General features: G+C 68.6%; 42 protein-coding genes, 1 pseudogene and 1 riboswitch (1 of these 44 running past the window's edge). Of the genes and pseudogenes, 25 read left to right on the top strand and 18 right to left on the bottom strand.

The window, feature by feature from the left end; translation table 11 throughout:
• On the bottom strand, positions 1 to 1,642 hold the 5' portion of the coding sequence (locus tag AC1RSI_RS11050; protein ID WP_008261656.1) for a hypothetical protein. It extends 77 nt beyond the left edge of the window; the window shows 1,642 of its 1,719 coding nt (coding positions 1-1,642); the start codon lies at positions 1,640 to 1,642; its stop codon lies off the left edge, out of view.
• Between the two features lie 200 nt (positions 1,643 to 1,842).
• On the opposite strand from AC1RSI_RS11050, the gene chvI reads away from it, so the two are divergent.
• The 5 genes from chvI to AC1RSI_RS11075 all read left to right on the top strand — a co-directional run bounded on the left by chvI (position 1,843) and on the right by AC1RSI_RS11075 (position 5,374).
• Positions 1,843 to 2,547, top strand: coding sequence for a two-component response regulator ChvI (gene chvI / locus AC1RSI_RS11055; protein ID WP_008261186.1), 705 nt, complete (start codon positions 1,843 to 1,845; stop codon positions 2,545 to 2,547).
• Positions 2,516 to 4,156, top strand: a complete 1,641-nt coding sequence (chvG, locus tag AC1RSI_RS11060; RefSeq protein WP_035309965.1) for a two-component sensor histidine kinase ChvG — start codon at positions 2,516 to 2,518, stop codon at positions 4,154 to 4,156. The genes chvI and chvG overlap by 32 nt, the downstream gene beginning before the upstream one ends.
• Complete coding sequence (locus AC1RSI_RS11065) at positions 4,153 to 4,581, top strand: HPr kinase/phosphorylase (protein WP_008258830.1); 429 nt, start codon at positions 4,153 to 4,155, stop codon at positions 4,579 to 4,581. Before chvG ends, AC1RSI_RS11065 begins: the two co-directional genes overlap by 4 nt.
• A 119-nt stretch (positions 4,582 to 4,700) precedes the next feature.
• A complete protein-coding gene (locus tag AC1RSI_RS11070; RefSeq protein ID WP_008262883.1) occupies positions 4,701 to 5,105 on the top strand; it encodes a PTS sugar transporter subunit IIA in 405 nt (134 codons plus the stop codon).
• Positions 5,102 to 5,374, top strand: coding sequence for an HPr family phosphocarrier protein (locus AC1RSI_RS11075; RefSeq protein WP_008262858.1), 273 nt, complete (start codon positions 5,102 to 5,104; stop codon positions 5,372 to 5,374). The genes AC1RSI_RS11070 and AC1RSI_RS11075 overlap by 4 nt, the downstream gene beginning before the upstream one ends.
• An 18-nt stretch (positions 5,375 to 5,392) precedes the next feature.
• Here AC1RSI_RS11075 and AC1RSI_RS11080 read toward each other — a convergent pair whose 3' ends face one another.
• Positions 5,393 to 6,496 carry a phytase gene (locus AC1RSI_RS11080; protein ID WP_035309969.1) on the bottom strand — a complete coding sequence of 368 codons (1,104 nt, stop codon included), beginning with the start codon at positions 6,494 to 6,496 and terminating at the stop codon, positions 5,393 to 5,395.
• Positions 6,497 to 6,735: 239 nt separating this feature from the next.
• Between AC1RSI_RS11080 and AC1RSI_RS11085 the strand changes: the two genes are divergently transcribed.
• The 3 genes from AC1RSI_RS11085 to lpdA all read left to right on the top strand — a co-directional run bounded on the left by AC1RSI_RS11085 (position 6,736) and on the right by lpdA (position 13,176).
• Entirely contained in the window at positions 6,736 to 9,531 is a 2,796-nt protein-coding gene (locus tag AC1RSI_RS11085) for a TonB-dependent receptor (RefSeq protein ID WP_035309971.1), read from the top strand.
• Between the two features lie 207 nt (positions 9,532 to 9,738).
• The gene (locus AC1RSI_RS11090) at positions 9,739 to 11,631 is read left to right on the top strand and encodes a PAS domain-containing sensor histidine kinase (protein WP_447941270.1); all 1,893 of its coding nucleotides are present in this window, start codon (positions 9,739 to 9,741) and stop codon (positions 11,629 to 11,631) included.
• Between the two features lie 123 nt (positions 11,632 to 11,754).
• The gene (gene lpdA, locus AC1RSI_RS11095) at positions 11,755 to 13,176 is read left to right on the top strand and encodes a dihydrolipoyl dehydrogenase (RefSeq protein ID WP_035308683.1); all 1,422 of its coding nucleotides are present in this window, start codon (positions 11,755 to 11,757) and stop codon (positions 13,174 to 13,176) included.
• A gap of 87 nt (positions 13,177 to 13,263) precedes the next feature.
• Here the strand turns inward: lpdA and AC1RSI_RS11100 are convergent, their stop codons facing one another.
• Positions 13,264 to 15,090 (bottom strand): methyl-accepting chemotaxis protein, encoded by a 1,827-nt coding sequence (locus tag AC1RSI_RS11100; RefSeq protein WP_008261667.1) that lies wholly within the window; start codon positions 15,088 to 15,090, stop codon positions 13,264 to 13,266.
• A gap of 89 nt (positions 15,091 to 15,179) precedes the next feature.
• Complete coding sequence (gene mutS, locus AC1RSI_RS11105; protein ID WP_035308684.1) at positions 15,180 to 17,882, bottom strand: DNA mismatch repair protein MutS; 2,703 nt, start codon at positions 17,880 to 17,882, stop codon at positions 15,180 to 15,182.
• Between the two features lie 74 nt (positions 17,883 to 17,956).
• Positions 17,957 to 18,140, top strand: a riboswitch (cobalamin riboswitch).
• A 149-nt stretch (positions 18,141 to 18,289) separates the two neighbouring features.
• Here mutS and AC1RSI_RS11110 point away from each other — a divergent pair.
• The gene (locus AC1RSI_RS11110) at positions 18,290 to 20,110 is read left to right on the top strand and encodes a TonB-dependent receptor plug domain-containing protein (protein ID WP_008262044.1); all 1,821 of its coding nucleotides are present in this window, start codon (positions 18,290 to 18,292) and stop codon (positions 20,108 to 20,110) included.
• Here AC1RSI_RS11110 and AC1RSI_RS11115 read toward each other — a convergent pair.
• From AC1RSI_RS11115 to AC1RSI_RS11125, 3 genes are all read right to left on the bottom strand, one after another.
• On the bottom strand, positions 20,094 to 21,014 hold the full coding sequence (locus AC1RSI_RS11115) for an aldo/keto reductase (protein WP_035308685.1): 921 nt from the start codon (positions 21,012 to 21,014) through the stop codon (positions 20,094 to 20,096). The two genes, AC1RSI_RS11110 and AC1RSI_RS11115, sit on opposite strands and share 17 nt — an antisense overlap.
• An 84-nt stretch (positions 21,015 to 21,098) precedes the next feature.
• Positions 21,099 to 21,734, bottom strand: a complete 636-nt coding sequence (gene maiA / locus AC1RSI_RS11120) for a maleylacetoacetate isomerase (protein WP_035308686.1) — start codon at positions 21,732 to 21,734, stop codon at positions 21,099 to 21,101.
• Positions 21,734 to 22,387 carry a fumarylacetoacetate hydrolase family protein gene (locus AC1RSI_RS11125; RefSeq protein ID WP_035308687.1) on the bottom strand — a complete coding sequence of 218 codons (654 nt, stop codon included), beginning with the start codon at positions 22,385 to 22,387 and terminating at the stop codon, positions 21,734 to 21,736. The genes maiA and AC1RSI_RS11125 overlap by 1 nt, the downstream gene beginning before the upstream one ends.
• A gap of 137 nt (positions 22,388 to 22,524) precedes the next feature.
• Here AC1RSI_RS11125 and AC1RSI_RS11130 point away from each other — a divergent pair, with 137 nt between their 5' ends.
• The 3 genes from AC1RSI_RS11130 (at position 22,525) to AC1RSI_RS11140 (ending at position 23,572) form a co-directional block, all read left to right on the top strand.
• Complete coding sequence (locus AC1RSI_RS11130; protein ID WP_008260669.1) at positions 22,525 to 22,869, top strand: glycine zipper domain-containing protein; 345 nt, start codon at positions 22,525 to 22,527, stop codon at positions 22,867 to 22,869.
• Positions 22,869 to 23,282, top strand: a complete 414-nt coding sequence (locus AC1RSI_RS11135) for a hypothetical protein (RefSeq protein WP_008262661.1) — start codon at positions 22,869 to 22,871, stop codon at positions 23,280 to 23,282. Before AC1RSI_RS11130 ends, AC1RSI_RS11135 begins: the two co-directional genes overlap by 1 nt.
• A 110-nt stretch (positions 23,283 to 23,392) precedes the next feature.
• Positions 23,393 to 23,572: a DUF1328 domain-containing protein gene (locus AC1RSI_RS11140; protein WP_008262305.1), complete on the top strand. Its 180-nt coding sequence runs from the start codon at positions 23,393 to 23,395 to the stop codon at positions 23,570 to 23,572.
• A 93-nt stretch (positions 23,573 to 23,665) separates the two neighbouring features.
• Here the strand turns inward: AC1RSI_RS11140 and AC1RSI_RS11145 are convergent, their stop codons facing one another.
• The 3 genes from AC1RSI_RS11145 to AC1RSI_RS11155 are packed head-to-tail and all read right to left on the bottom strand — an operon-like array spanning position 23,666 to position 25,869.
• A complete protein-coding gene (locus AC1RSI_RS11145) occupies positions 23,666 to 24,517 on the bottom strand; it encodes a metallophosphoesterase family protein (protein ID WP_008258642.1) in 852 nt (283 codons plus the stop codon).
• Positions 24,517 to 25,473, bottom strand: a complete 957-nt coding sequence (locus tag AC1RSI_RS11150; RefSeq protein ID WP_291754270.1) for a diacylglycerol/lipid kinase family protein — start codon at positions 25,471 to 25,473, stop codon at positions 24,517 to 24,519. The genes AC1RSI_RS11145 and AC1RSI_RS11150 overlap by 1 nt, the downstream gene beginning before the upstream one ends.
• Positions 25,474 to 25,518: 45 nt before the next feature.
• Positions 25,519 to 25,869, bottom strand: coding sequence for a hypothetical protein (locus AC1RSI_RS11155; protein WP_154726374.1), 351 nt, complete (start codon positions 25,867 to 25,869; stop codon positions 25,519 to 25,521).
• A gap of 140 nt (positions 25,870 to 26,009) precedes the next feature.
• On the opposite strand from AC1RSI_RS11155, the gene AC1RSI_RS11160 reads away from it, so the two are divergent.
• From AC1RSI_RS11160 to AC1RSI_RS11170, 3 genes are all read left to right on the top strand, one after another.
• Positions 26,010 to 26,351, top strand: a complete 342-nt coding sequence (locus tag AC1RSI_RS11160; RefSeq protein WP_008263428.1) for a YMGG-like glycine zipper-containing protein — start codon at positions 26,010 to 26,012, stop codon at positions 26,349 to 26,351.
• A gap of 123 nt (positions 26,352 to 26,474) precedes the next feature.
• Positions 26,475 to 26,921, top strand: a complete 447-nt coding sequence (locus AC1RSI_RS11165; protein WP_492322600.1) for an OmpA family protein — start codon at positions 26,475 to 26,477, stop codon at positions 26,919 to 26,921.
• 55 nt (positions 26,922 to 26,976) lie between these two features.
• Positions 26,977 to 29,187 carry a protein-disulfide reductase DsbD family protein gene (locus tag AC1RSI_RS11170; RefSeq protein ID WP_492322601.1) on the top strand — a complete coding sequence of 737 codons (2,211 nt, stop codon included), beginning with the start codon at positions 26,977 to 26,979 and terminating at the stop codon, positions 29,185 to 29,187.
• Positions 29,188 to 29,213: 26 nt separating this feature from the next.
• On the opposite strand, the gene AC1RSI_RS11175 is transcribed toward AC1RSI_RS11170, so the two are convergent.
• Positions 29,214 to 29,690 carry a hypothetical protein gene (locus AC1RSI_RS11175; protein WP_154726373.1) on the bottom strand — a complete coding sequence of 159 codons (477 nt, stop codon included), beginning with the start codon at positions 29,688 to 29,690 and terminating at the stop codon, positions 29,214 to 29,216.
• 101 nt (positions 29,691 to 29,791) lie between these two features.
• Here AC1RSI_RS11175 and pgi point away from each other — a divergent pair, with 101 nt between their 5' ends.
• Entirely contained in the window at positions 29,792 to 31,399 is a 1,608-nt protein-coding gene (pgi, locus tag AC1RSI_RS11180) for a glucose-6-phosphate isomerase (RefSeq protein ID WP_492322602.1), read from the top strand.
• A 3-nt stretch (positions 31,400 to 31,402) separates the two neighbouring features.
• Here the strand turns inward: pgi and AC1RSI_RS11185 are convergent, their stop codons facing one another.
• Positions 31,403 to 31,972, bottom strand: a complete 570-nt coding sequence (locus tag AC1RSI_RS11185) for a DUF1826 domain-containing protein (RefSeq protein WP_291754521.1) — start codon at positions 31,970 to 31,972, stop codon at positions 31,403 to 31,405.
• A gap of 96 nt (positions 31,973 to 32,068) precedes the next feature.
• On the opposite strand from AC1RSI_RS11185, the gene zigA reads away from it, so the two are divergent.
• Entirely contained in the window at positions 32,069 to 33,289 is a 1,221-nt protein-coding gene (gene zigA, locus AC1RSI_RS11190; protein ID WP_291754519.1) for a zinc metallochaperone GTPase ZigA, read from the top strand.
• Positions 33,290 to 33,335: 46 nt separating this feature from the next.
• On the opposite strand, the gene AC1RSI_RS11195 is transcribed toward zigA, so the two are convergent.
• Complete coding sequence (locus tag AC1RSI_RS11195; protein ID WP_291754517.1) at positions 33,336 to 33,773, bottom strand: hypothetical protein; 438 nt, start codon at positions 33,771 to 33,773, stop codon at positions 33,336 to 33,338.
• 303 nt (positions 33,774 to 34,076) lie between these two features.
• Here AC1RSI_RS11195 and groES point away from each other — a divergent pair, with 303 nt between their 5' ends.
• A complete protein-coding gene (groES, locus tag AC1RSI_RS11200) occupies positions 34,077 to 34,364 on the top strand; it encodes a co-chaperone GroES (RefSeq protein WP_021698725.1) in 288 nt (95 codons plus the stop codon).
• A 53-nt stretch (positions 34,365 to 34,417) separates the two neighbouring features.
• Complete coding sequence (gene groL, locus AC1RSI_RS11205; protein ID WP_008264422.1) at positions 34,418 to 36,061, top strand: chaperonin GroEL; 1,644 nt, start codon at positions 34,418 to 34,420, stop codon at positions 36,059 to 36,061.
• 697 nt (positions 36,062 to 36,758) lie between these two features.
• Here the strand turns inward: groL and AC1RSI_RS11210 are convergent.
• The gene (locus AC1RSI_RS11210; RefSeq protein ID WP_008260933.1) at positions 36,759 to 37,496 is read right to left on the bottom strand and encodes a glycosyltransferase family 2 protein; all 738 of its coding nucleotides are present in this window, start codon (positions 37,494 to 37,496) and stop codon (positions 36,759 to 36,761) included.
• 76 nt (positions 37,497 to 37,572) lie between these two features.
• Here AC1RSI_RS11210 and AC1RSI_RS11215 point away from each other — a divergent pair, with 76 nt between their 5' ends.
• The 3 genes from AC1RSI_RS11215 to AC1RSI_RS11225 all read left to right on the top strand — a co-directional run bounded on the left by AC1RSI_RS11215 (position 37,573) and on the right by AC1RSI_RS11225 (position 40,709).
• Positions 37,573 to 39,285 (top strand): ArnT family glycosyltransferase, encoded by a 1,713-nt coding sequence (locus tag AC1RSI_RS11215; RefSeq protein WP_291754858.1) that lies wholly within the window; start codon positions 37,573 to 37,575, stop codon positions 39,283 to 39,285.
• On the top strand, positions 39,282 to 40,196 hold the full coding sequence (locus AC1RSI_RS11220) for a hydroxymethylglutaryl-CoA lyase (RefSeq protein ID WP_492322704.1): 915 nt from the start codon (positions 39,282 to 39,284) through the stop codon (positions 40,194 to 40,196). The genes AC1RSI_RS11215 and AC1RSI_RS11220 overlap by 4 nt, the downstream gene beginning before the upstream one ends.
• A gap of 90 nt (positions 40,197 to 40,286) precedes the next feature.
• Entirely contained in the window at positions 40,287 to 40,709 is a 423-nt protein-coding gene (locus AC1RSI_RS11225; RefSeq protein WP_008259054.1) for a hypothetical protein, read from the top strand.
• Positions 40,710 to 40,933: 224 nt separating this feature from the next.
• On the opposite strand, the gene AC1RSI_RS11230 is transcribed toward AC1RSI_RS11225, so the two are convergent.
• The 3 genes from AC1RSI_RS11230 to trhA form a co-directional block, all read right to left on the bottom strand.
• Positions 40,934 to 41,293: a hypothetical protein gene (locus AC1RSI_RS11230; RefSeq protein WP_291754849.1), complete on the bottom strand. Its 360-nt coding sequence runs from the start codon at positions 41,291 to 41,293 to the stop codon at positions 40,934 to 40,936.
• On the bottom strand, positions 41,290 to 41,925 hold the full coding sequence (gene phaR / locus AC1RSI_RS11235) for a polyhydroxyalkanoate synthesis repressor PhaR (RefSeq protein ID WP_008261903.1): 636 nt from the start codon (positions 41,923 to 41,925) through the stop codon (positions 41,290 to 41,292). Before phaR ends, AC1RSI_RS11230 begins: the two co-directional genes overlap by 4 nt.
• Positions 41,926 to 42,028: 103 nt before the next feature.
• On the bottom strand, positions 42,029 to 42,742 hold the full coding sequence (gene trhA / locus AC1RSI_RS11240) for a PAQR family membrane homeostasis protein TrhA (protein ID WP_008261552.1): 714 nt from the start codon (positions 42,740 to 42,742) through the stop codon (positions 42,029 to 42,031).
• 157 nt (positions 42,743 to 42,899) lie between these two features.
• Between trhA and AC1RSI_RS11245 the strand changes: the two genes are divergently transcribed.
• Positions 42,900 to 44,075 carry an acetyl-CoA C-acetyltransferase gene (locus AC1RSI_RS11245; RefSeq protein ID WP_291754843.1) on the top strand — a complete coding sequence of 392 codons (1,176 nt, stop codon included), beginning with the start codon at positions 42,900 to 42,902 and terminating at the stop codon, positions 44,073 to 44,075.
• 173 nt (positions 44,076 to 44,248) lie between these two features.
• On the opposite strand, the gene htpX is transcribed toward AC1RSI_RS11245, so the two are convergent.
• Entirely contained in the window at positions 44,249 to 45,220 is a 972-nt protein-coding gene (htpX, locus tag AC1RSI_RS11250; protein WP_154726921.1) for a zinc metalloprotease HtpX, read from the bottom strand.
• A 94-nt stretch (positions 45,221 to 45,314) separates the two neighbouring features.
• On the opposite strand from htpX, the gene AC1RSI_RS11255 reads away from it, so the two are divergent.
• On the top strand, positions 45,315 to 45,572 hold the full coding sequence (locus AC1RSI_RS11255) for a DUF1674 domain-containing protein (protein ID WP_447941262.1): 258 nt from the start codon (positions 45,315 to 45,317) through the stop codon (positions 45,570 to 45,572).
• A gap of 64 nt (positions 45,573 to 45,636) precedes the next feature.
• A pseudogene (locus AC1RSI_RS11260) lies at positions 45,637 to 46,116 on the top strand (hypothetical protein); the annotation flags it as partial.

A 46,116-nucleotide genomic window follows, 5' to 3' on the forward strand; every position in this document is an offset into this window, starting at 1 on the left:
GGACTTCGGGGATCCGCAGCATCTTGACCGCTTCGGCGCGGGCGCGATCCGCAGCAGGCCCCAGAGGCGCGGTCTCGCCATTGGTCATCTTCATCAGGGCCGTCAGCTTCTGAACCGGCGTGGCCTGGGCCCGGCCGATCTGGGCCAGCAGTCCGGCGTCCGCCTCCAGGGTTCCGCCCAGGGCGCCGATGGCCGTCGAAATCTGTCTTTCATCCAGTTCGCCCAGCTGTACGGCCCGCACCGACCGCTGCAGTCGCGCCAGGACCAGCAGCTTCTGCGACACGCTGGGGCCGCCCGGCGCCGACTGGCGCATCTCGCTTTCCAGCCGGACGGAGGCCACGCAGGCGCTGAGCCAGCGCGCCGCCGCCCGCTTGTTGGCCCCTCCGGTGACGTTCTCGCACAGCCGCGTCAGCAGTTCGGCCTCGGACAGGGCGGTCGGACATTGGCGGACATAGGCGCCGACGAAATCGGGCGTGACCAGACTCTTGGATCGGTCGACGAAGGCGTTCTGCACCTCTTCCAGGGTCAGAAGCCGGCCCGCCGCCGCCGTCAGGGCCATGGCGAGGGTGCGCAGGATGTCGATCTCCCCCACCGGGTCGTTGGGCCGCAGCCGCCGCGGGCTGGCCAGTTCGCGCGTCACCATCCGCGCCAGGGACGCCGACAGCTGCGGGAGCTCGCCCCCCGCCAGACGCGCGCCCAGTCGCGCGGCGGGACCTTCGACCGCCGGCGTCATCAGGGCCATGCGGGAATCCAGACCGATCAGCCGTTCGACCTCTCGGGGGGCCACCATGCGCACCACTGCGGCCAGGCTGGCGCCGTGGTCCAGAGACGGGCCCAGGATTTCCGCCAGGTTCGCGCGCACCGCCAGCATTTCCGCCGCGATCTGTTCGACGGCGCCCACGACGAGCCCGCGCGCCGGCCCGGCCGGCGGCGCGGCGTCGATCATGTCCATCAGGCCGTCCAGCCGGTCCCGCGCCCCCTTGCGGTCGGCCAGGGCCTGGGCGACGACGCCGCCCATGACGAAGGCGCGGTCCGCCGATCCGCTCAACCCCTGCGCCAGCTCGGCGATCGACCGTTTTTCCAGGGACGGAAACAGGCCCGAGCGGCCCGCCTTCAGCAACCGTGCGACCGCATCTTCCGACAGCCGCTGGTAGTGGCGCACGACGCTGTGCAGGTCCTGGCCGCTGGCCTGGCTCTCCGGCACGGCGACCTTCTGGACGGCGTGCTGAAGCTCCACGCCGGAGGCGTCGAGTCGCTCGGCCAGGTCTGGCCGGTGCAGGAGTTCGAACGCCGTCGCCCCCTGGCGCTTCAGCCAGTCCTCCAGAACACGGCCGATCAGGGCGCGGGCGTGGGGCGTATAGAGTTCGGCCGGGGCGCTGCACGCCGGGCGAGCGGCCTCGACACTCTTGGGCTTCTTCTTCTCTTCGGGCGCGCCGATCGTCAGGATGTTGAGGCTGTTGAACTCCATCGTGTCCGGATCCAGCGTCTCCTTGGTGACGCGGGCGGCGGCGGCCAGCCGGTCGCGCAGCTGGTCCTCGGCCGTTTCCAGGGCGTGTTTGCGGTCCTCGGTGGCGATCAACAGGGTCCAGCCCGCCGGAGCGGTCTTTCGGACATAGACTTCGTAGTGGATCGGACCGGCCATCCGGGATCATTGAGGCCCAAGGCTTTAAAGGGGGGTTTTCACGACGAATTTTCATCGCGCCGTTGGAAACGAACCCGGCTATCGTTGAAACATCCGGGTTGGCGGCCCATTTGCCTTAGCCCTAATGTGACCGTGATCGAACGGTTACGCTTGCCGTGCGTTCTCGTTCGCGGGAACGGGAAGTTCAGGAGAAGACAACCTTGGCCAACATCACCCTGGTCGATGACGACGAGAACATCGTGGCGTCCGTCTCGCTGGCGCTGGAAAGCCATGGCCACAAGATCACGGCCTACCACGACGGAGCCTCGGGTCTCGCCGCGCTGGAAAGCGCGCCGCCCGACCTCGTCATCCTCGACGTGAAGATGCCGCGCATGGACGGGATGGAGGTGCTGCGCCGCCTGCGTCAGACCTCGCAGATTCCCGTCATCATGCTGACGTCCAAGGACGAGGAGATCGACGAAATCCTCGGCTTCAACCTCGGCGCCGACGACTATATCCACAAACCCTTCAGCCAGCGGCTGCTGATCGAGCGGGTCAAGGCCCTGCTGCGCCGCACCGGCGCCGACGGCGTCGACCCCGAACCCTCGGCCGAGGTTTCCGGCAAGGCGATCAAGCGCGGCAAGCTGAGCATGGACCCGGCCCGTCACGAATCCACCTGGGACGGCAAGCCGGTGAAGCTGACCGTCACCGAATTCCTGCTGCTCCAGGCCCTGGCCCAGCGCCCCGGCTTCGTGAAGAGCCGCGACAACCTGATGGACGCCGCCTACGACGATCAGGTCTATGTCGACGACCGCACCATCGACAGCCACGTGAAGCGGATGCGCAAGAAATTCCGCGCCGTGGACAATGAGTTCGACGCGATCGAGACCCTGTATGGCGTCGGCTACCGCTACCGCGAAAGCTGATCTTCCCGTCGGGCGCGAGCCCGACGAGGAGCCTGTCCGCCGGCCGAGGTTCCGCTTCGGCGGCTCGCGGCTGGGCGGCTTCATCCTGGCGCTCAACCTTCTCAGCCTGCTGATCCTGTTCGGCGGGGCGCTCGTTCTGAACGAATGGCGTCAGGGGCTGATCCAGGCGCGTCAGGAATCGCTGACCGTCCAGGCCGAACTGCTGGGCAATGTCCTGGGCGAACTGGGCATCAGCCGGGGCGTGCCAACCCCGGAGCTGGACGTGGGCGAGGCGGCGAAATGGCTGCGTGACAATTTCGTCCCGAACGGCCAGCGGGTTCGACTCTACGACATCAACGGCCTGCCGGTCATCGACAGCTACGAGGTGACCGAGAACATCCCTGGCCAGGTCCTCCCGCCTGCGCGTCCCGCCGGCACGCCCCCCTCCGGGGAGATCGCCCAGAAGACCCTTCGCGACGCCGAACACAAGAAGGCCGTCGAGGCCGAGGTCGCCGCCGAGGTTGAGCGCGCCCTGGCCGGAGAGCCGCAAACGACCGTCCGGCGCAACGAATCCGGCGACCGCGTCGTCTCCGTCTCGATCCCCATCCGGCATGTCCGCCAGGTGCTGGGCGTCCTGACCCTGGAAGCCGGCAATGTCGATGAGATCCTGGACGATCAGAGACGCGCCCTGGTGCCTTTCGCCCTGGTGGCCCTGGCCGTGAACCTGCTGGCCTCCCTCTTGCTGCATCTGTTCGTGGCGCGGCCGGTCTTGAGGCTGGCGGCGGCGGCGGACCAGGTCCGGCTTCAGCGCGCCCGCGCCATCTCCCTGCCCGACCTGGAGGAGCGCAAGGACGAGATCGGCGACCTGGCCCGGTCGCTGGAGTCGATGACCGACACCCTGTCCACCCGGATGGACGCCATCGAACGGTTCGCCGCCGACGTGTCGCACGAGATCAAGAACCCCCTGACCTCGATCCGTTCGGCGCTGGAGACCCTGCCCCTGGTCAAGACCGACGCCCAGAGGGAGAAGCTGACCAGTCTGCTGCAACAGGACGTGCGCCGCCTGGACCGGCTGATCACCGACATCTCCAACGCCTCGCGTCTGGACGCCGAACTGTCGCGCGACCGGCCTCGCGCCATCGAACTGAACCGTTTGCTGGCCGATATCGTCGGCGTCTATGAGACCACCGCCCGGCCGGACGATATTCCCGTCCGGTTCGAGCCTCCGCCCCAGAGCCTCCGGGTCGCCGGCCGCGACGGTCCCCTGGGACAGGTGTTCCGCAACCTGATCGACAACGCCCGCTCCTTCAGCCCCGCCGGCGGCGAGGTTCGGGTCGTGCTGGAAGAGGTCGAGGGCGACCTGCCCATCCGCATCCGCGTCGAGGATCAGGGGCCCGGGATCCCGCCCGAAAACCTGGAGACCGTGTTCGAGCGCTTCTACACCTCGCGGCCCAAGGGGGCGGCCTTCGGCTCCAACTCGGGCCTGGGCCTGTCCATCGTCCGCCAGATCGTCGAGGCGCATGGCGGCCGCGTCACGGCCGACAACCGGATCGGCGCAGACGGCCAGGTGATCGGCGCCCGGTTCGAGATCGGCCTGCCGTCCGCCGCGTCGCCCGGTCGTCGCTCATGACCGACCCGTCGCCCGTTCACGCCACCACGGTCGCCGTCCGCCGGGACGGGGCCTGGACGGCGGTGATGATCCTGGGTCCGTCGGGCGCCGGCAAGAGCGATCTGGCCCTGCGGCTGATCGGGCGGGGCTGGCGACTGGTCAGCGACGACTATACCCGGGTCTGGGCGTCCGGCGGCGCGCTTCATGCGACCGCCCCGGCCGCCATCGCCGGTCGGATCGAGGCGCGCGGGGTCGGAATCGTGTCCGTCAGGACACGGCTGGTCGCCAGAGTCGTCCTGGCCGTCGCCTGTGTTCCCGAAGCGGTCGAACGGCTTCCGGAGCCGCAGACGCGGCGCTTCTGCGGGATCGACCTGCCCCTGCTGGCGCTGGACCCCCGCCCCGCCTCGGCCGTCGAGATGGTCGCAGTCGCGCTTCAGACGCTTTGAACCCGCGCATAACGGGTCTATGACACGCCCCTTGCGGTCCAAAACGGATGCGTCCGGCCTCCCTGGCGGGCGCGGGGAGGTCCGGGGACGGTTCAGGGCGGGATGCGAGTGAAGTTCTCATGATTGGCCTGGTTATCGTCACCCATGGGGGACTGGCCTCGGAGTTTCTTTCGGCGATGGAGCATGTGGTCGGGCCGCAGCGCGGCGTCGCGGCCATATGCATCGGGCCGGATGACGACATGGAGCGGCGCCGTCGCGACATCGTCGACGCCGCCGCCGCCGTGAACGACGGCGACGGGGTGATCCTGTTAACCGACATGTTCGGCGGCACCCCGTCCAACCTGGCGATATCGGTGATGGAACAGACCCACGCCGAGGTCATCGCCGGCCTGAACCTGCCCATGCTGATCAAGCTGGCCAGCGTGCGCGGGCGCGAGACCCTGGAGGCCTGCGTGGCCCACGCCCAGGACGCCGGGCGCAAATACATCTCGGTGGCGTCCTGGGTGCTCGCGGGCGAAAAATGAGCGTGAAGACGACTCTCGACATCTGCAATACGCGCGGCCTGCACGCCCGCGCCTCGGCCAAGTTCGTCAAACTGGCCTCCAGCTTCGACAGCGAGATCCATGTGACCCGCGACGGCGTCTCGGTGGACGCCCGTTCGATCATGGGCCTGCTGATGCTGGGCGCCGGCATCGGCTGCAGCATCGAAGTCTCGGCTGAGGGCGCAGACGCCGAAGAGGCGATCGAGGCCCTGACGGACCTCGTCGCGCGCAAGTTCGACGAGGATCAGTAGGGGGCTTCCGCCCCCGGATTACAGGCCCAGGGCGCGGCGGATGTCGCGCCAGTCCACATATTTGAAGTTCTGGGTGCCCACGTCGTTCACGTCGTCCTGGATGACGACCAGACCTTCGGGGAAGGGACCGACCGCGCCGCTGGCGGCGGCCAGGCCGTCCGTGCCGGTGACGCCGTCCACCACGCCGTCCACGATCTTGAACCGGCCCTTGTACTGCGGGGCGGCGCCGTCGATGCGCCAGACCGGGAAGGTCGAATCGCCCTGGCTGGACGCGATCAGATAGCGTTTGTCGCCATCCGTCAGCGTGGTCAGCCCCTCGGCGTCGGCGACCAGGACGTCCTTGGCGATGGGCTGGACCAGGGTCCGCGCCGCGCCCGACGCCGGGTCGAGGCCATAGCGCCACAGGCCGACATTCTCCTCGTTGATATAGAGGGCGTTCGTGGCCTCGTCGGCGGCGCAGCCTTCGGAAATGGTTCCGATCTCGGCGCGACGCACCTCGCGCGAGACCGGCTGACCGGCCGCATCGACGCTCAGCACGAACTGTCGCAGTTCGCCCTCATGCCCCACCAGGACCGCGTGGATCTCAGCACCGCGTCGCGCGAAACAGAAGCCGTAGGGTTCGATCACGTCGGTGGCGATGGCGCCCCAGGGGCGGACGGCGTTCTGGCCGGTCCCGGCCGGATCGAACAGATACAGCGAGATTCCCGTCTTGCCCGGCGTGCGGTCGCTGGCGCCCAGCACCAGCTGCGGCCGGCCGTCGATGTTCAATCCCTCGATCAGGTCGACATTGTTCAGCAGGCCTTCCGGCAGGAACTGCAGGATCCGGCCGTCGAAACCGTAGATGTAGAGGCCCGACTTCTTGTCCGTCCCGGCCACGAAGCCCTGAGTGGCCTGGCCCATCACCATGACCGGCGCAGCCGAGGCCCAGACGGCGGGATCGTCCGCCGCGTCCTGGCCGGCCGTGCCGACCGAGGGGGTTTCCAGCACGGCCTGGACCGGCGCGCCCGGCCCGACGAAGCCTTCGCCCTCGCCCTGGAAATCGACCTCGCGGGTCGCGCAGGCGGTCAGCATCAGGGCCGCGAGCGAGACGCCCGCTAGAATCTTGGCTGGCTTGAACGTCATGACTGGCCCCCGACAGAATCTGCTGCGTCCTGATCGGCAAGGCTCCGCGGCGCGTCAATGGACATATTGTGACGTTTGCACGACGAAATCGCATGATTTCGGCCGTTGTCGGATCATTCGCAATCTCACTGACAAGGAAACGAGCGGCAAGCGTCGCCAAAACGTCGCGATCTTTTTGCCGCCTGGGGGTAAGCGCGGCTGTATTCGTCGGGAGCAAACCCGACATTGGGGACCTCGTCATGAAATTCCATCTCCTCGCGGGCGCTTCGCTCGCGTCGCTCGCCGCTGTGACCGCCGCCCTGCCGGCCCACGCCTATGAAGCCTCCGCCCTGGCCGCCTCGGTCGCCGTCGCAGGCGAAGTCGTTCACGGCCGGGTCACCAACGCCGCCGGGGACGCGCTTCCGGGCGCCGAGGTGATCGTGCGAGCCACCGGACAACGCGCCGTGACCAACACCCAGGGCGAGTTCGATCTCGTCCTGCCGACCGGCACGGCCGTGCTGGACGTCCGCTATATCGGCCAGCCCTCGGCGACCCAGACCGTCAGCGTGGTCCAGGGCGGAACCGAAGTGTCGATCATGCTGGGCGCAGGCGAGGCCGCGACCGTCAGCGACGTCATCGTCACCGGCGTCATCACCGACGGTGTGGCGCGGTCGCTGAACCAGCAGAAGAACGCCGACGGCACGGTCAATGTCCTGTCCGCCGACGCCATCGGCCGCTATCCCGACCCCAACGTCGCCGAATCCCTGCAGCGCGTGCAAGGCATCGCCATCCAGCGCGACCAGGGCGAAGGCCGCTACATCAACGTCCGCGGCGCGCCCTCGGCCTTCACCGCCGTCTCGGTGGACGGGGTCCAGGTTCCCGCTGTCGATCCGGGCACCCGCGCCGTCGATCTGGACACCCTGCCCAGCGACATCGTCGCCAATGTCGAGGTCTCAAAGACGCTCCTGCCCAGCCAGGAAGCCGATTCCATCGCCGGCGCCGTCAACATCAAGACCCGTTCGCCCTTCGACAAGCGCCGCCTGGCCGTCAGCGGCTACGCCGGCGGCAGCTATAACGACTACGGCGGTTCCGACACCCGCGCCGCCGCCACGGCGTCCAACGTCTTCGCCAATGAGACCTTCGGCGCCCTGCTGTCGGTCAGCTATTCCGAAACCAACCGCCGCCCTGACAATGTCGAGAACGCCTGGGTCAAGGAAGAGCAGAACGGCGCCGAGATCTTCGTGCTCGAAGAGAGCCTGTTCAAGGACTACGAGACCAAGCGCACCCGCCAGGCCGTGACCGGCGCCCTCGAATGGCGCCCGACCGACGACTTCCGCGCCTATCTGCGCGGATCGTTCGCCCAGTTCGAAGACGACGAATACCGCAACACCCTGGGCCTCATCTATTCGGACGGTAAGCTGCAACCCGGGGCCACCGACACCACCGCGACCTACACCGGGGCGCGTATCACCCGCCAAATCCGTCACCGCACCCAAAAGAACGATATCACCACCCTGGTGGCCGGCGGCGAAAAGACATTCGGCAACGGCGGCGTCTGGGACGCCAGCCTGTCTTGGGCGAAGAGCGAACAGAGCTACCCGAACCGCAATGAACTGCTGTATCGCTCCAGCGCGACAACGCTGAGCTACAACACCGCGGATCACTATATGCCGAGCTATTCGGTGTTCAGCGATCCGACCGGCTTCTACCGTGACCCGACCAAGTTCACTTTCCGCGAAAACACCTTCCGCGAAAACACCACCTCGCAGGAAGACGTCGCCTTCAAGACCAACTTCGAGCTGCCCAGCCAGTTCGCCGGTCGCGACGTGACGTGGAAGTTCGGTGCCAAGTTCAACAGCCGCGAGATCAATGCGGACGAGCAGCGCTACCGCAACCGCGCCTCTTCGGCGAGCCCGGGCACGCTGGCGTCGGTGCTGAGCGACCGTGAATCGCGCAACTACGACTATGACCTCGGCTTCAAGTTCGACGCTGACCTGGCCGACGCCTATTTCGCCAGCGCGCGCGCCGCGTCTCCGATCCGCGAGCCTGACTCCATCACTGCGGACTACACGGCTCGGGAAGACATCCTCGCCGGCTACGCCCAGGCGCGGTTCGACCTTGGCGCCACCAATGTCATCGTCGGCGTCCGGGTCGAGAACACCAAGTTCGACGGCGACGCCGCCAAGGTGGTCGATGGCGCCGTCAGCCCGACCTCCGTCAGCCGCGACGACACGGAGTTCTTCCCGAACTTGACCGTGCGCCATAGCTTCTCCGACAATCTGATCGGTCGCTTCGCCCTGACGCGGTCCATCTCACGGCCGGAGTTCGATCAGATCGTTCCCCGCCGCATCGAGGAAACCGACGGGTCGAACATTTCCTACGAAATCGGCAACCCCGATCTCCAGCCGACCCTGTCGAACAACATCGACGCCGGTCTCGAATACTATTTCAACAGCCTGGGGGTCGTCTCGGCCAACGCCTTCTACAAGGACCTGACGGACTACCGCTATGTTCTGAAGTACACCGAGCCCTTCGGCGCCGACGGCGAGGCGGACTTCGAGACTCCGGTCAATGCGCCGGACGGTCACCTGGCCGGTCTTGAGCTGAACCTGCAGCAGAAGTTCGACTTCCTGCCTGGTCTTCTGTCCGGCTTCGGCGTCTTCGCCAACTACACCTGGACGGACGCCGAGATCAAAACCGATCGACTGTATGCAGGGCGCGACACCTTCTCCCTGCCCGGCCAGTCGGACAGCAACTACAATGCGGCCCTCTTCTACGAAATGGCCGGGTTCAGCGCCCGTCTGTCCTACACCAAGCGCGGCGATTATCTGGACGAGATCAACGCCGACGACGCCGATCTGGACCTCTATGTCGAGGGCCGCGAACAGCTGGACTTCACCACCAGCTATGACTTCGGCAACGGGGTCGAATTGTTCGGCGAGGCCAAGAACCTGACCGACTCGGCCGGTGTTCGCTACTATGGCTCGCGCGAGCGCACCTACGAGTACGAGAAGTTCGGCTACAACATCTTCGTCGGCGTCCGCTTCAAGCTCTAGGACCCCGAAACCTAGACGCAGAAAGGGCCGGACGGCGACGTCCGGCCCTTTTTCATGGGCGATGCGCGCCGCGCTTCCGGGCGGCTTGACGACGGGCCTCGTCATGAGGTCTGGGTATCGGAGACCACCCCCGCTCCGCTGGTTCGCCCCTTGCAGATCCTGGCGAACCTGGGCGGCGGACGCCCCAGATTGAAACGGATCGACCGAATGTTTCTCGAAGGCGAGGTCAACTGGACGCTGATCTTCGGCATCACGGCCGTCGTCGGCTACGCCCTCGCGGCCGTCGCCCTCTGGTTCGCCGTGACCCACGGCGCCCGCCACGCCAGCGCAAGCGACCAGCTCGACATCGTCCAGAAGGTGGCCGAATCCTCGGACAGACGCCTGTTCGAGACGATGAACGCCGTGCCCGTGGCCATGGTCGAGACCGACAGCACGGGCAAGTTCGTCTTCGCCAACCGCGCCGCCCATCAGCTGCTGGGCCGTCGCGACGCCGAACTGCTGGGCCTGCGCTTCCATTCCGCGACCTGGGGCATCACCTTCCCGGACGGCAAGCCGATCCCCGCCGACCTGCTGCCCAGCGCCCGGGCCCTGCGCGGCCAGACGGTGCGGGGCTTCCAGCATCTGATGATGAACGCCGCGACCCGCAAGAAGATGCTGGTTTCGGTCACGGCCATGCCGATCGAGAACGAACGGGGCCAGATCACCGGCTCCATCGCCGCCATCGTCGAGACCGACGTCCTGACCACCCCCGCCATCGAACCGGCGCCGCCCCCGCCGCCGCCCGCCGCCCGGCCCAGCCTGGCCGACCGGGTGTTCGACGCCGCCTCCGGCGCCTTGGTGGTGGTCGACGCCGACGGCCGCATCCGCCAGGCCAACCGCACCGCCCTGATCATGCTGGGGCGCGGCGAGGGGGTGACGGGTTCCGACTTCGCCGACCTGTTCCTGCCGCTGGACCGTCGCACCGAGGGCCGCCAGGCCTTGCGCGCCGCCCTGAACGCCGATGACGGCGAGGCTGCGCCGATCGAGACGGTGGACGCGGACGGCGCGGGGATCCGCTGGACCCTGACGCCCCTGGCCGACGAGGCGGATCGTCCGGACGCCGTCCTGCTGGCCGGCGCCCCCTTGGCCGACATCGCCCCGATGGAGACCGGCTCTGAAACCGCAGAACCGGCCCCTCTGTCCGATGCGCCGGAAGACGACGCCGGCCAGGACGATCCGCGCGATCCCGTCGCCGAGGCCCTTCAAACGGCGCAGGCGGACTTCGCCCGCCGCGAGAGCGAAATCCTGGCCGCCCATAATCAGGCCCTGCTGGACACGGTCGCCGAGGCCGCGCGCGCCGAACAGGCGGTTCGCGCCGAGCTGGAGGCCGAACGGCGCATGGCCAATGTCGGCCGTCTGGCCGGCGGCGTGACCCATGATTTCAACGCCCTTCTGGGAGTCATGACCTCGGCCCTGGACATGATGCTGCGCCATGCCGACGAGCCCGAGCGCATCCGCCGCCTGGGCCAGGCGGCCCTGGCCGCCGGTCAGCGCGGCGAACGCCTGACCCGCCGCCTCAGCGCCTTCTCGCAGGACGAGGACCGCACCAATCTTCAGCGGCTGGACGTCGGGATCTTCCTGGCGGGCCTGGAGACCAAGCTGCGTCTGCTGTCGGGGCCGTCGATCGACCTGATGATCGAAACCCCGGCCCAACCGGCCTTCGCCCGGATCGATCCGGCGGCCTTCGAGGCGGCGGTGCTGGCCCTGACGCGAAACGCGGTCGAGGCGTCGAACGGCGTCGGGTCGGTCGCGGTGCGGCTGGCGATGATGGCCGACGACAGCCTGAGACTGAGCGTGCGCGATTCCGGCCCCGGCATGGACGCCGACACCCTGCGCCGCGCGGCCGAGCCCTTCTTCACCACCCGGCCGGACGCGGCCGGCCTGGGCCTGTCGCAGGCCTTCGCCTTTGCGCGCCAGTCCTCGGGCGCCCTGGCGATCGACAGCACGCCGGGCGAAGGGGCGGAGGTCTCCGTCACCCTGCCCCGCGCGGAGCAGCAGGACGCGGACGCGAGCGAAAATACGGGCCAGACGGACGAACCGGCGCCTGAAATCGTCTCCTGACGGCTTCCTACCCCTGCAAAGGTCGATTCCGGCGTCCCATATGTCGCCCGGCGGTTGACCCCTGCGGGGTCGGCGCTAGTGTCCGCCCGCCTGCCCCCACGCGCCAGAAGACCAGAGGATATCATGGCCGAAGCCCCCGTTCCCTACGACGTCGTCATCATCGGCGGAGGGCCCGGCGGCTATAACGCCGCGATCCGCGCCGGCCAGCTGGGCCTGAAGGTCGCCTGCGTCGAGATGCGCGCCACCCTGGGGGGCACCTGCCTGAACGTCGGCTGCATGCCGTCCAAGGCCCTGCTCCACGCCTCGGAAATGTTCGACGCCGCCAACAGCGAGTTCGCCAAGATCGGCATCGAGGTCCAGCCCAAGCTGAACCTGGGCCAGATGCACAAGGCCAAGGACGACAGCGTCACCGCCCTGACCAAGGGGATCGAGTTCCTGTTCAAGAAGAACAAGGCCGACTGGATCAAGGGCCGCGGCAAGATCGTCGCCAAAGGCAAGGTCGAGGTGACCGCCGCCGACGGTTCGGTCCAGACGCTTGAGGCCAGGAACATCGTCATCGCCACCGGCTCGGAGCCCACCCCCCTGCCGGGCGTCGCCTTCGAGGCGGGCAAGGTGATCGATTCCACCGGCGCCCTGTCCCTTCCGGCCGTGCCGAAGAAGCTGATCGTCATCGGCGCCGGCATCATCGGCCTGGAGCTGGGTTCGGTCTGGCGCCGCCTGGGCGCCGAGGTGACGGTGGTCGAATTCCTGGACCGGATCACCCCCGGCATGGACACCGAGGTCGCCACCGCCTTCCAGCGCACCCTGACCAAACAGGGCATGGTCTTCAAACTGGGCGCCAAGGTCACGGGCGCCAAGCCGGTCAAGGACGGGGTCGAACTGACGGTCGAACCGTCGGCCGGCGGCGCCGCCGAAACCCTGAAGGGCGACGTCGTCCTGGTCGCCATCGGCCGCCGCCCCTACACCGAGGGCCTGGGTCTGGAGACCATCGGCGTCACGCCGGACAAGCGCGGCTTCATCGACCATGACCACTTCAAGGTCGCCGGCCAAGTCAACGAGGGCGGCGTCTGGGTGATCGGCGACGTGACCCACGGCCCGATGCTGGCGCACAAGGCGGAAGAAGACGCGGTCGCCGTGATCGACACCATCGCCGGCAAATACGGCCACGTCGACTACGCTCTGGTGCCCAACGTCGTCTACACCTTCCCCGAAGTGGCCTGGGTCGGCCAGACCGAGGACCAGCTGAAGGCCGCCGGCATCGCGTACAAGAAGGGCAAATTCCCCTTCACCGCCAACAGCCGCGCCAAGATCAACCACGAGACCGACGGCTTCGTGAAGGTTCTGGCCGACGCCGCCACCGACAAGGTTCTGGGCGTCCACATCATGGGTCCGCAGGCCGGCGAGATGATCCACGAGGCCGCCATCACCATGAGCTTCGGCGGCGCCTCGGAAGACATCGCCCGCACCTGCCACGCCCACCCGACCCGTTCGGAAGCCGTCCGCCAGGCGGCCATGGACGTCGAAGGCTGGATGATGCAGGCCTGATCCGCCGCGCCCCGACGGGCGTCTGACATGAAAAAGGCCCGCTCGGCAGTCGCCGAGCGGGCTTTTTTGATCTTGTCCGGCTTGGGCTTAGGCGGCCCAGACGGTCCGGGCGTCCTGAGACTGGCTGTCCACACCCGGCTCGCCGATGCGGAAGCGCGACACCAGCTCGGCCAGTTTTTCCGCCTCCTGGCTCAGCGCCTGGTTGGCGGCGGTGGTCTGTTCGACCATGGCGGCGTTCTGCTGGGTCGTCTGGTCCATCTGGTTCACGGCGACATTGATCTCGGCCAGACCCACGGCCTGTTCCTGGGCCGAGGCGGCGATTTCGCCCGCCAACTGGTTGATCTCGGCCACCTGGTTGATCAGGGCGGTCAGGGCGCCGCCGGTCTGGGACACCAGCCGGGCGCCTTCGCCGACGCTGGCGCCCGAGGCGGCGATCAGGCCCTTGATCTCGCGCGCGGCGTCGGCGGAACGCTGGGCCAGGGCGCGCACTTCCGACGCCACCACGGCGAAGCCGCGGCCGGCCTCGCCGGCCCGCGCCGCCTCGACGCCCGCGTTCAGGGCCAGAAGATTGGTCTGGAAGGCGATCTCGTCGATGACGCCGATGATCTCGCCGATCCTGCCCGAGGTCGCCTCGATCTCGCCCATGGCGGCGGTGGTGTCGGCGATGATCCGCTCGCGCGTTCCGGCCCCGCCGCGCGCCTGGGCGGTGATCTCGGCGGCGGACCGGGCGCCCTCGGCCGTCTTGCGGACAGTGACGGTGATCTGATCCAGGGCGGCGGCGGTCTGTTCCAGGGCGGCGGCCTGGCGTTCGGTGCGGCGCGACAGGTCGTCGGTGGCCGTGGACACCTCGGCGGTTCCGGCGCGCATCGCCCCGACCAGATCGACGATATCGGCCATGGTGGCGGCCAGGGTGTCGGCGGCGGTGTTGTAATCGTCCTTCAGCTTGCGGCTGCGCTCGGCGAAGCTGGCGGTGATGCGGTGGTTCAGGTCGCCGCGCGCCAGGGCCGCCAGACCCTGGCCCAGGGCCCCGACCACGACGGCGTCTTCCTCGGCCAGGCGTTCGCGCTCGGCCTCGCTGGCGGCGTGGGTGGCGCGGGCGGTTTCGCGCATCGCCTCGGCCTCGGTCTCGGTCGCCTTCTGACGCACGGCGGCGTCGCGGAAGGCGATGACGGCGCGCGCGATCTGACCGATGTCGTCGCCGCGCGAGACCCAGGGGGCGTCGAAATCGGTGCGGCCCTGACGCAGGGCCTCCATCCGCTCGCACAGGGCCTGCAGCGGCGAGAACATGCGGCGCGAGGCGACCAGACAGCCGCCCACCACCAGCAAGGTGACGACGACGCCGCAGATCAGCAGGCCGGCCATCATATGGTTCACCGAGGCCATGAAGTCGGCCTTGGGAATGCCGACATACAGCACGCCGATGGTCTGGCCGGCGGCGTTCTTGATCGGGTCGTAGGCGACGAAATAGGGCTTGCCCAGGATGTCGGCCTGACCACGATAGGGTTTGCCGGACTTCAGCACCGCGTCATAGACGGGGCCGGGCTTGAGTTTGGTGCCGACAGCGCGCGAACCGTCGTCCTTGACCACATTGGTCGTGACCCGCAGGTCGTCCATGAAGACCGTCGCCGTGCCCCCCACCAGGGCCTTGATCCGATCGACCGGTTCGACGAAGTCGTTCATCGGCGTGGAGCCGACATACAGTCGGCCGTCCCGCGCCGAAAACCCGTCGCCGTAGTCGGCCAGCACGTCCCAGGCGACGCGCATATTGGCCTCCTGGCGTTCGGCGGCGCTGGCCTCTGCATCCCGGGTCAGCAGCACCACGGCCACCGCCAGCAGGATCGCGGTCAGGGCGGCCAGGGCGCCGATCACCATGAGGGCGATCTTGGCCGAAAGGGAAAGCGCGCTGGGTTTCATCGCCGTATCCAGTGGAGGCTTCGGGTCTTCAGTCAAGCATCCCTGACATGAGCAAGGTTAAGAACCTTCCCCGACGGCAATACTCTATCTCATCTCGATGTGAGCATTCCCTTGAGCCTGTAGAGGGCCTCCAGCGCCTCGCGCGGGGTCAGGGCGTCGGGGTCCACGGCCCCGAGCGCCGTCTCGACCGGCGAGGGCGCAAGGACCGGCGCCGGTTCCGCCAGGGCGAACAGCGGCAGGTCGTCCAGACGGGCGGTCGCCGCCTTCTCCCCTTCCAGCCGTTCGAGCACGGATCTCGCGCGGGCGACCACGGCGCCCGGCACGCCCGCCAGTTTGGCCACCTGCACCCCATAGGACCGGTCCGCCGCCCCCGGCGCCGCCTCGTGCAGGAAGACGAGATCGCCGTTCCACTCCTTGGCCACCATGGACAGGTTGCAGACATGGTCCAGCCGCGTCTCCAGCTGGGCCAGCTCGTGATAGTGGGTGGCGAACAGGGTGCGCGCCCTATTGGTCTCGTGCAGGGCCTCCGCCGTGGCCCAGGCGATGGCCAGGCCGTCATAGGTCGCCGTGCCGCGCCCGATCTCGTCCAGAACGACAAAGCTGCGCGGCGTGGCCTGGGTCAGGATGGCGGCGGTCTCGACCATCTCCATCATGAAGGTGGACCGCCCCCGCGCCAGGTCGTCGCCCGCCCCGACCCGGCTGAACAGCCGGTCCACCACGCCCAGACGCATCGACAGCGCCGGCACGAAGGCCCCGGCCTGGGCCAGGATCACCAGCAGGGCGTTCTGGCGCAGGAAGGTGGATTTACCGGCCATGTTCGGCCCGGTGACGATGGCCAGACGGGCGCAATCCGCCCCGGAGCCGTCCAGCCGCGCATTGTTGGGCGTATAGGGATCGCCGGCCGCCTTGACCGCCGCCTCGACCACCGGATGCCGCCCGGCCTCGACGGAGAAGGCCAGGCTGTCGTCCACTACCGGCCGGGTCGCCCCGACCTCCTGCGCCCATTCCGCTAGGGCCGCGTGGGCGTCCAGTTCGGCCAGGGCCTCGGCGACCGCCTGCAGCGGTTGGGCCAGACGGGCGACCTCGCGCCGCCAGGTCTCGAAGGTCTCGGCCTCGATGGCCAGGGCGCGGTGGCCGGCCTGGCTGATCTTGGCGTCCAGCTCCGACAGTTCGACCGTGGTGAACCGCACCTGGCTGGCCAGGGTCTGGCGATGGATGAAGGGGCTGTCCGGCCCGGCCCGCAGCAGGCCTTCCGCCGCCTTGGCCGAGGTCTCGAGGAAATAGCCCAGGACGGCGTTGTGCTTGACCTTGAAGGCCACGCCCGACTCCGCCACGGCCCGCGCCTCCAGATCGGCGACCACCCGGCGGCTGTCGTCGCGCAGGGTGCGGGCCGCGTCCAGTTCGGGACGATAATCGGGGCGCACGAAACCGCCGTCGCGCGCCAGGTGGGACGGCTCGTCCACCAGGCCGTCGATCAGATCAGCCTTCAGCCGCGACACCTCGGGCGACAGGCTGAGACGATCCAAGGCCAGGGCGATGCGGCGCGGCTGACCGGTGATCGGATCCACCTGGCCGATGAACAGGCCGGCCACCCCCTCCGCTATGGTCAGGCCGACACGCACCGCCGCCAGATCGCGCGGACCGCCGCGTCCCAAGGCCAGCCGTCCGACCGCGCGGGCGATGTCCGAGGAGGCCTTCAGCCCCTCGCGCAGGTTGCGGCGCAGATCGCGCCGCTCCAGCAGCCATTCGACCGCGTCGAGCTGTTCGTTGATCGCCAGCGGATCGCGCAACGGCCGGGCGATCCGCTCCGCCAGGGCCCGGGCCCCGCCCGAGGTGACGGTGCGGTCGATACAGGCCAGCAGCGAGCCTTCGCGTTCGCCCCTCTGGGTCCGGTCGATCTCCAGACTGGTCCGCGTCGCGGGGTCGATGGCCAGAAAACCGCTCTCGCCCAGCCGACGCGGCGGCGCCAGGGCCGGGACCTTGCCGGCCTGGGTCGTCTCCAGATAGGCGGCGATCAGGCCCAGGGCCGAAATTTCCGCCTCCTCGAAGGCGCCGAATCCGTCCAGGGCCGCGACGCCATACAGCCGCTCGACCCGCGCCTGGGCCGCCTGGGGCTCGGCGATGGCGCTGGCCAGGGCCTGAACCACGCCGCCGGACCCGTCCAGGGCGTCCCGCGTCGCCGGGTCCGAATAGATCCGGTCCGTGACCAGAACCTCAGACGGCCGGAACGCCGCCAGGGCCGCGCCCAGGTCCTCCAGCGCACAGGCGACGCTGTCCACAGCGCCGGACGACAGCTCCACCACCGCCACCGCCGCCCGCCCCTTGCGCACCGCCACGGCCGCCAGACGATTGGCGCCCCGCGCATCCAGCAGACTGTCCTCGGTCAGGGTGCCCGGCGTCACCACCCGCACCACGCCGCGATGGACCACGGCCTTGCCGCCGCGCTTCTTGGCCTCGGCGGGATCTTCCAGCTGTTCGCAGATGGCGACCTTGTGGCCCAGGCGGATCAGCCGGGCCAGATAGCCTTCCATCGCATGGACCGGCACACCGGCCATGGGGATGTCCTCGCCCTGGTGCTTGCCCCGCTTGGTCAGGGTGATGCCCAGGGCGGCGGCCGCCACCTCGGCGTCCTTGAAGAACAGTTCGTAGAAATCCCCCATGCGGAAGAAGAGTATGGCGTCCGGCTGTCCGGCCTTGGCCGTCAGATACTGCGCCATGAAGGGCGTCGCCCCTTCCAGCGAGGCGGCGACTTCAGGCGAATGTTCGGGGGAGGGAAAAGCGGGCGCGTTCATGTGCCGTCAGGGTGACGGATCGCGACCGACCGCTCAAGCCCGTTAACGGCTCTTGCACAGGCTTGTCACCCCTGCGATAGGCCGTGTCAGGCGGTTAAGGGAACACGGTGAGACACCGTGGCTGTGCCCGCAACTGTAGGCGGCGAGAGCGTCGTCCGTCCGGGGTCTCGACCCCGGCGCCACTGGGTGACTGGGAAGGCGAGGACGGCGGTTTATGACCCGCAAGCCAGGAGACCTGGCCGCCTGACGTCGCTCGTCCGCTGTCCGGGACCAGACAGAGGCGCGGGGACTTCTCGTCGTAGCGACCCGATCTTGCGCCGTCCGGACCTTTCAGGCCCGGCGGATCGGCTCGCTCATACCGGTTCCTCGCGCGCACTCGCGGAGCCGACATCGGGGATTCTCGCTCAATGAAGCGCTCCATTCTTCTCTCCACGGCGGCCCTGTCCGCCGCCTTCGCCGCGCCCGCCTTCGCCTTTGACGAGGCGACCCAGCTGGACGACGTCGTCATCACCGCCACCCGTATCTCGGCGATTGTCGCCGACACGCCCGGCGCCCGCGTCATCGACGCCAAGACGATCGAACAGCGCGGCGCCGTCTTCGCCGCCGACATCCTGTCCGACGTGCCGGGCCTGTCGGTGACGCGCACGGGCGCCTTCGGCGGCCTCGCTCAGGTTCGGATGCGCGGCGCCACGCCCGGCAAGACCCTGGTCCTGGTCGACGGCGCGCCTGTCAACGACGCGGCTGAGCCAAACGGCGCCTATGATTTCTCTGGCTTCGAACTGGGCGACATCGACCGGATCGAAGTCCTGTCCGGTCCCCAGTCGTCGCTGTGGGGGTCCGACGCCATCGGCGGGGTGATCTCCTTCACCACCAAGGAGATCGACGGTCTGCGCGCCGAAGCCGAGGCCGGCAGCTATGACACGGTGCGCGGGCGTCTGGCCGCCGGCGTCGCCAATGAGACCTATGCCGTCAGCGCCTATGTATCGCATTTCGACACCGATGGAATCTCCGCCGCCGACGAAGCCAACGGCAATCCCGAGGCTGACGGCTTCACCACCACCACCGCAGGCGTGAAGGGACGTTACGCCGTCTCCGACAACGTCAAGTTCGACGGATCGGCCCGCTGGTCCAAGAGCGATGCCGATATGGATAACGGTTTCCCGGTCTCCGACAATGACGACACGTCAGAATCCGAACAATGGTCGGGCTTTGCTCGCGCGAGCGTCGAAGGCTTCGGGCTAGACCACCAGTTCAGCGTCTCGACCTCGGACATCGAGCGCCAGACCTTCAGCGCCTTCCCCTCGACCTTCAAAGCCGACCGTCAGGCCTATCGTTGGCAGGCGAATGGCGAGGCCGGCGCAGCCACCTACGCCTTCGGCGCCGAACGCGAGGAAAGCGAAGGCAGTATCTCGACAGGTGACAAGGTCAGCCTGGGCACGAGCTCGGTGTTCGGCACGGCCCGTTATGAAGTCAGCGACGCCCTCAGCATCACCAGCGGCCTGCGGTTCGACGATACGGACGACTTCGGCTCCAAGACCACCGGCCGGATCTCCGCCGCCTATGAATTGACCGGCGGTTTCATCCTGTCGGGCGCCTATGGCACGGGCTTCAAGGCCCCGTCAGTCAGCCAGGCGGTTTGCGACTTCTGCTTCTCGTCGACTCCCTATCCGACCCTGAAGCCGGAAACGGCCGACAGCATCGAAGTGGCACTGGGTTGGGCCTCGGCCGACGGTCGTTTCGACGGCCGCGCCACCCTGTATCGCCTGAATGTCGAGGATCAGATCATTTACTTCTTCAATGAAGATACTTTCGATATCTACTACGACAACGTCGATCGGACCCGCTCCGACGGCGTCGAACTAGAAGGCCGCGCCCTGCTGGGGGCCGGCTTCGATCTGACCCTGGCCTATGCCTGGACCGACGCCGAAGACCGCTCGACCGGCGCGCGCCTGCTGCGCGTGCCTGAACATGCGGGATCGGCCACCCTGGGCTGGACGGGTGATCGGATTTCGGGCGCCCTGACCGTCCGCGCCGAGGGCGACCAGGATGATTCCGGCGGGGTGCGCGACAGCTTCGTCACCGCCAACCTGAACACGGCCTATCAGCTGACCGATCAGGTCGCCCTGACGGCCCGGATCGAGAACCTGGCCGACGAGCGGTATCAGCAGGTGCTGGGCTACGGCGAGCCCGGCCGGTCGGCCTATGTCGGGGTCAGGCTGCGCTACTGATCCGCGCGCGGGCGTCGGCGGTGAAGGCCGCCGGCGCCTCGAGCGCCAGCTCCGGCCAGCTCAGATCGGGGCCGGGCGCGTGGGCGGCGGCCAGGATGGCGCGCAGTTCGGCCGCCGAGGCCACGCTGGCGACCACCCGGTCCACCGCCTTCAGCGAAAACGCATAGGCCAGGGCCGCCTGCATCGGATCGCAGCGCCGTTCGGCCAGACGCCGGCGCGTCCGCGACAGGGCCTGGGCGTAGTTGGCCAGATGGGGCGGCAATTCATCGCCGACCGCGAACAGAAGCCCGCCGGCGAAGACCGAGGCCAGGTGCACCTCGGCGCCGCCGGCCTTGATCTCGTCCAGCACGCCCTCGGCGGCGGCCCGCTGGTCCAGCAGATTGCAGGAAATCTGAACCACGTCGGCCTCCAGCCGGCGCGCCAGCAGGGCCGGGCCGTCCTCGACCGTGGCGCAGAAGCCGATGCTGCGGAACAGGCCGCGGGTCTTCAGGGATTGCAGCCGGTCCCACAGGGCGCGGCCCTCGGCCCCGGCCAGGTCGGCGGCGTTATTGACCAGCAGGGCCTCGCCGCGCGGCAGGCCCATGCGTTCCAGCGACCGGCGCGCCCGCGCCTCGACCCGATCCAGGCCTTCGCTCAGGGCCACGGTTTGAACCGTCACGCGGAAGGGCGAGGGGAAGGGCCAGGCCTGGCCCAGCAGCCGTTCGCCGTCGCCGCCCGGTTTGGTCGCGATCATCTTGACACCGGCGTCCGCGCCCGTCTGCAACAGGAAGCGCATGGCGTCCTCGCGCGCGCCCGACGGCGCGGCCATGAACGGATTCAGGGCGCGTCCCGGCTCTGTCACCACGGCGAGAGCCAGGCGATCTATGGGCGAAGGCGCCGAAGGGGTGGCGGGGGAATGCGTCACATTCCCATCTTGCACCTCCAAAGCTTAAAGGAGGTTGAGCGAGACGTTACGCGAGTCTTACCTGGAGATCGTCGGTATGGCGGATCAGGCGTCGGCGTCGGGCTGCCGATCCGGGTGCGCCGCCCCGAAGGCGGAGTGGTCCAGCGCCCGCGCCTCCACCGCCAGAAGCCCCGGCCAGGCCTCGAGCGCCATGTTGAACCGCCGCGCGGAATAGAGCTGCGGCATCAGATAGCAGTCGACCAGGCCCGGCCGGTCGCCGAAACTCCACCCCTGGCCGTGGCGGCCCACCAGGATCTCCAGGGCGTCGAAACCCGGCGCGATCCAGCGCGCGGCCCAGGCGTCCACGGCGGCCTGGTCCGCCGCGAAATCCTCGCGCAACGACCTGAGGACGCGCAGATTATTCAGCGGATGAATATCGCAGCCGATCAGGGCGGCCATGGCCCGGACACGGGCCCGGTCGGCCGATCCCTTCGGCAACAGGGCCGGCTCGGGATGAACCTCTTCCAGCCATTCCAGAATGGCCGGGCTCTGGGTGACGACCTGATCCCCGTCCTGCAGGGCCGGCACCATGCCCTGGGGGTTCAGGGCCAGATAATCGGCCGCCTTCTGCTCGCCCTTGCGCAGGTCATGCGCCGCCGTCTCATAGGCCAGGCCCTTGAGGCACAGGGCGATGCGGACCCGGTAGCTGGCGCCCGAGCGCCAATAGCCGTGCAGGATCATCAGACGATCTTGAAGCTCAGGGGCGCCAGGCCGTCGATGGTCACGACCACCGCGTCGCCGCGCGCCAGGGGTCCGACGCCCGACGGGGTGCCGGTGAAGATCAGGTCGCCCGCCTGGAGCGACCACAGTTTCCCGGCTGCCTCGACGATCTGATCGGGGTTCAGGATCATGTCGTCCAGGGTGCTGGACTGTTTCGTCTCGCCGTTGACGCTCAGGGCGATCACGCCCGCGGGGGCCGGAAGCGGTCCCAGGGTCAGGGCGCCGCAGGGGGCCGACTGGTCGAACCCCTTGGCTGCATCCCACGGCCGCCCGGCCTTCTTCGCCTCTGCCTGAAGATCGCGACGGGTCAGGTCGCAGCCGACCGCCCAGCCCACGATCCGCCCGCCCTCGCCGATGGCCGCCACCAGTTCGGCCTCGAAATGCAGATTGTCCGTCGCCGACGGATAGGCCGGGTCGGCCCCGTCCGACACCAGGGCGTCGCCGGGCTTGGAAAAGAAGAAGGGGGACTGCTTGTCCGGGTCCGACCCCATTTCGCGCGCATGGGCGGCGTAGTTCTGGCCGACGCACAGGATGCGGCGAACCGGGAAGCGCCGGGCGTCGCCGGTGATCGGCAGGGTCGGCAGGGGGCGGGGGGCGAACAGCAGGTCGGTCATTTCCCCAATCTAGAACGGCGAAACGCGCTTGACGAGGCCGGGGATCACGGGTGGGCGAAGGGAACCTCGCGCCGGGTGTAGCGTTCCGAAACGGGGTCCCCTATTCTATTGCCAAGCTTGAAACCGGAGCGCGCACCATGGCCACCACCAAGGCTAGAGAAGACATCAAGGCCGACCTGAAGACCCTCAAGGAGGATCTGAAGATCGGCGCCCGCGAAGAAACCCAGCGTCTGCGCGAAAAGGCCGAGGAGGCCGAGGCCAAGCTGCGGGCCAAGAGCGAGGAAGTGCGCGACCAGGCGCGCGGCTATTACGACACCGCCCGGGTGCGCGGCCGCGAATATTACGACGACGCCGCCGAACGCCTGGACGAGGCCCAGCGCTATATCGTCGAGCGGGTGCAGGAACGTCCGGTCCAATCGACCGCCATCGCCCTCGGCGTCGGCGTGGTGCTCGGCCTGCTTCTGGCCGGCCGTCGCCGCTGATGTTCAAGGGCATCGTCAAACGCATCGTGGCGACCAGCGTGGCCGCCGCGAGCGTCTTTCTGGCCGTGGTGTTTCTCGGCGTCGCCATCTTCCACGCCATCAGCCTGGTCACGACGCCCCTGGGCGCCTCGGCCATCACCTTCGCCCTGTTCGCCCTGGTCGCCCTGGTCGTCGCACTCGTCTTCCTGAAGGGCGAAAGTCACGACGAGGAGGACGAGGAGGATGCGCCGGACGGTCTGATCGGCAAGCTGATCCACATCGTTCGCGAACGCCCGATCATCGGCGCGGTCGGCGGACTGGGCGCGGCCTTCCTGTTGCTGCGCAATCCGGCCCTGGCCGCGATCGTCGCCAGCATGGTGGCCGAGCGAAAGATGGATCAGGGCGGCTACGCCAAAAGGCGCCGTCGGCGCTGAGGATTCTGCGAAGGCCACGGAACGCCCTGCGTCCGGGACCGTTGATCTTCCGACGGGACGAACGGCTGCAAGGCCGCCGTCGGAAACATCAACGCAGGAGAGCTAAACCCATGATTCGCTGGGCAATTATCTTCCTGGTCGTGGCCTTGATCGCAGCCGTTCTCGGCTTCGGCGGCATCGCGAACTTCTCGTTCGAGATCGCCAAATTCATCGCCGTGATCGCCATCATCCTGTTCGTCATCGCCCTCGTGGCCGGCGGACTTCGCGGACGCGGCGCCCCTCGATTATAGGGCTGCCGCTCCGGCGAAATGCAGAAGGGCCGGAACGCGAGTTCCGGCCCCTTTTCTATTTGCGGCGTCACCCGGGAATAGAGACGCGACGGCTCAGACCGCCGCCTTCTCCAGCTCGCCCGGCCTGTTCGGGCTGGGCGCGGTCGCGGCCTTGCGGGTGTCCTGACGACGCGGCAGCCGCCAGACCTGATGCGGGCTGTAGCCCCGCCCGTCCCAGGCCAGGGCCGTGACCGTAATGGTCCTGGCGTCCCAGTCCACCTGATTGAAGCCCGGCGGCGAGCCCCGCTCGCGGTGCGACAGGGTCCCGCACCCGACGGCGTAGGAGCAGCGGTCCGCCAGATCGATGGGCAGGGCGAAAGGCACATGGACATGGCCCGTCATGATCAGATCCACCCCGGCCTCGGCGAAGATCAGGGCCGCCTCGTCGCCGCGCTTGACGTCGCCGGTCATCGGCGTGCCGATCATCTCGACCAGGGGATGATGACAGGCCAGGATGCGCAACGCCCCGATCGGCGCCTGACGCAGGGCCTCGGCCGCACGCCGGGTCTGGTCCAGATCGATGACCCCCTTGGACCAGTTGGGCCGCGCCTGCCAGCCGCGCGCCGTGACGACGCCCCGCACCATCACCGTGTCGTTGCAGAACTGACCGTCATGGGCGGGGAAACCCGTCGCCGTCTCGAAGGCGCGCCATGGATGGAACAGGCGGGCGACCGGGCTCCAGTAGGGGACGTCGTGATTGCCGACGATGACGAAGCGCGGCTCCGGCATGGCCCGCATCCATTCCCCCGCCGCCCGGAATTCGACCGGATAGCCCTTCTGGGTGATGTCGCCGGTGATCAGAACCAGATCATTGGGCGTGGCGTGGGCGTATTCCAGCGCCGCCGCCACCGCCCCCTTGTGCTCGCATCCGAAATGAACGTCCGAAAACTGGAGAACACGCCCCATCAGAGACTGTCCTCGGCCGCAGGGGGCCGGGGCGCAAGGGCGCGGAACGCCTTGGGAATGAATCGCACGGTGGCCTCGGATTTCAACAGGACGGGCTCTCCGTCTATCACGGCGGGAATCTTGGAGCGCGCCCGGACGTCGATCCGCTTGGCCGGGCGGGTCGAGACGGCGGGATCGTGGCGCCAGTCGCTGAACAGGGCGTTGGCGGCCAGGCGGAAGGCCTGGCTGGCGTCGGACGGGTCCATCGCCGCGGCTTCCAGCCCGTCCGGCTCTTCCATGGCCTTGGAGATCATCGGGCTGATCAGCACCAGAGCCTCGGCCCGACGCCGGGGGCCGCCGTCCAGACTGAACCTCAACCGACCGGTGAAGGCCCGCTTCAACGCCCGCCGCGCATAGGCCCAGGCCAGTCTCACCTTGCCGGTCCGCATCGCCTCGCGCGCCGGCGCCCACAGGGCCGGCGAGCCCAGGATGGCGGCGCAGTAGAAATATTCCCCCGACACCTCGCCGCCGGACACCGATTGGGGCTCGCCCTCCTCCAGGGCGCGGCGCAGGGCCAGCTTCCAGTCGGCCGTGCCGTACAGGGCCCTGGGCAGCATGTTCATCGTGCCGCCCGGCAGGGGGGCGATCATCGGACCATTCGGCCTGGCCTTCGCCGCCACCGACCGCGCCGTGCCGTCGCCGGCCAGGACGAAGATCACGTCCGGCGCGGCGGCGAAGGCGTCGGCGATGGCCTGATCGAAATTGCCGGCTTCCAGCACCACGACCTGGGTTTGCAGGTCATAGTCCGCCAGGATCGCCTCGGCCTCCGCCGCGGCGCGCGGCCCCACGCTGCCGGACAAGGGATTGACCAGCATCACCGCCCGGCCCAGCGACGCATGGGGCGTGAGACGACGCGCGGCCTCGTCGCGCGGCTCGCCGGCGTCGGCGTCGGGTTCTGAACTCAGGGTGTCGGTCATGGCCGCCGAACGTTCAGGCGGCCCGCCTGTTCCCGACAAGCGTGACTATTGCTTCAGTTCGTCGCGGGCGGTCGAGGCGCCGGCCTTCAGGGCGTCGCCGGTTCTTTCGGTCGCCTGACCCGCCTTGTCGGCCGCGACCTCTGCGGCTTCCGGGGCGCGTCCCGCCAGTCTCTGCGCCCCGGTCCAGCCGGTCATGATCCAGCCGTCCATCATCCGGCCCGCCGCCTGGACCGATCCTTCCTTGATGGACAAGACCAGGGTCAGGGCGCCGATCAGGGCCAGCAGGGTCACAAGCAGATTGACCAGCGGCGCGGCCGAGGCCTTGCGCTTCTTGCTGCGCGCCCAGATCGGGCCTTCAGCGCCGGCCGTGGCGCGCGTCACATCAGAAAACCGCATCATTTCCCCCCAAGGACTGCGCAGGCTGACCCACGCCGGTTAAGCATAGTCGTTTCGACAGAACGACGATAGACAGGGGAACCGGAGCCGTACTCCAGCGTTATCGCCTTCGGGGCGAACCCAGGATAGAGGATTTCATCATGAACAAGGCCATCATCGCGATCGCCGGCGCCGGTCTTTTGGCTTCGGCCTGCGCGAGCGACCCTTACGGCAACTCGAACCAGACCGTGCGCCAGGGCGCCATCGGCGCCGGCCTCGGCGCTGTCGCCGGCGCCGTCATCGGCAACAATGTCGGCGGCGGCAACGCAGCCACCGGCGCCCTGATCGGCGGCGCCCTGGGCGGCGCAGCCGGCGCGATCCGCGGTTCGAGCCAGGACCGCAACAACCAGCAGCGCTACCGCGACAGCCAAGGCCGCACCTACTACTGCTACGACAACCGCCAGGACGAGTGCTACTGGGATAACGGCCAACGCCGTTATTGAGCCGTGACTTCGAACCGGGCCCTGGTCCGGTTCGAGACCGGTTTGAGTTTCGGGAAGGGCGGTTCGTCGTGGACGGGCCGCCTTTTTCGTGCGCAGGACGATGGTGTGACACAGGGGATAGTCATGAAAACGATAACAATTCTGGCTCTGGCTGGCGGGCTGCTGGCGGTGGGGGCCTGTGCGACGCCGATGCGGCGGGATCAGATCGTGACCAGCGGTTCCCTGTGCATGCCGGTGCGGTTCGACATCTATTTCCGCGAGAACGAGGCGCGGCTGACCGATGCGGCCGACCAGGCCATCGATGCGGCGGCGGGCGTGCTGCGGACCTGCGACGTGCGCAGCATCCAGGTGCTGGGTCTGGCGGACGCGACCGGAGCGAGCGAGGCCAATCTGAGCCTGTCGCAACGCCGCGCGCGGACCGTGGCCCAGGCCCTGAACGCGGCGGGCCTGCCGTCGCCGGTGTTCGACGTGGGCGCCGCAGGGGACGCGGGCGCGACCACGGCGGGCGGGGCGGCCGAACCCCTGCGCCGCCGCACCGAAGTGGTCGTGGACGCCCACCCGCGCCGCTGAAACTCGGCTGATCGGACACGCTGACAGAGCGGGTCGCAGGGCCTAGAAGCAGGTCATGCGCCCGACCGCCTTCCTGTACGCCCTGCTGTTTTGCCTCGGCCTGTCCGTCCTGCCGGGCGTTCCGTCCGTCGCCGAAGCCCAGCCGGTCAGCCGTCCGGCCGAGGCGGCGGCGGCCGTGCCGCCCGGTCCGCGACGGGCCGACAATATCGAGGCGGAACTGGTTCCCCTGTCGCGCTGGGCCGCGCCGGGGTCGACCGTCGTGGTGGCGGTGCATCAGACCATCGCGCCCGGCTGGCACACCTATTGGCGCAATCCCGGCGATTCCGGAGGGCCGACCACCCTGGACTGGCGTCTGCCGGCCGGGGTCAAGGCCGGCGAGATCGTCTGGCCCTTGCCCACGCGCCAGCGGCTGATGAGCCTGGTCAACTACGGCTATTCCGGCGAGGTCTATCTGCCCGTCCCGATCGAGGTTCCGGCCTCGGCCCGGCCGGGAACCACCCTGCCCCTGACCGTCGACGCCCTGTTCCTGGTGTGCAGCGACCAGATGTGCGTGCCGGTGCAGATGAGTCTGCGTCTGGACCTGCCGATCCGCGAAGGGGCCCCGCCGCTGGATCCCGACCACGGCGCCGCCATCCAGGCCGTGCTGGAGGCCGCGCCGCGACCGGCGGGTCTGGACGCCCGCGCCACCCTGCAGAACGGCGTCCTGACCCTGTCGGCGACGGGCGGCCCCCTGGCGGACCTGACGGCCGGCGCGGGCCTGAGCCGGGCCTATTTCTATCCGTTCGAGGGCGGGATCATCGACCACGCCGCCCCCCAGTCGGGCCAGAGCGGCCCGAACGGGCTGAGCCTGACCCTGACCCCCGGCGGCGACCTGACGGCCAAGGGTCTGAACGGTCCGATCTCGGGCGTCCTGGCCACCGACGTCGGCGCCTGGGAGATCACGGCCCAGCCCGGCGCGGTCCTGGCCGGAACCACCGGCGGCAAGGCCCTGTCCGGCGAGGTCGAGACCCCCAGCGCCGGAACCCGGCTCAACCTGGGCCTGATCCTGCAATCGGCCCTGTTCGCCCTGATCGGCGGCCTGATCCTGAACCTGATGCCCTGCGTCTTTCCCATTCTGGCCATGAAGGCCGCCGCCCTGGCCGCCTCGGCCCATCAGCCGCGCGAGGCGCGGCGCGACGGCCTGTTGTTCCTGGCCGGGGTTCTGGCGACCTTCCTGGTCCTGGCCGGCGTCCTGCTGGCCCTGCGCGCCGGGGGCGAGGCCGTCGGCTGGGGCTTCCAGCTTCAGTCGCCGACGGTGATCGCAGGCCTGGCCCTGCTGATGCTGGCGGTGGGGCTGAACCTGTCGGGCGTCTTCCATGTCGGCGCCGGACTTCAGGACGCGGGCGCCGGTCCCCTGTCGCGCCTGCCGGGCGGCGCGGGCGCCTTCTTCACCGGGGTTCTGGCCGTGGTCGTCGCCGCCCCCTGCACCGCCCCCTTCATGGCCGCGGCCCTGGGCGCGGCCCTGCTCATGCCCTGGCCGGCGGCGTTTCTGATCTTCCTGATGCTGGGCCTGGGCCTGGGCCTGCCCTATCTGGCCGTCAGCCTGTCGCCCGGCCTGCTGCGGCGCCTGCCCCGGCCCGGCCCATGGATGGATCGGCTGAAGGGCCTGCTGGCCTTCCCCATGTACGGCGCGGCCCTGTGGCTGGTCTGGGTCTTCTCGCGTCAGACCGGCGCGGAGGGACTGGCCCTGCTGATGGCGGCCGCCCTGACCACCGCCTTCGCCCTGTGGCTGTTCGGCCTGACCCAGGCCCAGCGCGTCCTGGGCCGATCCGCCCGCCTGTCCGGCGGATCCAGCCTGATCGCGCTCGGGGCCGCCCTGGTCCTGGCCGTGATCGCCGGTCACGCGCCGGTTCTGGGGGCGGCCTCGGTCGCCCAGTCCGGTCCCCTGGCCTCCGCGCCCTGGTCCGCCGAATCCGTCCGCGCCGCCCAGGCCGAAGGCCGTCCGGTCCTGGTCAATTTCACGGCTGACTGGTGCGTGACCTGCAAGATCAACGAGCGCGCCGCCCTGTCCTCGCCCCGCGTCGCCGAGGCCCTGAAGGCGACGAACGCCGTCTATCTGGTCGGCGACTGGACCCGCCGTGACGACGCCATCACCCGCGAACTGGAGCGTCACGGCCGCTCGGGCGTGCCCCTGTATCTGCTCTATCCGGCGAACGGCGGCGAGCCCCGCATCCTGCCGCAACTGTTGACCGAAGGCGTGGTCATCGAGGCTCTGAAGGGGGCGTGACGGCCTTCGCCGGGTGACGAGGAAGCCTAGACCTCCGGCTGCGGCGGGGCGGTGATGACCTCGACATTGTCGTTCAGCAGATAGGACAGTTCCGACAGGGCGACGGCGCGGTCGGCGGGCGTGGCCGCCGCCTGAACCGCCTGGACCTTTTTTGGCATGTCCTCGGAAATGCCGCGCAGGATGCATTTCAGATCGCCGTCCGTGCCGCGTTCCTTCAGGATCAGGTGGCCCTGCATGTCGAGCGCGGCCAGCTGTTCGGCCTGGGCCTTGAAGCCGGTGAAGGCCTGGCTGGTGAAGAAGTCCGCCTGATCCGCCGCCTTGGCCGCCGCCCAGCCGTCGACCAGAGCCTTCAGCGCGCCGGACCGGGCGACGATGTCGGCGAACAGGGGCTCGGTCGCCACCGACACCGGCGCCCCGACCGCCGCAGGGGGCTGTTCGGCCGCCAGGGCCACGGCGGGATTGGACAGGGCCAGGGCGATCGTGAGAGCAAGGCCGCAGGACATGAGGGTGACTTCCTGTTTCAGCGTCGGCTAGGACGTTGAACCGACATACGCCCGACCCGTAAACGAGTGTTTACCTTCTTCTCTCTCCCAGAGGACGACCGATGACCCGTGACGACGCCTGGACGACCTTCGACCGCACGGCCGCCGAGGCCGGCGCGACCCGTATCGACCAGCAGTTCGCCGCCGATCCCGACCGGCTGGCGCGGATGTCGGTCGAGGCGGCGGGGCTTTATCTGGACCTGTCGAAACAGAGCTGGACCAAGGCCGGCTTCGAGGCCTGTCTGGATCTGGCCCGCGCCAGCGACGTCGAGGGCCGTCGCGCCGCCCTGTTCGCCGGCGAGGCCGTCAATCTGACCGAGGGCCGGGCCGTGCTGCACCCGGCCCTGCGCGCCCCGGCCGGCGCCGACTTCAAGGCCCTGGGCGAGCCGGTCTCGGCCGAGGTGGACGCCGTGCGCGCCGACATGAAGACCTATGCCGACGCCGTGCGCTCGGGCGCCGAGGCGGGAGCCACAGGGCGCAAGTTCGAGGCCATCGTCCATGTCGGCATCGGCGGGTCAGACCTGGGACCGCGCGTGGTCTGGGACGCCCTGCGCCCGCTGGACCCCGCCATCGACCTGCGCTTCGTCGCCAATATCGATCCGCGCGACATGGCCGAGGCCCTGACCGGCCTGGACCCCGAAACCACCCTGGTCGTGGTCGTGTCCAAGACCTTCACCACCCAGGAAACCCTGGCCAACGCCGAGGCCGCCAAGGCCTGGCTGACCGCGGCCCTGCCGGCCGAAGGCATGACCAAACACTTCATCGGCGTGACGGCGGCGCCGGACAAGGCGGCGGCCTTCGGCTGCGGCCGCACCTTCGCCTTCCGCGACTGGGTCGGCGGCCGCTATTCGCTATGGTCGGCGGTCAGCCTGTCGTGCGGCATCGCCCTGGGCTGGGATGTGTTCGAGGCCATGCTGGCCGGGGCCGCGGCCATGGACGATCATTTCGTCTCGGCCCCGCTGGAGCGGAACGCCCCGATCCTGCTGGCCCTGGCCCAGGTGTTCAACGTCGACGGCCTGAACCGGCCCGCCCGCACCGTCGCCCCCTACGCCCACGCCCTGCGCCGCCTGCCGTCCTTCCTGCAGCAGCTGGAGATGGAGTCGAACGGCAAGCGGGTGCATCGCGACGGAACCCCCGTCACGCGCCAGACCTGCCCGGTGGTGTTCGGCGAGCCGGGCACCAACGGCCAGCACGCCTTCTTCCAGCAGATCCACCAGGGCCCGCAGATCGTCCCGGCCGAGTTCGTGATCGTCGCCAAAACCCATGCCGACGCGCCGGAATCGCCGCTCTGGTCCAACGCCCTGGCCCAGGGGCAGGCCCTGATGCTGGGCAAGACGACCGAAGCCGCGAAGGCGGAAGGCCTGGCCCAGGGTCTGTCGGAGGAAGAGGCCGCCCGTCTGGCGACCCATCGCACCTTCACCGGCAACCGTCCCTCGACCGCCATCGTTATGGACCGTCTGACGCCCGAGACCCTCGGCGCCCTGCTGGCCCTCTATGAGCACAAGACCTTCGTCGAGGGCGTGATCTGGGACATCAACAGCTTCGACCAATGGGGCGTCGAACTGGGCAAGGTCCTGGCCAAGGCGATCCTGAAGGATGTCCACGCCGGCGGCCCGTCCGCCGATCTGGACCCCTCGACGGCGGGCCTGATGACGCGGTTGATGGGCTGAGGCTCACGCCGGCGCGGCGTCGATCGTCAAGACACGCCGGGGGGATCGTCTCCCGGCCGGCGGCGAGCGGTGCAGAACCACCGGAAACTCCGGCCAGGCCTCCCAGCCCGGCGCCGTGCCCTTCATGACGGCGACATCGCCGGGGTGAAGGGTGCGGACCCGGCGGCGCGTGCCTAGCTTGCGCCCGTCCAGATCCTCGCCGATCTCGCCGGCGAAGGCCCATTCCGGCCCCGGCCCCTCATAGGCGACGATCAGGCGCACCGGGACCGCGTCCTGGTGGAACCGAGGGCAGGCGCGCCGGGTCACGGTCTCGCAACGCGCGCGCCAGGCCTCGCATCCGCTGATCGCCGCCACGATCTCCGCCAATCTTTCGATATCCTGGAGAAACCACTCGGGCGCCGCACCCGATAGGGCGATCCAGCGCCCGTCGCACTCGGCGGTGAAGTCGGCCGGGGGCGGGGCGTCGGGCGGCATGGGGCTGGGCCGCGACCAGATTGCCATCCGCACCTGCGGCTCGAACAGGGTGGTGAAGACCGTGGGCGCAAGCCCCTGGACGACTGAGCCGACCGCCATGGAGAACCTTGCTGATTGTGTGTGTTATACTATAACGTAACTCTCACAATCGCCCGGCTGTGGTCAAGCTCGGCGCAGCATCCGTGGAGCGCCTTCGTGTCCGAGTTCAAGAAACTGCCCGTCACCGTCCTGTCCGGCTTCCTCGGGGCCGGCAAGACGACCCTGCTCAACCACATCTTGGCCAATCGCGACGGTCTGCGGGTGGCGGTGATCGTCAATGACATGAGCGAGGTGAACATCGACGCGGCCCTGGTGCGGGACGGCGGCGGGGCGGACCTGTCGCGGACCGAGGAACGGCTGGTGGAGATGTCCAACGGCTGTATCTGCTGCACCCTGCGCGAGGATCTGCTGATCGAGGTCGGCAAGCTGGCGCGCGAGGGTCGGTTCGACTGTCTGCTGATCGAATCGACGGGGATCTCCGAACCCATGCCGGTCGCCGCCACCTTCGACTTCCGCGACGAGGACGGCTTCAGCCTGTCGGACCTGGCCCGGATCGACACCATGGTCACGGTGGTGGACGCCTTCAACTTCCACCGCGACTATCCCTCCACCGACAGCCTGAAGGCGCGCGGTGAACACCTGGGCGAGGATGACGAGCGCACGGTCGCCAATCTGCTGATCGACCAGATCGAGTTCGCCGACGTCATCGTGCTGAACAAGTGCGACCTGCTCGACGCTGTGCAACTCGGAACGCTGAAGGCGATGATGACCCAGTTCAATCCCCGCGCCCGGATCCTCGAGGCGGTGCGCGGCGTCGTGCCTCTGGACCAGGTCATCGGCACGGGCCTGTTCGACATGGAGCAGGCGGAACAGGCCGCCGGCTGGTCCCAGGCCCTGCGCGGCGAGGTGACGCCCGAGACCGAGGAATACGGCGTCTCCACCTTCGTCTATCGGGCGCGCAGACCGTTCCACCCCCGGCGCTTCCACGACCTGCTGAACCGCGAATGGCCCGGCGTCTGGCGCTCCAAGGGCTTCTTCTGGCTGGCCAGCCGGATGGATTATGTCGGGTCCTGGAGCCAGGCCGGGGCGGTGACGGAACACGAATGGGGCGGCCTGTGGTGGGCCTCGGCCCCGCGCGATCGCTGGCCCGACGACAATCCCGAATGGCTGAAGGCGATCGAGGCGGTCTGGCGTCAGCCCTATGGCGACCGCCGTCAGGAGATCGTCCTGATCGGCAAGGACATGAACCGCGACCTGCTGACCTCGATGTTCGACGCCGCCCTGCTGACCCGGTTCGAGATGGAGCGCGGGCCCAAGGGCTGGTCCAGGCTGGAGGATCCCTTCCCGCACTGGGGCGCGCGCCAGGACGCGGCTTAACAAAAAGGGCGCCCCGCAGGACGCCCTTCTTCATCGGATCCGTCGCCTACCAGCGGCGGTCGTAGCGGTAGTCGCGGCGATCATCCCGGCGGTCATAACGCTGGTCCCGACGATAGTCGCGATAGTCGTGGCGCTGCTCCCAGCGCGGGTCGCGGCTGTTGATGCCGTGCTCGCGTTCCCAGTGGCCCTGGTTCCGGTAGCACTGGCCGCCGCGATAATATTCGCAGCCCGAGCCGCGATTGGACGCCACGGCGCCCAGGGCTGCGCCGGCCAGGGCGCCGCCGGCGATATAGCTGCCGTCGCCGTTGCCGTAGAGGGCGCCGGCCAGGCCGCCCACCGCGGCGCCGATCAAGGCGTTGCGGGCGGAGTTGTCTTCCCCGCGATCACGGTCGCGGTAGGACTGGGCCGAGGCAGGGGCGGCCATCAGGGTCATGGCCACGACCGGAGCGGCGACGACGGCGGTGATCTTCAGCATCTTGGACATGGTCGTCTCCTTTTATTTTCGGGCCGGGTTTCGCGCGTCCGGATGTGGACGGGCTCCAGCGTTGAGACGGTTCTGCCAGTCCCCGCTTGAACAGGCCCGGAGCCGGCCGTTCATTTGGGGTTCACCTGTCGCGGAAGTTTCGCACGCCCGATGGGGCGGGTCGCCTTGACGCTGGCCTTGGCTCTGACTAACTCCCGCTCGCGTTAGCACTCTCATCGGTCGGCTGCCAAAGCGGTGATCGAGGGGAGGCTGGCCCACCGTTTTCAAGTCGCCCCCGTCCGGGGGTACATAAGGAGAGAACCGATGGCGTTTCGTCCGCTCGGCGACCGCGTGCTGGTCAAGCGCGTTGAAGAAGAATCCAAGACCAAGGGCGGGATCATCATCCCCGACACCGCCAAGGAAAAGCCGCAGGAAGGCGAAGTCGTCTCCGTCGGCCCCGGCGCCCGCGACGACAGCGGCAAGGTCAACGCCCTGGAACTGAAGGCCGGCGACCGCATCCTGTTCGGCAAGTGGTCGGGCACGGAAGTGAAGATCGACGGCGACGACCTGATCATCATGAAGGAATCCGACGTCCTGGGCGTGCTGTCCTAAGCACCCGACGTTCGCGTTTCTTCAATCAATCCATCTAGATAGGAGCTGCCCGCATGGCCGCTAAAATCGTACAGTTCAACACCGACGCGCGCGACAAGATGCTGCGCGGCGTCAACGTGCTCGCCAACGCCGTCAAGGTGACCCTGGGTCCCAAGGGCCGCAACGTCGTGATCCAGAAGTCCTTCGGCGCCCCGCGCTCGACCAAGGACGGCGTCTCGGTCGCCAAAGAGATCGAGCTGGAAGACGCCTTCGAGAACATGGGCGCCCAGATGATCCGCGAAGTCGCTTCGAAGACGAACGACAAGGCGGGCGACGGCACCACCACCGCGACCGTCCTGGCGCAATCGATCGTGCAGGAAGGCCTCAAGGCCGTCGCCGCCGGCATGAACCCGATGGATCTGAAGCGCGGCATCGACAAGGCCGTCACCGCTGTCCTCGCCGACATCAAGGCCTCGGCCAAGAAGGTCGAGAACAACTCCGAGATCGCCCAGGTCGGCACCATCTCGGCCAACGGCGACGCTGAAGTCGGCGAAATGATCGCCAAGGCCATGGCCAAGGTCGGCAACGAAGGCGTCATCACGGTTGAAGAAGCCAAGACCGCCGAGACCGAGCTGGACGTCGTCGAAGGCATGCAGTTCGACCGCGGCTACCTGAGCCCTTACTTCATCACCAACGCCGACAAGATGGAGGTTCAACTCGAAGAGCCTCTGATCCTGCTGTTCGAGAAGAAGCTGTCGTCGCTGCAGGCCATGCTGCCGATCCTGGAAGCCGTCGTGCAATCGGGCCGTCCGCTGGTGATCATCGCCGAGGACATCGAAGGCGAGGCCCTGGCCACCCTGGTGGTCAACAAGCTGCGGGGCGGCCTGCGCGTCGCCGCCGTCAAGGCTCCGGGCTTCGGCGATCGCCGCAAGGCCATGCTGGAAGACATCGCCATCCTGACCGGCGGCCAGGTCATCTCGGAGGACCTGGGCATCAAGCTTGAGAACGTCACGATCGACATGCTCGGCAAGGCCAAGAAGGTCACGATCACCAAGGACGACACCACCATCGTGGACGGCGTCGGCGGCAAGGAAGAGATCGAGGCCCGCATCGGCCAGATCAAGCGCCAGATCGAGGACACCACCTCGGACTACGACAAGGAAAAGCTGCAGGAACGTCTGGCCAAGCTGGCCGGCGGCGTCGCCGTCATCCGCGTCGGCGGCTCGACCGAAGTCGAAGTGAAGGAAAAGAAGGACCGCGTCGACGACGCCCTGAACGCCACGCGTGCAGCCGTTGAAGAAGGCATCGTCCCGGGCGGCGGCATCGCCCTGCTGAAGGCGACCAAGGCGCTTGACGGCCTGACCGGCGACAACGCCGACCAGACCGCCGGCATCGCCATCATCCGTCGCGCCATCCAGGCCCCGATCCGTCAGATCGTGGAAAACGCCGGCGTCGAAGGCTCGATCGTCGTGGGCAAGGTGCTGGAAAACAGCTCCGCCACCTACGGCTTCAACGCCCAGACGGAAGAGTACGGCGACCTGGTCGCCATGGGCGTGATCGACCCGGCCAAGGTGGTTCGCACCGCCCTGACCGACGCCGCCTCGGTGGCCTCGATCCTGATCACGACCGAAGCCGCCGTCGCCGACGCCCCCAAGAAGGGCGGCTCCTCGGCCCCCGACATGGGTGGAATGGGCGGCATGGGCGGCATGGACTTCTAAGTCCAAGCCAACCCGGCTGAGAATGCAGAAGGGCGGGACCGCAGGGTCCCGCCCTTTTTGTTTGCGACGGCGAGGGGTGACGCGCCCCCTCCGTCACGGCGCTTTGCGCCGCGCCACCTCCCCCAAGGGGGGAGGATCTCCGTCATCCCATTCCTCCCCCCCTGGGGGAGGTGGATCGCCGGCGAAGCCGGCGAGACGGAGGGGGCCCGAACGGCCCCAACTGTCACAATGACGCTGGTCGTGCCGTAACGTTTCCAAGGGCTTGTCAGTTTCTCGCCCCGACTTTCCCGCCAGGGTTTCCCCGCCCCCTATAATCCTCCCCGGTCTCGTTGCTTGGAGGGCTCGTAAGGCCTGCGACCTTGCGGCGGCGGGAGCGGATGGAACGGGAGCGGGGGTGCAACTCCCCCGCGCCGGCGGCGCCTCAGGACGTCGCCGGAGGGTCGAGGGGGATACTCGGCCGCACTCGGGACGGTTCTTCGCAGGGACCGCCGACCCGTCGCAGGCTTATGGGGTTAGGCGATAAGACCGCCACCGCTCGGCGCCCCGAGCTTGCAGGCCAACCTTCCGCGCGGGGCGTCAAACCTTCGTCGAAACGGTATTTCTAGATCATACTCCGGGCGAAGGCCCGGCGCCCCGCCCAGCCCTCCGCTTCCAAAGGGCCTCCAACTCCGCCCAAGGGACGGAGCGTTTCGCCGTGTCAGAATTCCGAAATCGCGCCCGGACGGCGCGAGCGGGTCTTCAGCCACATGACGCCCAGCAGGTCCGAGAAGGAGGCCCGCAGACGGCCCCAGTTGGTGTATTTCGACTGGCCCGTCTCGCGGTGGCGGTGGTCGACGTCGAGATACTGGTTGCGGAACCCCTCGCGGATCATCAGGGCCGGCAGATAGCGATGGATGTGATCGAAATAGGGAAGGCGCAGGAAGACGTCGCGGCGGAAGGCCTTCAGGCCGCAGCCGGTGTCGTCGGCGTCGTCGCCCAGCAGGCGGCGGCGGATGCGGTTGGCCCAGATCGAGGCCTGGCGCTTGGCCTGGCTGTCCTGGCGCTTGGCGCGCCGGCCGCCGACCAGGCCCACATCGGCCGGCGCGGCCAGCAGAGCGTCGACCAGGCGCGGGGCGTCGGCCGGGGGGTTCTGGCCGTCGCCGTCCATGGTGACGACCACGGGGGCGCGGGCGGCCAGCACCCCGGTGCGGACCGCCCGGCTCTGGCCCGCATTGGTCCCGTGGGACAGGACCCGCAGGGCCGGCAGTTCGGCCATGGCGGCCCTCAGCTCCGACAGGGTCGCGTCCCTGGAGGCGTCGTCGACGAAGATCATCTCATAGGATCGGCCGGCGAAGGCGGCCGCGATCTCGCGGGCCAGGGGGACGGCGGCGCCCGCCTCGTCATGGACGGGCACGACGACGGAGATCAGAGGCGCAGGATTGTGTTCGGCGGTCATGGCCGCTCCATAGACGAGATCGACGGCTTAGGGGAGACGGCTGACGACGGGCCGGTCGCCGTGTAAGGAGTCTCTCATGAAGACTTTCGATCTGGATCGCCGCATCGCCGGCTGGAAGGGTCCGCTCCTGGCGGCCCTGCTGACGCTGATCGCCGGCCTGCCCGGCCTGCTGCTGCTGCCGCCACTGGACCGGGACGAGAGCCGCTTCGCCCAGGCCACGGCCCAGATGCTGGAGAGCGGCGACTATGTCGACATCCGCTTCCAGGACGAACCACGCTGGAAGAAGCCGGTCGGCATCTACTGGATGCAGGCCGCCGCCGTCGCCCTGACCTCGGACGTCGAGGATCGCGACATCGCCCCTTACCGGATTCCGTCGCTGCTGGGGGCCATGCTGGCCGCCTGGGCCGTGGCCTGGGCCGGGTCGGCCCTGTTGGGCGCCCGCGTCGGCTTCTTCGGCGGCGCGATCATGGGGGCCACCTTCCTGCTGTCGACCGAGGCGGGCATCGCCAAGACCGACGCCATGCTGTGCGGCGCCACCACCCTGGCCATGGCGGCCCTGGCGCGGATCTATATGGCGACACGGGCCGGAGAACGGCCGATCCGGCCGCACAAGCTGCTGTTCTGGATCGGGGTCGGCCTGTCGATCCTGATCAAGGGGCCGATCGGGCTTCTCGTCATCGCCCTGGCCGTCATCGCCCTGTCGATCTGGGACCGGAACATCAAATGGCTGGCGCACCTCGGCTGGGGCTGGGGCCTGCCCCTGGTCGCCCTGATGGTCGGACCCTGGGCCATCGCCATCACCATAGCCACCGACGGCGGCTTCTGGCGCGAGGCTATCGGCGGCGACCTGGCCCCCAAGATCGCCGGCGCCCACGAAAGCCATTCGGGCTTCCCCGGCCTGTATCTGCTGCTGGCCCCCCTGCTCTTCTTCCCCTCGACCCTGCTGCTTCCGGCGGCCGTCTCGACCGGCTGGAGCCGGCGGGCCGAGCCGGCCATCCGCTTCCTGGTCTGCTGGCTGGTTCCCGGCTGGCTGATGTTCGAACTGGCCCCGACCAAGCTGTGGCACTACACCCTGCCGACCTTCGGGGCGCTGGCCCTGTTGGCCGCCGCCGCCCTGGCGCGGCCCATCGGCAAGGTGTCGCGCATCACCGGCGCCGTTCTGGCCCTGTTCGCCGCCCTGCTGATCATCGGCGTCACCGTCTATGGACTGACGGTCTACGGCACCTCGACGGCCCAGACCTGGGCCGCCCTGACCGTGGTCACCACCCTGGCCGCAGCCGCCGTGGGCGCCTTCCTGCTGCTGAACCGGGCCCCGGTCGCGGCCCTGGTCGCGTCCCTGGCCTTCGGCATCGTGGCCCATGGCGCCCTGGCCGGGACCATCCGCCAGCTGCGCCCCCTGGCCATCGCGCCCCAGCTGGAGAAGACGCTGGAGGCCGCCGACCTGCATCCGCGCCAGGGCCGCACCCCCGGGCCGGTGGCCATCACCACCTTCCATGAGCCCAGTTTCGTCTTCCTGACCGGACGAGACACCGAGCTGACCGACGCCGAGGGCGCCGCCCGCGCCCTGGCCGAAGGGCGGCCCGCCATCGTCGAAGGGCGCGACGCCGACGCCTTCCGCGACGCCGCCGGCCGATTGGGCGTTTCGGGCCGCGCCGTCGGGGTGGTGCGGGGCTACAACTATTCGGGCGGGGACGAGATGACCCTGACCGTCTATGCGCCGCCGCCCCGGCCCGGAACAGGCGATGACGCAGGCGATGGCGTAGGCGATGGCGTAGGCGAAGCCCCATGAGCCGGTTCATCCAGATCGTCGAGGTCGGCCCCCGCGACGGGCTGCAGAACGAGAAAACCGTGCTGGACCCCGCCGTCCGCGTCGATCTGGTGCGGCGGCTGGAGGCGGCCGGCGCGCGCCGGATCGAGGCCGTCTCCTTCGTCCATCCCAAATATGTGCCGCAGATGGCCGGCGCCGAAGCCGTCATGGCCGCCCTGCCGCACGCGGCGGGCCGCAGCCGCATCGGCCTGGTCCTGAACGGCAAGGGCTATGACCGGGCGCTGGCGACGGGGGTGGACGAGGTCAATGTCTCGGTCGCCGCCACCGACGGCTTCGGCCTGAAGAACCAGGGCCTGTCGGTCAAGGACCAGTTGGCCATGCTGGGCGAGATCGTCGCCCGCCGACACAATGCGGCGGCGTCGGACGGCGCCCCGTCCCTGTCGGCCATGATCTCGTGCGTCTGGGGCTGTCCGTTCGAGGGCGAGGTCTCGGTGGATCAGGTGACGGACATGGTCGGGGCCCTGGCGGACCTGGGCGTGGCGGAGATCGGCCTGGCCGACACCATCGGCGCCGGCGATCCCTGGGCCGTGACGCGCAAGGTCGAGGCCGCCCGCAAGGCCGCGCCCGACGCTGTGCTGCGCCTGCATTTCCACGACACCCGCAACACCGGCCTGGCCAACGCCTACGCCGGGGTCGAGGCCGGGATCGACGTTCTGGACGCCTCGGTCGGCGGCATCGGCGGCTGTCCCTTCGCGCCCGGGGCGACGGGCAATATCGCCACCGAGGACCTGGTCTATATGCTGGCGCGCGGCGGATTCGAGACCGGCTATGATCTGGACGCCCTGATCGCCACGGCCCGCTGGATCGGCGAGGCCCTCGGCCGCCCGACCCCGTCCGCCCTCAGCCGCGCAGGCGGCTTTCCCCGACCCTGAGGGCGCCGTCGCACCTCCGACGTGGCGAAACCGGTCAAATAGAGTTAATCAAGCTTAACAAGCGCAGCCGTTGCGCCGGGGAGGACCGCCATGCTGATCGCCATACCCCTGCTGCTGATCCCGGTGATCCTGTACAATATCGTCGTGCTGTTCGGCGCGCCGGGCGACATGGGCATGGCCCAGGCCGACGCCATTCTGCGCGATCCGATGTTCTCGATCCCGATGGCGTCCGGCGCCCAGTGGAATATCGGCTCGGGCGACCTGATCCTGTTCCTGGGCCTGATCCTGCTGTTCTTCGAGCTGATCAAGTCGACCTCCAGCCAGAAGGTCGCCATCGTCAATCACGCCCTGTCGATGGTTCTGTTCATCGTCGTTCTGGTCGAGTTCCTGCTGATCCGCGGCTTCGCCACCTCGACCTTCTTCCTGATCGTGGTGATGATCCTGCTGGATGTGCTGGCGGGTTTCATCGTCACCATCATCTCGTCCCGCAAGGACTTCGACCTCGGGAACTGACGGCTTGATCAGGCCTCAGGCCGCCCGACAGAGGGATGGGGCCCGTGCGGCCTCAAGCAGCCCGACAGGGCGATAGGCCCCTAAGAAAAAGCCGTGAAGATCAGGGCGACGACGGCGACGTCGAAAACCTTGGCGGCGAGATGAAGGGCGGGCATGGGCTGGTCCGAAAAGAGGCGTTCTGGCCCCGTCCCAGCAAACCCCGTGCCGCTCAGCCCCGGCGGCGGTCAGATGTCGGTCTTGGCCGCCCGGCCCACGGGAGGACGCCGCTCCGCCTCGCCGGAATATTCGGCGCCCATATAGGCGGCGCGGGCCGCGCCCAGCACGGGCGGGCCGCCGCGCAGACCGCGCTTCTGGCCGCGCTGCCCCATCTGCTGGGCCACAAAGGCCGCCGCGCCGGGGTCGGCCGCCACATGGACGGCAGGTCTTGCCGGGGCGGTTTCGGGCTTGAACTCGGGCTCGGCGGGTTCGATCGGAACCAGGGCGCGAGACCTCTCCTGATCGGCCCGCCGCTCGCGTTCCCGGCGCTCCCCTTCGCGGCGATCGATCCGCTCAGGCCCGCCGACCGCTCCTATGCGCTCGGTCATTTCGCCTTCGACCCGCCCGCCAGACGATCGATCTGGGCGCGCATCTCGTCCATCTGGCGACGCATCTCGTCCAGGGCGTCGGGCGCCGCCGGAGCCCCGTCTCCGGTTTCCGTCGGCGCCGCCTGAGACGCCGTTTGGGACTCGGTCCGGGAATAGCCGAAGGCGGGGAACATCTGCATGGCCCGTTCGAACATGGCCATGTTCGCCTTGGCCGCCTCCTCCATCAGGGTCGCGCCCGATCCCGTGCCGAAGGCCCGGCTCATCTGACTGGCGAACTGTTCCTGCTGGCGGCCGAAATTGGCCAGCGACATCTCCAGGTAGGAGGGCAGAACCCCCTGCATGGAGCCGCCGTAAAATCCGATCAGCTGGCGCAGGAACTGCACCGGCAACAGGGCTTCGCCCCGGCTTTCTTCTTCAAAGATGATCTGGGTCAGAATCTGACGGGTCAGGTCGTCATTGGTCTTGGCGTCATAGACGACGAACTCGGTGCCTTCGCGCACCATGGCGGCCAGGTCCTCCAGCGTCACATAGGCGCTGGTCCGCGTATTATAGAGCCTGCGGTTCGCATACTTCTTGATGACGACCTGGGCGCCGTCGCCGTGTTTTCCACCCTTGATCTTTTCGTCAGCCACGCTTGTTCTCGCGATGTTGCAACGCGTCACTATCCTCCGTTGCGACGCGATGCGCCAGAGGGGGGATTCGGCGGCCTGAACACGCAGGGATCGGACGGATATCCTAGTGGCTCATCGCGGGAGCCAGGACGACGCCCACCAGAACCGCCGTCCAGTGGACCGTGGCGCCGGTGACGACGAAACCGTGCCAGATGGCGCGGCGGAAACGCACCTTGGGGCTGATGAAGACCAGGACCCCGGCGGTATAGATCAGACCGCCGATCACCAGCAGAGCCAGGGCGACTGGATGGACCGTCTCGACCATGGGCTTGAGGGCGGCCACGGCCAGCCAGCCGAACACCACATAGACGCCGCTCCAGAACTTGTCGGAAATGCGTGGCGCGAACAGTTTCACCCCGGCGCCGACGAAGGCCAAGGTCCAGATCAGGGCGGTGAAACCGACCGACCACAGGCCTTCGAATCTCTGGGTGGTGAAGGGCGTATAACTGCCGGCGATCATCAGGAAGATGGCGGCCTCGTCGAGCCGTCGCAGCACAGGTCGCGCGGCGCAGGGCTTGGTCCAGTTGTAAATCGTCGAGGCGGTCAGCATGCCGACCAGACACAGGGCGTAGATGGCCGTGGCCATGACCCCGCCGATTCCGGCGTAGACTCCCGCCAGACCGGCCAGGATGACGCCCCCGACCGCCGCCAGCATCAGACCGACGACATGGACCCAGAGGTCCGCCAGTCTTTCGGCACGCGTCTGGTAGTGCTCGATCATGTCCAGCTCGTCCGGCGTGCAGACGTGGGCGGCGAAGCGTTTCAGCGTGCGGAGCATGGCCAATCAAATCCGGGATCGTCCGTATCGTTCCTCCAGAATGCGCCGACAGGGTGACGAATGACTGAATCTGCGGCGGTCTGTTTCGGCCACAGGTGACGAAGCCGCCGGGATGCGGCAAAACGGCAACTCATTATTCCGCATCGACTGAAATCCCATGACCGAGGTCGTCATCGTCTCCGCCGCCCGCACGCCCGTCGGGTCCTTCCTGGGGGCCCTGTCCGCGCTGCCGGCGTCGAAACTGGGCGAGGTCGCCATTCGGGCGGCGCTGGAACGGGCGGGCGTGTCGGGCGAAGAGGTCGATGAGGTGATCCTGGGCCATGTGCTGCAGGCCGCCGCCGGACAGGGCCCGGCCCGTCAGGCCGCCGTCGGCGCCGGGGTGCGCCAGGCGGCGCCGGCCTGGAGCCTGAACCAGATCTGCGGCTCGGGCCTGCGCGCCGTCGCCATCGCCGCACAGCAGATCGCGCTGGGCGATGCGAAGATCATCGTCGCCGGCGGCCAGGAGAGCATGAGCCAGGCGCCGCACGCCCAGCAGCTTCGGGCCGGGCACAAGATGGGCGACGTCGCCCTGATCGACACCATGATCAAGGACGGGCTGTGGGACGCCTTCAACGGCTACCACATGGGCCAGACGGCCGAGAACATCGCCGACAATTGGGCCATCACCCGTGAAGCCCAGGACGAATTCGCCCTCGCCAGCCAGAACAAGGCCGAGGCGGCGCAAAACGCAGGTCGGTTCGACGCCGAGATCGTTCCGGTCGTCATTCCCGGCAAGAAGGGCGACGTCGTCGTCGACAAGGACGAATACATCCGCCACGGCGCGACCATCGAGCTGATGCAGAAACTGCGGCCGGCCTTCGCCAAGGCGGGCAGCGTCACCGCCGCCAACGCGTCGGGCCTGAACGACGGCGCCGCCGCCCTGGTGCTGATGAGCGCCGATGAGGCGAAGGCCCGCGGCCTGGAGCCCCTGGCCCGCATCGTCTCATCCGCCACGGCCGGGGTCGATCCGGCGATCATGGGCACGGGGCCGATCCCCGCCTCGAAGAAGGCGCTGGAAAAGGCCGGCTGGACCGTCGCCGACCTGGATCTGGTGGAATCCAACGAGGCCTTCGCCGCCCAGAGCCTGTGCGTGGTCAAGGAGCTGGGTCTCGACCCGGCCAAGGTCAACGTCAACGGCGGCGCCATCGCCATCGGCCATCCCATCGGCGCCTCGGGCGCCCGCATCCTGACCACCCTCCTGTTCGAGATGAAGCGGTCGGGCGCGAAAAAGGGCCTGGCGACCCTGTGCATCGGCGGCGGCATGGGCGTGGCCATGTGCGTGGAGCGGAGCTGAGCCGCCCTCTCCTTTGATCCGTCGCCCTCGGGCCGGTCCCAAGTGTGACGGGACTTGACGGTCGGGGTTCACGCGCCGAGCGCAGACGCGACATGCACCCTGATTGGTCAGGCCTCCGTCTGAATGGATCCCGCGCCGAGCGTACACGGCAAAGACGGGTCAAAACGCCGCGTTCAGCCCCAGGGGCCGCGCGGCTCGATCGGCGTGGTCGGCACGCCTGTGGTCGCGCGACGTGGCGTGACAGGAACCGCCGAGGCGGGCGGCGTCGCAGCCGCACGAGGACGCACCCCCATCATGGCGCCCAGCTCCGCCAGGGCGCGCACCCGGTTGACCGTGGCCGGATGGGTCGAGAACAGGTTGTCGGCGCCGCGTCCGGCCAAGGGGTTGATGATGAACATCTGGCCCGAGGCCGGATTGCGTTCGGCGGTCGGATTGTGGATCCGCTTGGCGTAGGCGTCGATCTTCTGCAGGGCCGAGGCCAGGGCCTGGGGGTCGCCGGCGATCTCGGCGCCGATACGGTCGGCCTCGTATTCGCGGCCGCGGCTGATAGCCATCTGCACCAGGCCGGCGGCCATGGGCGCCAGGATCATCAGGGCCAGGGTTCCGATGACGCCGCCCGGTCGCTCGCGGTCCTCGCCGCCGCCGAAGAACAGCGCGAAATTGGCCAGGGCGGCGATGGCGCCGGCGATGGTGGCGGTCACCGTCATGATCAGGGTGTCGCGGTTCTTTACATGGGCCAGTTCGTGCGCCATCACCCCGCGCACCTCCTCGCGCGTCAGCATGTCCAGCAGGCCGGTGGTGGCGCAGACGGCGGCCCGTTCCGGATTGCGGCCGGTGGCGAAGGCGTTGGGCTGGTCGCTGGGGATGATGGCGACCTGGGGCTGGGGCAGGCCGGCGTCGCGGGCCATCTGGCGCACGTCGGCGACATAGTTGCGCACCACCGCGTTCGGATGTTGCTCGTCGACCGGCTGGGCCCGGTACATCTTCAGCACAATCTTGTCGGCGTTCCAGTAGCTGAACAGGTTCATGCCGCCGGCGAACACCAGGGCCACGGCCATGCCCGTCGCGCCGCCGATCAGATAACCCACACCTCCGAACAGGGCGGTCAAGGCGGCCAGAAGGATGAAGGTCTTCAGATGGTTCATCGTCGTTCCATCCGCGATCATCCGGTTTTTCTGGCGTCGCGGCTTCAATCGACTATTTGAGGCCATGAGACGCCGCCCTCAAGGGAGCCGACCTGTGACCGAACATCCCACCCCCGAGGCCCCCCCCCCCTCGCCCGACAATGAAAACGCGCCTGTTTTCAACGCCGAAATCCCCCATGCGACGCCGGAGAAGCCGCTGAGCGACGTCGCGCGCCGCGCCCTGCTGGAAGCGGCTGATCGTCGCGCGGCCGAACAGGTCGCCCAGACCGACCCGGAACACGGCGGGCCGAGCGGTCCCGAACCCACCCGTTACGGCGATTGGGAGAAGAAGGGCCTGGCCATCGACTTCTGACGCGGTGCAAATCCGCGGGGCGCGGGACTTGCCTGAACGGAGACAATTCAGAGGAGTCTGTCCCGTGACGATACAGTCCACGATCGCGGCCGCGTCGGCGGCCCTTCTGCTTTCCGCCGCTCCCGCCCTCGCCGGTGGGCCGTCTGGCGGCCATGGCGGCGGCTGTGGAAGCTGCGGCGGCGGACACGGGGGCGGGGGTCATTACGGCGGCGGCCACAACAGCAACGTCAATGTGAACGTGAATGCCGGGGCCAACGCCTCGGCCCATGCCGGCGCCGCTTCCTATTCCGCCGTCAACGCCCGCGCCTATTCCCATTCGTCCAGCTTCAGCCGCGGCGGCAGCGGCGGCGGCGTGACCTATGTCGGCGGCGGCGGTTACGCCGACGGCGGATATTCGGGCGGCTATATTCCCGGCCCGCCCGTGAACTTCGTCGGCCCGGCCCCGGTCAGCGCCCCGGTCGGCTATCCCATCTGTGGACGCCCCCTTCAGCGCAAGAGTGATTTTCGGGAATTTCTGACACGTAGTCGGATGCTGCCATCTGTC

Source organism: Brevundimonas sp. GW821-FHT10E09, from assembly GCF_058809375.1.

Coding starts and splice junctions, on each gene's coding strand:
- AC1RSI_RS11100 (WP_008261667.1), bottom strand. CDS start 15,090: ATGAAACCCAGCGCGCTTTCCCTTTCGGCCAAGATCGCCCTCATGGTG.
- AC1RSI_RS11215 (WP_291754858.1), top strand. CDS start 37,573: ATGAAGACTTTCGATCTGGATCGCCGCATCGCCGGCTGGAAGGGTCCG.
- maiA (WP_035308686.1), bottom strand. CDS start 21,734: ATGATCCTGCACGGCTATTGGCGCTCGGGCGCCAGCTACCGGGTCCGC.
- AC1RSI_RS11185 (WP_291754521.1), bottom strand. CDS start 31,972: ATGGCGGTCGGCTCAGTCGTCCAGGGGCTTGCGCCCACGGTCTTCACC.
- trhA (WP_008261552.1), bottom strand. CDS start 42,742: ATGCTCCGCACGCTGAAACGCTTCGCCGCCCACGTCTGCACGCCGGAC.
- chvG (WP_035309965.1), top strand. CDS start 2,516: ATGGCGTCGGCTACCGCTACCGCGAAAGCTGATCTTCCCGTCGGGCGC.
- AC1RSI_RS11210 (WP_008260933.1), bottom strand. CDS start 37,496: ATGACCGCCGAACACAATCCTGCGCCTCTGATCTCCGTCGTCGTGCCC.
- AC1RSI_RS11130 (WP_008260669.1), top strand. CDS start 22,525: ATGGCCACCACCAAGGCTAGAGAAGACATCAAGGCCGACCTGAAGACC.
- AC1RSI_RS11145 (WP_008258642.1), bottom strand. CDS start 24,517: ATGGGGCGTGTTCTCCAGTTTTCGGACGTTCATTTCGGATGCGAGCAC.
- AC1RSI_RS11075 (WP_008262858.1), top strand. CDS start 5,102: ATGAGCGTGAAGACGACTCTCGACATCTGCAATACGCGCGGCCTGCAC.
- AC1RSI_RS11160 (WP_008263428.1), top strand. CDS start 26,010: ATGAACAAGGCCATCATCGCGATCGCCGGCGCCGGTCTTTTGGCTTCG.
- AC1RSI_RS11065 (WP_008258830.1), top strand. CDS start 4,153: ATGACCGACCCGTCGCCCGTTCACGCCACCACGGTCGCCGTCCGCCGG.
- AC1RSI_RS11170 (WP_492322601.1), top strand. CDS start 26,977: ATGCGCCCGACCGCCTTCCTGTACGCCCTGCTGTTTTGCCTCGGCCTG.
- AC1RSI_RS11165 (WP_492322600.1), top strand. CDS start 26,475: ATGAAAACGATAACAATTCTGGCTCTGGCTGGCGGGCTGCTGGCGGTG.
- AC1RSI_RS11220 (WP_492322704.1), top strand. CDS start 39,282: ATGAGCCGGTTCATCCAGATCGTCGAGGTCGGCCCCCGCGACGGGCTG.
- htpX (WP_154726921.1), bottom strand. CDS start 45,220: ATGAACCATCTGAAGACCTTCATCCTTCTGGCCGCCTTGACCGCCCTG.
- AC1RSI_RS11070 (WP_008262883.1), top strand. CDS start 4,701: ATGATTGGCCTGGTTATCGTCACCCATGGGGGACTGGCCTCGGAGTTT.
- AC1RSI_RS11135 (WP_008262661.1), top strand. CDS start 22,869: ATGTTCAAGGGCATCGTCAAACGCATCGTGGCGACCAGCGTGGCCGCC.
- AC1RSI_RS11195 (WP_291754517.1), bottom strand. CDS start 33,773: ATGTCCAAGATGCTGAAGATCACCGCCGTCGTCGCCGCTCCGGTCGTG.
- AC1RSI_RS11140 (WP_008262305.1), top strand. CDS start 23,393: ATGATTCGCTGGGCAATTATCTTCCTGGTCGTGGCCTTGATCGCAGCC.
- groES (WP_021698725.1), top strand. CDS start 34,077: ATGGCGTTTCGTCCGCTCGGCGACCGCGTGCTGGTCAAGCGCGTTGAA.
- lpdA (WP_035308683.1), top strand. CDS start 11,755: ATGGCCGAAGCCCCCGTTCCCTACGACGTCGTCATCATCGGCGGAGGG.
- mutS (WP_035308684.1), bottom strand. CDS start 17,882: ATGAACGCGCCCGCTTTTCCCTCCCCCGAACATTCGCCTGAAGTCGCC.
- AC1RSI_RS11175 (WP_154726373.1), bottom strand. CDS start 29,690: ATGTCCTGCGGCCTTGCTCTCACGATCGCCCTGGCCCTGTCCAATCCC.
- AC1RSI_RS11155 (WP_154726374.1), bottom strand. CDS start 25,869: ATGCGGTTTTCTGATGTGACGCGCGCCACGGCCGGCGCTGAAGGCCCG.
- AC1RSI_RS11090 (WP_447941270.1), top strand. CDS start 9,739: ATGTTTCTCGAAGGCGAGGTCAACTGGACGCTGATCTTCGGCATCACG.
- pgi (WP_492322602.1), top strand. CDS start 29,792: ATGACCCGTGACGACGCCTGGACGACCTTCGACCGCACGGCCGCCGAG.
- AC1RSI_RS11225 (WP_008259054.1), top strand. CDS start 40,287: ATGCTGATCGCCATACCCCTGCTGCTGATCCCGGTGATCCTGTACAAT.
- AC1RSI_RS11085 (WP_035309971.1), top strand. CDS start 6,736: ATGAAATTCCATCTCCTCGCGGGCGCTTCGCTCGCGTCGCTCGCCGCT.
- groL (WP_008264422.1), top strand. CDS start 34,418: ATGGCCGCTAAAATCGTACAGTTCAACACCGACGCGCGCGACAAGATG.
- AC1RSI_RS11245 (WP_291754843.1), top strand. CDS start 42,900: ATGACCGAGGTCGTCATCGTCTCCGCCGCCCGCACGCCCGTCGGGTCC.
- AC1RSI_RS11230 (WP_291754849.1), bottom strand. CDS start 41,293: ATGACCGAGCGCATAGGAGCGGTCGGCGGGCCTGAGCGGATCGATCGC.
- AC1RSI_RS11125 (WP_035308687.1), bottom strand. CDS start 22,387: ATGACCGACCTGCTGTTCGCCCCCCGCCCCCTGCCGACCCTGCCGATC.
- AC1RSI_RS11150 (WP_291754270.1), bottom strand. CDS start 25,473: ATGACCGACACCCTGAGTTCAGAACCCGACGCCGACGCCGGCGAGCCG.
- AC1RSI_RS11080 (WP_035309969.1), bottom strand. CDS start 6,496: ATGACGTTCAAGCCAGCCAAGATTCTAGCGGGCGTCTCGCTCGCGGCC.
- AC1RSI_RS11110 (WP_008262044.1), top strand. CDS start 18,290: ATGAAGCGCTCCATTCTTCTCTCCACGGCGGCCCTGTCCGCCGCCTTC.